Here is a 40,565-nt window from a genome sequence, read left to right on the forward strand (position 1 = left end):
GGGACGGAGGGGATTAAGTCGTTTGTGCACAAACGACTTAATCCCCTCCGTCCCCTTTTTGTGTCAGATATCGCTGTGATGGTGTGGTACCCCGGTCTTCGGCAGCGGATCATGGCCACCCACGAAGTGGCGTACCACCGGTGCGCGCTCACCGCGATGCAGTTCCCGCAGCACTTCCTGGATCGCCTTGTCGTCGGCGGTGATGCGCTCATGCTGGCGCAGGTGCTCCAGCCACGACGGGGTCACGAAATACTCCAGGTGGATGCCCGGGCTGGCCACGTCCTCGACCACGCCCCAGACCACGGCGCCATCGCGGCGGCGGATCGTGCCCAGCGCGCGCATCTGCGCCTGGAACGTGGCACGATCAGCATCATCGATGCGGTACTCGATGGTGACCAGCACCGGGCCTCGATCGTTCGACACCGGCACCGACAGCTCGGGTGCCGGCCAGTGCCCGGCCGGGCGCAGGTTCAGGTCTTCGGTGCCGGCGATGCGCACGCGCCACACCAGCAACCCACCGATCACCGCACCGGCCGCTGCCACCAGCAATGCCAGTTCGGGCGAGGTGCGCTGAGCGAGCGCGCCCCAGCTCAGGCCGCCGGCGGCCATGCCGGCAGAGAACACCATGATGTACAGCGCCAGCGCACGCGCACGTACCCATGCCGGAACCGCAGTCTGCGCAGCGATCTGCAGCGACGACAGCACGGTGATCCACGCAAAACCATTGACCAGCATCACCGCCGGAAGCACGTACCAGCTGCGGGTCAGCGCCAGCCCGACCAGGCTCAGGGCCAGCGACAACGTCGCCAGCAGCACCAGCAGATCGCGATCCATCCGTGCGCGCAGCTTCGGCAGCAGCAACGCACCACCCACTGCGCCGATGCCGATGCAGCCCAGCAGCATGCCGTACTGCCCCGCCCCACCCTGCATCTGCCCACGCACTACCACCGGCAACAGCGCGTTCATTGCCGCGGCGAAGAAGAAGAAGCCGACCGACTTGATCAGCACCGCCTGCAGCCGTCCGGCACGGCTCGCGTAGCGCAGGCCCGCTTTCAATCCGGCACCGAAGCCTTCCGGCGGCAAGCTCGACCGCTTTGGGTCGCGCTTCCAGCCCCACACCACGAACAGCATTGCGGCGAAGGTGATGGCATTGAAGCCGAACGCCCAGACCGCACCCAGCTGGGCGACGATCACGCCGCCGATGGCCGGGCCGATCGAACGGGCGATATTGATGCCGATCGAGTTCAGCGCCACCGCCGAGGCCAGCATCGGCTGTGGCACCAGTTCGGAGACGATGGCGGCCTGCGCGGGCATTGCCATCGCCGCACCGCAGCCCATGCAGAAGGTCAGCAGCACCAGCAACTGCGGGGTCAGCAGGTCCATCGCGGTCAACGCAGCCATCGCTGCGGCCACCAGCAGCATCCAGCCCTGGGTCGCCAACAGGTACTTCCGACGATCGACAATGTCGGCCAGGGTGCCGGCAGCGAGCGCCAGCAGCACGATCGGCACCGTGGTGGCCGACTGCACCAGGGCCACCATCAGCGGCGAACCGGTGCGCTCGGCCATCACCCAGGCGGCGGCCACATCATTGACCCAGGTGCCGATGTTGCTGGCCAGGATTGCCAGCCAGATCGAACGGAACATCTGGATCTTCAGCGGGGACCAGGCACCTGCGTCCTGTACGGGGGGTTGCGACGCGGTTGCGTTCACCATTGCCATGCTCCAACGATCGAGGCGAACAGCGTGTCCTGGCCTCCAGCCTGCTTCAGTGCAGGACCGGCGTCGACCCAGGCCAGCTGCAGCTGCCATTGCCAGTGTTCGCTGGCCTGCCAGCGGGTTTCGGATTTGTACTGGGTGCCGATGCGGCGCGCGCCACCGGCGCTGCCCGGCAACGCCACCAGCGGCGCCGGCGTGGTGTAGACCGCATCGGCACGACGATGCTTCCAGGCCATCTGTACGCCCAGTTCCGTCGTCACCGCGTCGTGCAGGCGCAGGGCCAGGGTCGGCTGCAGGTCCATCAGATTGGCCGGGGCCAGCAGGCTGGCCTCGCTGAAGTAGGCCGATTTCGGGAACAGTGCATTGAAGGTGCCCAGTCGCCGGTCGTGCAGGTTGCCATCGCCACTGGCGATGTCGGCCTTCAGCCCCAGCCGCGGTTGCAGTGGCCGCTCCCTCCAGCGCCAGCCCGTGTCGGTCGCCAGCGTCCAGGCACGGACGTCGAGTGGGCCGGTGGCGGCACGCAGTTCACCGCCCTGCGCCACCAGCTCACTGTTCCAGTCCAGCGGACCTGACTGGCCGAACCAGCGCGCACCGAGTGTCTGCCGGCGCTCGGTTCCCGAGCCCGCCGCAAAGCGCGCACCGTCGCGACGATAGTCCAGCAGGTACAGATCCCACTGTCCCACGCCCTGCCCGCGTGCCGCGGTGGCATAGGCACCCCACAGGTGCGCACCGTGTTCGCTGCGATCATCAAAGGCACCCGGCCGGTTCTCGACCGGCCGCAGGGCCATCAGGTCAAGCGTGCCGAGCCGCCCCTTCCAGCCCAGGCGCGCACCATCGAAGGCCAGGCGGATGTTCGGCCCATCGCGTACCGACAACAGCCGCGAGCTGCCATAGCCGGCTTCCTGCCGGCCGAGCTGCACATGGAAGCCACCGCGCTGCCAGCGCCAGTACGCCTGCTGCACGTCCAAGGCACCACGGTCGGTGCGGCCCGGGCCGCCTGCCTTGCCATTCTCGGCATGCACGCCCAGCTGCAGTTTTGCCTGCCAGGTGTCCTCCACATAGGTGGCCGAAGCCAGTGCGCGCAGCAGGCCATAGCCATCTTCGCTGCCGCCGATACCGAACCGGGTCGGGTCGTAGTGCAGGCCACGCAGGCGCAGCGATGCGTCCAGCTGCAGCTCGCCGTTGCCCGCGTCGCTGCAGCGGCCGCCCTCGCAGGCCAGCGCCAGCGAGGGCACGGACAGCAGCGCCAGGCTCAGAACGCGAAGCACGAGCATCCCATCGCGCCCCAGAACCCGGCCAGGTCATCGGTCGGCGCCGGGTGATGCGCGGCATGACCGTGAGCACCATGCGTACTGCAGGCCACACCGTGATGGTGGCGATGGGCAGCGGCCAATCCGGTGGCGGCACCACCAACGTGGTAACCACCGAACCGGTTGACCGGCGACCAGTCCGGCATCGCCGGCGGCAGCTGCGGCGCCAGCCCAGCATAATCGCCGTCGGCGTGCACGATGCGCCCGCCGACCACGGTCAGCATGCTGGTGATGTCAGCGATCTGCGCGTCGTCGACGCGGAAGAAATCGGCCGAGAGCAGGATGAAGTCGGCCAGCTGACCAACCTTCAATGTCCCCTTCACTGCTTCGTCGCCGGAGAACCAGGCGCTGCCCTGGGTCCACAGGCGCAGCGCCTGCTCGCGTTCGAGCAGGTTTTCCTCGCCATACAGGGCCAACCCGCCCACGGTGCGCCCGGTCACCAGCCAGGACAACGCCACCCACGGGTTGTAGCTGGCCACGCGGGTGGCGTCGGTGCCTGCGCCCACCGGCACGCCCTCGGCCAACATGCGCTTGACCGGCGGCGTGTGCCGTGCCGCCTGCACGCCGTAGCGCTCGACGAAGGCTTCGCCCTGGTAGGCCATGCGGTGCTGCACGGCGATACCCCCACCCAGCGCGCGGATGCGCTCGATATTGCGCGGAGTGATGGTCTCGGCGTGGTCGATGAACCAGTGCAGGCCATCGAATGGCACCTCGCGGTTGACCTGTTCGTATACATCCAGGATGCGGGTGATGCTCTCGTCGTAGGTGGCGTGGATGCGGAACGGCCAGCGCTTCTCGACCAGCAGCTTCACCACGTCGTGCAGTTCGGGCTCCAGCTCCGGCGGCAGTTCCGGGCGCGGCTCGTTGAACAGTTCGAAGTCGGCGGCGGAGAACACCAGCATCTCGCCCGCGCCGTTGTGGCGCAGCAGGTCATCGCCCTGGCGCGGCTGCAGGATCTCGCTCCAGCCACGGAAGTCATCCACTTCCCTGCCCTTGTTCTGGGTGAACAGGTTGTAGGCGATGCGCACCGTCAGCTGGTCATCGCGATGCAGCTGCTCGATGACCTGGTAGTCCTCGGGGTAGTTCTGGAAGCCACCGCCGGCGTCGATCACCGAGGTGATGCCAAGCCGGTTCAGTTCGCGCATGAAGTGGCGCGTCGAGTTGGCCTGGTATTCGATCGGCAGGCGCGGGCCCTTGGCCAGCGTGGCGTAGAGGATCAGCGCGTTGGGCTTGGCCAGCAGCAGCCCGGTCGGGTTGCCCAGCGAATCGCGCACGATCTGGCCACCCGGCGGATCCGGTGTGTCCTTGCTGTAGCCGCAGGCGCGCAGCGCGGCGCGGTTGAGCAGTGCGCGGTCATACAGGTGCAGCAGGAACACCGGCGTATCCGGTGCGATGTCGTTGAGCTCCTGCAGCGTCGGCAGGCGCTTCTCGTTGAACTGCGCGGCGGTAAAGCCACCGACCACGCGGACCCACTGCGGCGCGGGAGTACGGTCTACCTGGACCTTCAGCGTGTCCAGGGCATCGCCCAGCGAACGCAGGCCGTCCCAGCGCAGCTCCAGGTTGTAGTTCAGGCCACCACGGATCAGGTGGGTGTGGCTGTCGTTGAGGCCGGGCAGCAGGCGCCGGCCCTGGGCGTCGATCAAGGTCGCTTCATTGCCCCAGCCGCGCATGATCTCCTCGTCGCTGCCGACGGCGACGATGCGGCCTTCCTGTACAGCCAGCGCCTGCGCATGCGGCTGCTGCGGGTCGAGGGTGGTAATGCGGGCATTGCGGATGACCAGCGTGCTCATGCGACGCTCCTTGGAAGTGGAATCGATTGCGGCACCGGCGCGACCTGCCAGGCCGAGCGCAACAGCGGCGCCGCTGGCCAGCACCACGTTGCGGCGGCCGTGATCGAGGGGATCGTGACTCATGCGAATTCTCCCGGAAAGCGTTGGCCGTCCAGCGCCCAGGCGCCGGGGCCGGCCAGCGCGAGGGCCAGCAGCACCGTGGTCCACATCAACGGGTACTCACTGCCGCCGCGCATCCAGAACCAGCCCTTGGGCAGGGCCAACAGCACGGTGAAGCCGATGAAGGCAGCCGCTGCAAGCGCAGCGATGCGAGTCTGCCACCCCAGCAGCACGGCCAGCCCGGACAACACCTGCAGCAAGGCCAACAGCAATGGCAACGGTGCCACTGCCGGCAGCCCGAAACCGCGCAGCTCGGTGGCGAAGCCGGAAAGCCCCGGCCCCCCGAACCAGCCGAACAGCTTGCCCAGCGCGTGCGGCAGCAGGAAGCCTCCTGCCGCCACGCGCAGCATCAGCAGGGCCAGGTCGAGGCCATGGCCGGCAACCATGCTCAGTGCCCGCCTTCCTGCGCACCGAACATCCGCTTGGCGTACTGGATGCCGATGCCGTAGCCGCCGGCGTGGTCGCGCGCAATGCCGGTGGTCAGGTCGTAGGTTTCACCCCGTGCCCAGTCGCGCTGCAGTTCGAGCAGGTACTGCACGCTGGTCATCGGCACCGCGCCGGCCTGCACCATACGGGTGATCGCACGCTCGTGCGCTTCCTCGCTGACATCGCCACAGGCATCGGTGATCACATACACCTCAAAGCCCTGCGCCAGCGCCGACAGTGCCGGGCCGACGATGCAGACGCTGGTCCACAGGCCGGCGATGACCAGACGGCGCTTGCCGATGCGGTTGATCTCATCGATCACAGGCTGGTCTTCCCAGGTGTTCATCGAGGTGCGATCGAACACCGTCTGGCCAGGGAAGATCTGCGGCAGTTCCGGGAACATCGGGCCGGAGAACGATGCTTCGGCGACTGTGGTCAGCACGACCGGTACATTGAAGCCCTTGGCGCCCTTGCCGATCAGCGACACGTTGTTGCGCAGCGCGGAGATGTCGATGGTGTGGGTGGCGAACGCCATCTGCGACTGGAAGTCGATCAGCACCAGGGCGTGGTCGGTCGGCGACAGCAGCGCCGGGGCGGGAGTGGCGGTGGCAAGGCTCATGGGTGGACTCCGTTGGAAACACGATCAAGGGGATGCAACAGGGCGGCATCGCCGGCAACGTACTGGCCGGGGCTGCAGCCGGTCTCCGCGCGGAAGCTGCGGACGAAATGGCTCTGGTCGAAGAAGCCCAGCTGCTGGGCCAGGCAGGCCATCGGCAGCTGCGCGCCCGGCAGCAGCTCGCGCGCGCGCTCGATGCGACGGCGGCGGACATAGCGCAGCGGGCTGGCGCCGGTACCGGCGCGGAACAGGCGTACCAGATGGAAGCGGCTGACGCAGGCGGCCGCCGCCAGCTCGGTCACCCGCAGCGGCTGCGACAGATGCTCATCGACATAGCGCAGGGCGCGCTGCAACGCGGCGGCCTGTTGCGGTGCCAGTGAAGCGGCGGGCGGATCAGGCGGGAAGAGGGTGGCCATGCGGGACGCCGCGAAGGGGTGCCCCATGGTGCGTGACCCCTGCGTGATGCCCTACCCCCGTCGGTCGAGGCCAGCACCTACCCGAATGGGGGAGGCCGACGGCCGAGCAGGCGGCGCCCGAACAACCGCGCATCCAATGAATAGGCGCCAGGGCCCAGCATCAACAGCGCCAATGGCAGCACCGCCTGCGGCCACGGCTCCTGCTGCGCGAACATGCCCACGGCCGCCATCAGCGCCGCCAGCGGCGTCAACGCACCCAGCACGAGCATCAGCACTGCCAGCAGGCACAACGCCGACCACCCGCCCGCCTGCATGCCGGGCGTGAACAGCGCAGCGGACAGGCACAACCGCAACCACAGCAGGCCGATGCCCGGACCGCGGTCAGGGAACATCACGAACAGGCGCTGCATGGCGGGGCTCCGGAGGGCATGCCGGCGTGATAGCCGACGCCGGCGCACGCCGCCTACCCCGTTCGGGTCACCCCGGACTGCCCCACACCTGCCAGAATGCGCGCCATGCGTGGCCGCCCCTTCCCGTCCGTGCGTCGCCTGCCGACGCTGCTGACGTGCCTGCTGCTGTTGACCTCCCTGCCCGCCTTTGCCGTGCAGCGCCCGCCGGTGAGCGGCGGGCTGCCCGATTACGAACACACCGCCTGGCGTGTCGGCCAGGGCGCGCCGGGCGATATCTGGGACATTGCCCAGGACCGTGAGGGCCTGTTGTGGCTGGCTACCGGCTCGGGCCTGTACCGCTTCGATGGCCGTCGCTTCGAACGGCAGGCGGCGCCCGCCGGCAGCCAGTTCCCGTCCACCAACATGGTCACGCTGGCGCATGCCGCCGGCGGTGCGCTGTGGATCGGCTACTTCCAGGCCGGCATCAGCCAGTTCACGCATGGGCAGCTGCGCAGCTACGGCCGCGAGCAGGGGGTGCCGGTCGGCGTGGTCCCACGCTTCAGCCAGGATCGCCAGGGGCAGCTCTGGGCGGCGATCAATGGCGGGCTGCGCCGCTTTGACGGACATCGCTGGCAGCCACTGCCGGCCGCTGCCGGCCTGCCAGAGCGCCGTGTGCAGTGGGTGCTGCACGACAGCCGGGGCAGGTTCTGGGTGCTGGCCGACCTGAAGATCTGGATGCGTGCGGCGGGCCAGACCGCGTTCGAGGACACCGGCATCGCGGTCTCGCAGATGGCGACGCTGGCCGAAAGCCCGCAGGGTGAAGTGTGGCTGGCCGACCGGGTGCGCGGCACCTCGCCGCTGGCCAACGCGCAGGGTCTGCTGGCAGACAGCGAACGTGAGGCGCGGCGGTTGCCGGAACTGGTTGCTGCGCGCCTGCAGTTCACTGCCGATGGCGCGCTGTGGGCCACGATGAGCCCGCACGGCGGCGTCGCCCGCATCACCTTCGACGGCACCCGGGCCGTGCGAATGGAACGCTTCGATTCGCCGCAAGGACTGACTGCCACATCGGCAGTGCCGATCATCGTCGATCGCGAAGGCAATCTCTGGGTCGGCACCAATCTCGGCCTCAACCGCTTCCGCGCACGCAGCGTGCACGCCCTGGTGGTCGGCCCGAGCGATCCCTACCGCTCGCTGGTACGGGCCAGCGATGGGCGCGTGTATGGCTATGGCGAAGACCTCAAGCCCTACGACCTGCGGCGCCCCCTGCTCGATGGCAGCGCCACGCAGCTGCAGGCCGCCGCTCGGCAGGCACCCACGCCGATCTGGCAGTTCGACTGGGTCAACCTCGCGCGCACGGTCGCCGGCCACACCACATTGATCCCGCTGCCGGCGCCGTTCACCGGGCAGCCGCTGCATGCCCTGTTGTTCCCCGATGACGGACAGGCCTGGGTCTGCGCCGGAGAACGCGGGGTGCTGCACTACCAGCATGACCAGTGGCAACGTGAAATCCGCCTGCCAGAGCAGGCCTGCTCATCGCTGGCGCTGGATGCCGATGGCCAGCTGCTGCTCGGCTATGCCGATGGCCGCCTGCGCCGCCTGGGTGCGAATGGCACCGAGACCTTCGACGCCGGGAACGGCCTGTCGGTAGGGCCGATCACCGCGATGCTGCACCACCGGGACCTTCTGCTGGTCGCCGGCGAAGCGGGGCTGGCGGCACGGCTGGGCAACGGCCGGTTCGTTCCGGTGCACACCGACATGGCCGGTGTCCTGGAGGGCATCACCGGCATGGTCGCCGATGCCAATGGGCACCTGTGGCTAAACGGCAGCCGTGGCCTGGTACGGATGGAAAGCGGGTTGCTGCGCCGTGCCCTGCGCACCGGTCTGCCAGTGACGCCACGCCTGTTCGATGCCATCGACGGCATGCCCGGCATCGCCCTGCAGAGCGGACCGATCTCCACCGCCGCCCTGGCCGACGACGGCCTGCTGTGGCTGGCCACCAACCAGGGCCTGGCCTGGCTGGACACCACCCGCTCGCACGTCAATACGATGGCTCCCAGCGTGCGTATCGGCGAGGTGCTGTATGGCAGCGAGCACGCGCCGCTACGCGATGGCCTGCGTCTCCCGGCCGGCACCAGCCAGCTGCAGATCGATTACGTGGCGCTGTCGTTGGCACGTCCGGAGCGCAACCGATACCGCTACCGCCTGTCGGGCGTGGATGATGGTTGGCAGGACGCTGGCAGCAGCACACGTGCGTATTACACCAACCTCGCGCCCGGCAGCTACCGGTTCGAGGTGGAAGCCGCCAACGAGGACGGCATCTGGAGCACCGCACCGGCCAGCCGCAGCTTCCGCATCGCTCCCACCTTCATGCAGACCGTGTGGTTCAAGCTGCTGTGCACCGCCGCCGTGCTTGCACTGCTGGTGCTGGCGGTACGCATCCGCAGCGGGCAGCTGGCCGCACTGTTCCGCGCCCGACTGCAGGAACGCAACGGCGAGCGCGAACGCATCGCGCGCGACCTGCACGACACCCTGCTGCAGGGTAGCCAGGGCCTGATCCTGCGCCTGCACGCGATCAGCCAGTCAGCGCAGACACCAGAGCCGGTGCGCAGCCAGCTTGAGTCAGCGATGCAGCTGGCCGAGCGCAACCTGGCCGAGGGTCGCGAGCGGGTCAATGCGCTGCGCGAGGCGCCGTTTGCGGGCCGCGACCTCGCTTCGGCGCTGGCCGACGTGCACGCCGAATACGCCGGGCATGGCATCAACCCCCTGCGCCTGACCGTGGAAGGCGCGACGCCACCGCTGCAGGCCGACGCGGCCGAAGAGGTGTTCCTGATCGGGCGCGAGGCCATCCGCAATGCGTTGCGCCATGCCAATGCCAGTGCCATTGAAGTGGAACTGTCCTATGGCACGCGTTGCTTCCTGCTGCACGTGCGCGACGACGGCGCCGGCATTGCCGACGAGAACGCCGGCCATGGCCATTGGGGCCTGCAGGGCATGCGTGAGCGCGCCCAGCGCCTCGGCGCGGAACTGCAGCTGTGGACCCGCCCCGGGCTGGGCACCGAGGTCGCGCTGGCGGTTCCCGCCCGTCGCCTGTATCACCGCCGCCCATCGCGTTGGCGCTGGCCCTGGAGCAGAACGAGCCATGACTGAATCCCCTACCCCGATCGGCGTACTGGTGGTCGATGATCACCCGTTGCTGCGTGACGGCCTGGCTGCGCTGCTGGGCGCCCATTCCGACCTGCGCCTGCTCGGCGAGGCCGCCGATGGCGAGGAAGCCATCGCGCGCTATCAGCAGCTGCAGCCAGACGTGGTACTGATGGACCTGCAGATGCCACGCCTGGATGGTGTGGAAGCCATCGTGCGGATCCGCGCGATGGATCCGCGCGCGCGCATCATCGTGCTGACCACCTACCGTGGTGACGTACGTGCGGTGCGGGCGCTGCAGGCCGGCGCCAGCGCGTACCTGCTGAAGGACATGCTGCGCCATGAACTGGTCGACACCATCCGCATGGTCGCCGGCGGCCGGCGCGCACCGATTCCCCCGGCCGTGGCGGCCAGCATCGCCGCGCATGTAGTGGAAGATCGCTTGTCGCCGCGCGAGACCGAGGTACTGCGGCACGTGGCCGGAGGGCTGTCGAACAAGCGCATCGGCGAGCGCATGCAGATTTCCGAGCAGACGGTGAAGGCGCACATGAAGAGCCTGATGGACAAGCTCGGCGTGGGTGATCGCACGCATGCGGTAACCCAGGCGCTGCGGCGCGGCATCATCAGCTTGGACGACAGCGGTCACGATTAGGGGGTTGCTCGGCAGGGCTTGCAGCCCTGCACCCGCGGTAGTGCCGGCCGCTGGCCGGCAACCTCAACAGCAAAAGCAGGCTTTCCGTGGGATGGCGCGGCGGTGTCGGAGTGCGGGGACGCTGCAAGTACGTCCCTGTAAGCTTGGCAGCCGCATCCATGCGGCTGACACCCCGCACGGGACGGAGGGGATTAAGTCGTTTATGCATAAACGACTTAATCCCCTCCGTCCCCTTTTTCAGACACGGCCCTGTGCGGGCCGTGTGTCAGGCATCAGCGCAGCACCTGCTCCACCAGCTGCACGTCCACGGTCTGCAGCGGCTCGGCGGCATTGCGCGCCAGCTGCACCTGGTAGGTGCCACCGTCGATCTTCCACTGGCGCGCCTGTGCATCGTAGTGGGCCAGGGTCTTCGGCTCGGCTTCGATGCGGATGCGGCGCTGTTCGCCCGGCTGCAGGTTCACCTTGTCGTAGCCGATCAGGCGGATCGGCGTGGTGCTGCCTGCCGGCAGCTTCAGGTACAGCTGGGCCACATCGGCGCCGGCGCGCTTGCCAGTATTGCGGATATCGACGCTGGCGACCAGGCGCGAGCCTTCCACGCTCACCTTCAGGTTGTCATAGGCGAACGAGGTGTAGGACAGGCCATGACCAAAGGCGAAGGTCGGGGTCAGGCCCTTGACCGCCATCCACTTGTAGCCGACGTTGGCGCCTTCGATATCGAAATCGAACACATCACCGAACGGCTTGGCCGGCTTGAAGCCGAGGCCATCGATATGCGGGCGCGGCAGCTGCGATTCGTCCGTCACCCAGGTCACCGGCAGGCGGCCCGACGGATTGACCTGACCGGTCAGCAGCGCGGCGATGCCTTCGCCGCCGCGGATGCCCGGGTACCAGGCCTGCAGCATCGCTGGCACCTGCGCCAGCCAAGGGGTGCGCACCGGGCCGTTGGTTTCCAGCACCAGCACGGTCTTCGGGTTTGCCGCGGCCACCGCCGAGATCAGTGCGTCCTGGTTGTCCGGCAGCTGCATGTCCGGCAGGTCCACCGATTCGGCGGCCCACTGCGTGGCAAACACAATGGCCACATCGGCCTGCGCGGCGGCCCTGGCCGCAGCGGCGGCATTGGTCCCGTCCACATACTCGATGGTTGCGTCAGGGCGCGCCGCACGCAGCGATTCCAGCGGCGAGGACGGGTGGAAGATCACCGGGCCCGGCCAGGTGGTCGGCAGCACGCCCGGCACCGCGTTGGTGCCCTTGGCGGTCACGCCCACCATCGACGAACCACCGCCACCGATCACGCCCTTGTCGGCGTGGCCACCGATGATGACGATGCGCTTCACGCTGTCGGCCAGCGGCAGCAGGTTGCCTTCATTGCGCAGCAGCACGCTGCCCTCTTCCACCGTGCGCTGGGCCACGGCGAAGCCGGCCTCGGCATCCACCTTCTGGTGCTGCGGCGGGTTGTCGAAGTTGCCGTGCAGGAACATCGTGCGCAGGATGCGCGTGACCATGTCATTCAGGCGCGCCTGCGGCACCACGCCGCCATGCACGGCCAGACGCAGCGGTTCGTCGAAGAACACCGCTGCGTCGAACACTTCACCGGCCGACTGCTGGTCCAGGCCGGCCAACGCCGCCTTCGAACCACTGTGCACGCCGCCCCAGTCGGACATCACGAAACCGGGGAACTTCCATTCCTGTTTCAGCACCTGGTTCATCAGGTAGCCGTTCTCGCAGCCGTAGGTGCCGTTGATCTTGTTGTACGAGCACATCGCCACGCCCGGGCGGCCAGCCTCCAGCGCAATCTCGAACGCCAGCAGGTCCGACTCGTGCATGGCCTGTTCGCCGATGCGCACGTCGTGGAAGTTGCGCCGGGTCTCCATGTCGTTCAGCGCGAAGTGCTTCATCGAGGAGATCACGTGCTGGCTCTGCACGCCCTGGATCAGCGCGCCGACCATCGAACCGGCCAGCAGCGGATCTTCACCGGCGTATTCAAAATTGCGGCCGTTGCGCGGGTCGCGCTGCAGGTTGACGCTGCCCGACAACAGGATGTTGAAACGCTGCTGCCACGCCTCGCGGCCCATGGTCGCGCCACCGGCGAAAGCCACTTCGCGGTTCCAGCTGGACGCGGTGGATGGGCCCGATGGCATCGCCGTGGCGAAATCACCCGGGCGGATGCCGCCCGGATTGGTCACGCCGACGCCGGCATCGGCCGACTGCTGCGACGGAATGCCCAGCCGCGCCACGCCCGGCACGAAACCGGCCGAACCGACCGCGCCTTCCGGCAGTGGGCCACCATCCTTGCCCAGCCCGAAGTAGCTGTGCAGCATCTGGAACTTCTCATCCTCGGTCATCGCCTTCAGCAGCAGCGCGGCGCGCGCATCGGCGTTGAGGGTGGTGTCCATCCACGGCCTGTCGCCATGCGTGTCGGCGGCATAGGCCAGTGTCAGCAGGGTGGCGCGCAAGGCGCTGCCTTCCACCTTGAACGGCGCGCTGCTGGCGGCCTGGAAACCATCGCTGAAATAGCTGGCATCGGCTTCCAGCGCCACACGCGCCGGATCGAAGCCGGCGGCCTTGGCCGATTCACCGGCCACCGCGCCGAGCAGCACCGCCGGTGCACCCAGCCGCGAACGGGTGACCAGCGCTGGCAGCTGCGTGGCACCCGCACCGGCATCGGTATAGACCGCCACGGTGTGGCGGCCATCGTCCAGGCGCAGGTAGTTCAGGCCCGGCTGGTCCGGGCCGGATTCAGCGGCGATCGGCAGCCGGGTCAGTACGGCCTGGCCGCGCTGGGTCTGGCCATCATCCCTGCCCGCAGCAATGAAGCGGTATTCGTAACCCAGTCCGTCGGCCAGCACCTGCAGCGGATCGACCTGGCCGATGCCGCGCTGCACCTGGCGCACGCTCACCGCGTCCACCTGCAGGGTCTTCAGCTGGGCGGCCAGGGCCGGCATCGCCTCGGCGGTCGGGGCCTGTTCCAGGGTCAGCACGGTGAACGCGGCAGGGTCGGCCCAGGCCGGAGCGGCCAGTGCAGCGGACAGGGCCAGGGACAGTACAAGCTGCTTTGTAAACGTTTTCATCGACGGGCGTAATTCCGTTGCCAAGGCAATCGGTCCAGGGAAAGTGCCGCCGAAGGGTGCAGCGTTCATGCCGCGCAGGGGTTGCCAGGCAACCTCCCGCAGGCCGAAGGACGGGCCGGTCTGCGCGCGGGACCCTCCTCCCGGCGTGACAACCTGCCTGCCCGGGCCGCGCAGGGCGACCCAATCCTGTGAAGATTGTGCGAGGGCGTTCACACCTGTCAACAGGACCTAAGTCACAGGGGCGATCCCAGCCTGCAGTTATCAGGCCATCACCGGCGGTCATCAGCGCGCCGTGCGGGGCTGCCGATAATGAAGGTCCCTGGCCACGAACCGAGCCCATGACCGTCCACCGCGACTTCGACCATCTCTGGCGCGACCGCTGCGATACCTCCAGCCAGCGCGCACCGCGCGTGCTGATCCGGGTGTTCGTGGCCCCCGGTGAGCTGGAACGCAGCGTGTCCTTCTACGAGCAGCTGCAGGGCGTGGTGGCCGATGCGGGCTTTCCGTTTCCGGAGGCCGGGCTGCGCCTGGCCATGGTCGGTGCGTTCCTGTTGATCGAGGGCAGCGAGGCGGCGCTGGCGCCGTTCACCTCGACCACGGGGACACTGCTGGTCGATGACGTTCGGCCTTATCACGACAAACTGGTTGCCGCCGGCGCCGAGATCATCTTCCCGTTGCAGGTGGTCCCGACCGGGGCGGCGTTCAATGCGGTGCATCCCGATGGCACGGTGGTCGAGTACGTGCATCACCGGCCGGATCCGCAGGGGCGGTGAGGGGGCGAACGGCCAGGCTGCGCCCGGCCCCCGCGGTAGTGCCGGCCGCTGGCCGGCAACCTCAGAAGCAACAGCCGAAGCAAAAGCGGGCTTCCTGTGGGATGGCGGGGTGGGTCCGGTTGCGGGGGACGCCGTGAATCCGTCCCTGGAGGCTCGGTCGCGCCATCCATGGCGCTCACGCCCCCGCAACCGGACCCACCCCGCCTTCGACAGTTCGTCGCAATCTGCAGTAGATCCACGCCATGCGTGGATGCTCTTCGATCAATCGTCGAATTACTCGATTTCGATGGAGATTCATCCACGCATGGTGTGGATCTACAATCCCTCCATGCCCTCCCCCGCCCTGCCCTGGAATGGCACGCTGCTGCTGGATGCTCACGTGGCCGTGTTGCAGGGGCGTGCCGGTGACAGCGATGTACACGCGCACTATGCCCATCAGCTGCTGTTGAGCGAAGCCACTCCCTGGCACGTCGAGATCGACGGTGTGCGCCAGCAGGGCCAACGGCTGTGGGTGCCGTCGTTCCGGCCGCACGCGATCCTGTCGGCACCGGACGCGGGCTGCACGGTGTTCCTTGAGCCGGCGCATGCCGACCTCGAACAGATCCAGCAGCACCTGCACTCGCTGCCCGGCACTGCGGCCGGGCTGCACCGCTGGCTGCCACGGCTGAGCCGCGCGCAGCCACTGGACCGGCGGGTAGAGGCGGCGATGGCCCGCATCAGCCACTACCTGCCTGGCCCGGTGCCGGCTGCCGACATCGCCGGAGCCGCGCACCTGTCGACCAGCCAGCTGCACCGGCGTTTCCAGTCCGACCTGGCGGTGACCCTGCGCGGCTGGGTGCTGTGGCAGCGTTTGCGTACCGCGCTCGCGCACCACCTGCAGGGGCACAGTCTGACCGCCAGCGCGCATGCCGCCGGCTTCGCCGACCTGGCCCATCTCTCGCGCAGCCTGCGCCGCATGTTCGGCATCGGTGCCGCACAGCTGCAGGGCCTGCAGTTGCGCGCGACCTGACACGGCCGATCACCCACGCCTGCGCAGGCCTTCGGGCAGCTCCGGCACCTCGCCATGCGGCAGTTCACGAAACGGCGCCAGCAGCTGCCCCGCGTAATCGCGTGGATAGTCAGGTTGGCTGCCGATGCCGAGGTCGCGTTGCTGCAGTCGATAGCCCGGCGCATCGAAGGCGGTCCCCAGCAGGTGATCCCAGACGGTCAGGAACAGGCCGAAGTTGACGTCACCGGCGGTGCCGTAACGTATGTGATGGAAGCGATGCAGCGGTGCCCACGCCATCACCCGGCCCAGCACACCCGGGCGCATGTCCACGTTGGAGTGCTGCAGCAGCAGCTGGATGGCGATGGCAAACGCCAGCACCGCCGCCACCGGCATCGGCAGGCCCAACAGCAGCAGCGGCAGCACGCCGCCCACCGCTTCGGCCGCCTGGTGCAGTGGGTGTTTCATCAGCCCGTTGAAGCCATACATGCGGGTCACGCTGTGATGCACGGCATGCAGGCGCCATAGCCAGCCGATGCGATGGCTGGCGTAGTGCACCAGGGTGATGCCGAGATCGGCAGCGATGATCGCCACCAGTAGCTGCAGTGCGAACGGCCACTGCAGCGGCCACAACTGCCACGGAATGATCGCCGCCAGCAGCGGCACCGCCGCGATCGACAACAAGTTCAGGCCTTCGTTGACCAGCGCGTGCAGGGCGTCACGCACACGGTCGCCGTGGTCACGGTTGAACGCAGGGTCATACGGCCAGGCGCGCTCGGCGACGAACGAAACCGCAATGGCGATCGCCAGCAGGGTCAGCAGCCACAACGGATCGCCATGGCAGTGGCCCACCCAGACGACGGCAGTGGCGACGAATCCAAGCAGGAACAGCGGGGCATACAGGCGGAGCATCCAGTGCTTCATGGGCAACCCGGGAAGTGAGGGGCCTGCATGCTGGCGTGGCGTGTGGGTTGCTGGCTTGAACAAACGGCGCAACCCTGCGGGCACCACGCTTCCCACATCCACGCATGGCGTGGATCTACAATGACGCTCTCATCGCGCGCGGGACCGGCATGGACTCCTTCAACCTGATGCGCGCCTTCCGCCGCATCGTCGAACGCGGCGGGCTCGCTCGTGCCGCCGAAGACCTGGGCATGTCGCCCGCCGGGCTCAGCAAACAGCTGCGCACGCTGGAAGCGCATCTGGGCGTGGTACTGCTGCAGCGGACCACGCGGCGCATGAGCCTGACCGAGACCGGCCACGCCTATTACCGTGAATGCTGCCGCCTGCTCGACGAACTGGACGCATTGGAACGTGGCATCGCCGAGCAGCGTGGCGAGGTGACCGGGCGCCTGCGCGTCAATGTGCCGCAGTCGTTCGCGCTGAGCACGCTGTCGCCGCTGCTGCCGCGCTTCCTGCAGCAGCATCCGCAGCTGTCGCTGGATCTGGTGATGGAAGATCGCCTGCTCGACGCGGTCGGCGAAGGTTTCGATGTGTCGCTACGACTGCGTGCCGAGCTGGATGATTCACGCTTGGTGGCACGCCGGCTGGCCTCGCTGCAGCAGGTGCTGTGCGCGGCGCCGTCCTACCTGCGGCAGCATCCGGCACCGCAGGCAGTAGGGGATCTGCAGGCCCATAGCGTGCTGGCCTACAGCCTGTCCGACTCACCGGGCAGTTGGCCGCTGCTCGGCCCGGATGGCCAGGTGACGATCACCCTGCCGGCACGCGTGACCGTCAACAACAGCCTGCTGCTGCGTGACCTGCTGGTGGCCGGCATGGGCATCGGCGCCCTGCCCTCGTTCCTGGCGGCACCAGCGCTGGCCCGTGGCGAACTGCAGCAGGTGCTGCCCGACCATCGCTATCCGCCGCGCTTCGTGCATGCGGTCTACCCCACCTCGCGCCACCTGCAGCCCAAGGTGCGTGCCTTCATCGACTTCCTGCACGCCGAGCTGCCCGGCTGCGCCGGCCTGGATTCGTAACCGCCAGCGAAAACTGAGCTGCCCGCAGCGTGCTGTTTCGGCCACGCCTCGCTGCCTACTCTGCCGCCTCTCCTCTCACCGATGGCAGGCAGATGTCTCCCGTTCCTTCCCCCGCCACCGCAGCGCCGGTGGTCGATTTCTTCCACGACGTGGTCTGCGGCTGGTGCTTCGTGCTGGCCCCGCGCCTGCAGCAGGTCTCCGCCGAACTCGGCATCCAGGTGCGCCACCGCAGCTTCGTGCTGCAGGACTCGCGCGCGCAGATGGTCGAGGTGTTTGGCTCGATGGCGCACGCCAAGGCGATCATCCTGCGCCACTGGACCGACTGCGCCGCGCATGAAGACATCGCGCGCATCGATATCGAAGGCATGCGCGCACAGGACTTCGAGTATCCGTCCGGCTGGCTCGGCGCACTGGCCTGCCAGACCGCAGGGCTGATCGGTGGCAATGATGCCCATGGCGCGATGTTCGACGCGGTGCAATGGGCGCACCTGCACCAGCACCGCAACATCGGCGATGCCGAAGTGCTGCTGGATATTGCCGAATCGCTGGGCCATCCACGTGGCGCCTTCGCTGACCACATGCGCAGCGACGCGGTGCGCCAGCGCGTGCAGGCCGATCGCGCCGAAGCTGCCGCGCTCGGCATCCGCTCCATCCCCACCGTGATCGGCGGCAACGGCCTGCGCCTGCAGACCCTGCCGCTCCCACACCTGCGCCAGGCCCTGGCGCCCCTGGTCGCGGCCTGAGCCGCCCCCTCCCCCACCCTGCAAGGAGATTTCCCCATGACCCCACGTACCCTGTCCACCGCGCTGGCCCTGCTGCTGGCCGCCACCGCCGCGTCCACCACCGTGTCCGCGCACGAACGCGTTCCCTCCGGCCAGCAGGTCGGCACCAGCCCGTGGGGGCCGAAGGACGAGATCGGCCGCCTCAACCTGATCACCGAAGCCTCGCGTGCGGCGATCCTGTCGCGGGTCAGCGGCGGCAAGGCCTATGACCTGGCCACCGAATACTACGTCGGCATGCCCAGCTGGCAGGATGCCGGCGACCCGCACTACCAGTTCTGGATGACCCACACCCCGCGCGGCACAGTGATGGACGATCCGATGGGCGTGGGCGAGGCCATGAACCTCACCCGCAGCTACACCGGCACCGCGTTCTCGATGTACAGCCACACCGGCACCCACATCGATGCGCTGAACCACTTCGGCATCCACGGGAAGATCTGGAACGGCTTCGAGGCCGACAAGCACCTCGGCGACCGCGGCTGGAATGTCACCGGCATCGAGAAATTCCCGCCGCTGATCGCGCGTGGCGTGCTGATCGACGTGGCCGGCGCCAAGGGCGTGGACATGCTGCCGGACAGCTACCGCGTCACTCGCCAGGACCTGAAGGATGCGCTGGCACGCCAGAAGGTGAAACTGCAGCAGGGTGACGTGGTGCTGATCCGCACCGGCCGGATGCGCCTGTTCGAGCAGCCCAGGGCCTACATGGCCAACCCGCCGGGCATGGGCCTGGACGCGGCACGCTTCCTGGTGGAAGACAGCGGCGCGATGATCGTCGGTGCCGACAACCTCAGCTTCGAGACCTTCCCCTCGGAGGTGTCCGACGATTACGTGCCGCTGCACACCTACCTGCTGGCTCAGCAGGGTGCGCCGATCATCGAGCTGGTGGCGCTGGACGAACTGGCCCGCGACAAGGTCTACGAATTCGCCTTCATCGGCGGCCCGCTGAAGATCCGTGGCGGCGATGCCGCGCCGCTGCGCCCGGTGGCGTTGCCGGTCCACCCGTAACCGCATCCTGTGGGTGCCGACCTTGGTCGGCACCGCGCTTTACCGCTATCCACGCATGGCGTGGATCTACCAGGCTGCGGCATGGATTTGCCGTGGCTCTCCAGTAGATCCACGCCATGCGTGGATGCTTTACCCCTTCAGCAACCTGAAACCCGGCCCTCCGATTTCATTAGTAATTCTACTTACAACGCGAGTAGCATGTCTGGTCTCAGCCCCTGATACCGGCTCGTCGATACTCGCGCCATGCCCGCCGTTTCCGCCCGTTCCTGCCGCTTCCAGCCCACCCGGCGCCTCCCTTGGAGGGCTGACTGATGGGTGCCGTCGTCGCCCTCGACCGGCTGCTGGACGGGCGCCAGCTGTGGCGCGGCCCGGCCCGCCAGGGCCCAGCCAGCGACCATCTGGCCAGCGGCCACCCGGCACTGGATGCACGCCTGCCCGGCGGCGGCTGGCCGGCCAGCGGACTGTGCGAGGTACTGCAGGCGGCGCCCGGCGTTGGCGAACTGGCGCTGGTATGGCCGGCACTGGCCAGGCTGAGCCAGCGCGACCGCCCGATCGTCCTGGTCGCTCCGCCCTACCGTCCGCATGCCCCGGCCTGGGCCGCCGCCGGGCTGGACCTGGGCCAGTTGCAGATCATCCAGGCCGCGCCGAAGCAGGCACTGTGGGCCGCCGAACAGTGCCTGCGCTCTGCGGCCTGCGCGGCGGTACTGTGCTGGCCGCATCAAGCCGACGACCGCGCCCTGCGCCGCCTGCAGGTGGCCGCCGACAGCGGCCAGTGCCTGGGCTTCGTGTTCCGCGAGGCGCAGGCCGCGCGCAATCCCTCCCCGGCCAGCCTGCGCCTGCAGCTCGACCACGGCCAGGTGCGGGTGCTGAAGTGCCGTGGCGGCCTGCCGCCGGCACAACCGTTGCCGCTGGCCATCGCCCACTGAGGACGCGCCATGCACTGGGCCTGCCTGTTGTTGCCGCAGTTGGCGCTGGACAGCGTGCTGCGCCTGCAGCCCGAACCGCAGCGGCCCTTGGTGCTGCTGCAGGGGCCGGCGCAGCGACGCGTGCTGCGCGCGGTCAGCCCGTCGGCACGTGCAGCAGGGCTGCGCCCGGGCATGCTGCTGTCGGCTGCACAGGTACTGGTGCAGGACATGCACCTGCACGACTACGACCCCAATGCCGAACAGCACACCCGGCAGCTGCTGGCCAGCTGGGCCTATGCCTACAGCTCGCAGGTCAGCCTCGATTTTCCGCATGCGCTGGTGCTGGAAATCGGTGCCAGCCGCGCCCTGTTCGGTGACTGGCTGACGATCCAGCAGCGCCTGCGCAACGAACTGCACGAACTCGGCTTCCGCCACCGCCTGGTGGCCGCGCCTACCCCACATGCCGCGCGCGTGCTGGCCAACGTCCACGATGGGCTCGGCCTTGATGCGCAGCAGCTGCCGGCGGCGCTGGCGCAGCTGCCCCTGGCGCGCTGCGGCCTGCCCAGCGAGGCGGTGACGGTGCTTGGCCGTTCCGGCCTGCGCACGTTGGGCGCGGTGCTCAAGCTGCCGCGCGACAGCCTGGCCCGGCGCTTCGCCCCCGAGGTCCTGCAGCAGCTGGATGCATTGCGCGGGCTGCCCACCGCGCCATTGCGCTACTACCAGCCACCGGACCGTTTCGATGCGCGCATCGAATTCGAATACGAGATCGAATCCAGCCAGGCCCTGCTGTTCCCGCTGCGCCGCCTGCTGCTGGACCTGGCTGCCTTCCTGTGTTCGCGCGATGGCGGCGTGCAGCGCTTCGACCTGCATTTCGAGCATGACCTGTTGCCGGCCAGCGTGCTGACCATCGGCCTGTTGGCGCCCGAACGCGATCCCGCGTTGCTGTTCGAGATCGCGCGCAACCGCATGGAAGCGTTCGCCCTGCCCGCCGGCAGCCGCGCACTGCGCCTGCAGGCCGAACAGCTGCCACCGTTCGTGCCGGCCGCGCGTGACCTGTTCGACACCCGGCCGGCACAGGCGATGCCCTGGAACCAGCTGCGCGAGCGCCTGCGCGCGCGGCTGGGCGATGACGCCGTGCAGCCGCTGGCGGTGCAGGCCGACCATCGCCCCGAACGCGCCAGCGGCATCCAGCCAGCGGCCAGGCCGCCGGCATACTGGCCACTGCGCCCCGGTTGGCTGCTGGACACCCCACAGCCGCTGCGTGACCCGCGCCTGCGCATCATCGCCGGGCCGGAGCGGATCGAATCGGGCTGGTGGGACCAGGCTGACGCGCGCCGCGACTACTACGTGGTGGAAACCGCGCATGGCCAGCGCGGCTGGGCCTTCCGCGCGCGCAACGATCCGCATGCGCCGTGGATGCTGCACGGCTGGTTCGGCTGAGCCGCCATGCGCAGCGAACTGCCCGGCTACGCCGAACTGCACTGCCTGTCGGCCTTCAGTTTCCAGCGCGGTGCTTCGATCGCCGAAGAGTTGTTCGCGCGCGCCGCTGGCCAGGGCTACCGCGCGTTGGCGATCACCGACGAATGCTCGCTGGCCGGCATCGTGCGTGCCTGGCAAGCGGCGAAGGCGCATGGCGTGGCGCTGATCGTCGGTGCCGAATTCCAGGTCGAGGACGGGCCGAAGCTGGCCCTGCTGTGCACCGACCAGGCCGCCTATGCCGGGCTCTGCCAGTTGATCACGACCTGCCGGCGGCGGGCTGCCAAGGGCGAGTACCTCTGCCTGCGCGAGGACCTGCTCGGCCTGCCCAACGGCCTGCTCTGTCTATGGCTGGACCGGCAACCGGCCGCTACCGACCTGGAACTGCTGCGCACCGGCTTCAATGATCGGCTGTGGCTGGCGGTGGAACTGCACCGCGAACACGATGACGCACGCCGCCTGCAGCAGCTGCAGGCCTTCGGCGAACGCCACCGCCTGCCCCTGGTCGCCAGTGGCGACGTGCACATGCACGTGCGACGCCGCCGCGCCCTGCAGGATACGCTGACCGCGATCCGCCACCGCTGCAGCGTGGCCGAGGCCGGCTGGCGCCTGTTTCCCAATGGCGAGCGCCACCTGCGCCCGCGTACCGCGCTGGCCCAGCTGTATCCGCCCGAACTGCTGGCTGAAACCCTGCGCATCGCCGAGCGCTGCCACTTCACCCTGGAACAGCTGCAGTACACCTATCCGCGCGAGCTGGTGCCCGAAGGACACGATCCGGACAGCTGGCTGCGCGTGCTGGTCGAGCGCGGCATCCAGTGGCGCTGGAAAGGCGGCATCGAAGCGAAGCAACGCACGCAGATCGAGCACGAACTGGCGCTGATCAAGCAGAAGAACTACGCCTCCTACTTCCTCACCGTGCAGGACATCGTGCGCTTTGCGCGCAGCCAGGACATCCTCTGCCAGGGCCGTGGCTCAGCGGCCAACTCAGCGGTGTGCTTCGTGCTGGGCGTGACCGAGATCGACCCGGCACGCAGCAACCTGCTGTTCGAGCGCTTCATCTCCGCCGAGCGCGACGAACCACCGGATATCGACATCGACTTCGAGCACGAGCGGCGCGAGGAGGTGCTGCAGTACGTGTTCAAACGCTACGGCCGCGAGCGCGCCGCACTGACCGCGGTGGCGATCAGCTACCGTGGCCGCAGCGCGATCCGCGACGTGGCCCGCGCGCTGGGCCTGCCGATGGACCAGGTCAACGAACTGGGCGCGGCGATGGACCACTGGGGCGGCAACATCCCGCTGCCGGAAACCCTGCGCGAGCGTGGCTTCGATCCGGACACGCCGTTGATGCGGCGCCTGCTGGCACTCACCGCAGAGCTGATCGATTTTCCGCGCCACCTGTCGCAGCACCCGGGCGGTTTCGTGATTTCCGAGCATCCACTGTCGACCCTGGTACCGGTGGAGAACGCGGCGATGGCCGACCGCACCGTCATCCAGTGGGACAAGGATGACCTGGATGCCACCGGCCTGATGAAGGTCGACTGCCTGGCATTGGGCATGCTCACGGCCATCCGCAAATGCCTGGCGATGCTGAAACAGCATGACCTGCACAGCGGGCGCATGGATGCGATCCCCGACGAAGACACCCCCACCTACGACATGATCAGCGCCGCCGACACCATCGGCGTGTTCCAGATCGAGTCGCGCGCACAGATGGCGATGCTGCCGCGCATGCAGCCACGCAACTTCTACGATCTGGTGATCGAAGTGGCGATCGTGCGTCCCGGCCCGATCCAGGGCGACATGGTGCATCCCTACCTGGAGCGGCGCCGGATCCTGCGCGAACAAGGCCCGGACGCGTTGAACGACCCGGACAACCCGCTCTACCCACCGCAGCTGGAACGCGTGTTCGCGCGTACGCTGGGCGTGCCATTGTTCCAGGAGCAGGTGATGCAGCTGGCGGTGGATGCGGCCGGCTACACCCCGGGCGAGGCCGATGCCCTGCGCCGTTCGATGGCGGCCTGGAAGCGCCGCGGTGGGCTGGAACCACATCGCGAGAAACTGCTGGCCGGCATGCTGAGAAACAACTTCAGCCGCGAATACGGCGAGCACCTGTTCGAGCAGATCAAGGGATTCGGCGATTACGGTTTCCCGGAAAGTCATGCCGCCAGCTTCGCCCTGCTGACCTATGCCAGCTGCTGGCTGAAGTGCCATCATCCCGCCGCGTTCACTGCCAGCCTGATCAACAGCCAGCCGCTGGGTTTCTACAGCCCTGACCAGCTGCTGCAGGACGCGCGGCGGCATGGCATTACCGTTCTTCCCGTGGACGTACGCCACAGCGACTGGGACTGCACGCTGGACTTCAGCAGGGGGCCGGCGGCGATCCGTCTGGGCCTGCGTCTGATTGACGGCTGCAACGAAGATGCCGTGCAGGCCATCATGCGCGAGCGCGCGCGGCGCCCGTTCGACGACGTCGGCGACCTGTGCCAGCGCACCGCGCTGGACCGCCGCCAGCAGGGCCTGCTGGCCGATGCCGGCGCACTGCGCGGGCTCAGTGGCCATCGCCATCGTGCACGCTGGGATATCTCGGGCGTAGAGAACCGGCTGCCGCTGTTCGACCAGGCCCGTGCCACTGCCGAAGCCCGCGTGCCCCTGCCACTGCCCAGCGCCTGGGAGGACATGCAGGCCGACTACCGCAGCACCGGCACCACCCTCGGCCGCCACCCGATCTCGTTCCTGCGCGCGCAGCTGCGCAGCCGCGGCTGCCTGGATGCCGCACAGCTGGCCGGGCACGGCCACGGCCGCCGCGTGCGCATCGCCGGACTGGTGCGCATGCGCCAGCGCCCGCAGACCGCCAGTGGCGTTACCTTCCTCACCCTTGAAGACGAGACCGGCATGGTCAACGCCGTGGTCTGGCGCCACCTGGCCGACCGCCAGCACCGGGTGCTGGTCGGCACCCAGCTGATGCAGATCGATGGCCGCCTGGAGCGCGTTGATGGCGTGCAGCATGTCATCGTGCAGCGCATGCACTGCCTGGATGAGCTGCTGCAGGGACTGCGCAGCCACAGCCGCGATTTCCACTGACGATACAGATCGTCACACAACGAACTGGCCTTTGCCCGCCGGCATCCGCTATCGTCGGCCTATCCAAGGAAGGACGACCCGATGCCCCGTGTGCTGCTGCTGACCACCCTGGTGGTCTCGACCCTTGCCCTGCTCGTTTCCGGCTGGACCGCCTGGAGCCTGCATCGCAGCCAATCGCCTGAGCGGATCATCGAAGCGCGCGGCCTGGTCATCCACGATGGCACTGGCCAACCACGGCTGATCCTCGGTGCGCCGGTGCCGGACCCCCTCAGCAGGGGCCGCACCCAGGGACCGCGTGCAACCGCGCTGTCCGGCCTGATCCTGCTTGGCCCCGACGGTTCCGAGCGCGGCGGTTATGGCACCAGCGACCGCGGGGGCGAAGCCCTGCTCACTCTGGACGATGCCACTGGCACCACCGAAGTCTTCAAGGTCGTCGCCAATCCGGACCGTGGCGCCAGCCTGATGGTCAAGCACCAGAACAATACCGGCGCCATGCTCACGTCCTGGCAGGGCAAGCCGGAGCTGATGTTCGTCGATGACAGTGGCCAGTCCTACTACGTGCGCCCCAACGCCAACGCCGCGCCCTGATCTGCTTCCAGCGTCGAGCATGGCTGGGCGCTATACCCCACACACCGCCGCCAGGTCATCGGCCAGCTGCCGCAGCTGCGCCGCCCCCAGCGCCGCGCAGGTGATGCGCAGGCCATGCGCTGGTGCAGCCACCGCAAACACTTCGCCAGCACGCACATGCCATCCGCGCGCAGCCAGCGCCAGTACCTGTGGATGGCTGTCGGCCGGCAACGGCAGCCACAGGTTCAATCCCTCCATCGGCAACGGCGTCGGCACGCCACGCACGCGCAGCAGTTCCTGTAGCGACTGCAGGCGCTGCTGGTACCGCTCGCCTGCCGAGGCGATCTTTGCCCGCTGCGGCGCCGATGCCAGCACCGAAGTGGCGGCATCCTGCAGCAGATGACTGACCCAACCGATGCCGGACGCCAACCGCAACCGCAACCGCATCGCGGTCTCGTCATCACAGGCCAGCCAGGCCAGGCGCAGGTCGGGGCCGAGCGGCTTGGACAGCGAACGCAGCAGCGCCCAGCGCCGGCCATCCAGCGGCAGTACCGAGTGGTAGGCCTGCTGCGAGAGCAGTGCGTAGTGGTCATCGATCAGCACCGCCACCTGCGGATAGGCCGCCAGCAGCTGGCGCAACGCCCGTGCCCGCTTCGCATCCAGGCTGGCCCCGGTCGGATTGTGCGCCCGTGGGGTCAACAGCACCGCGCGTGCACCGGCCTCCAGCGCCTGTCGCAGCGATTCGACCTGCATGCCATGCGCATCCATCGTCACCGGCAACGGCGCATGGCCGACGGCATTGAGCACATTGAGGCTACCGAGGAAGCATGGATCCTCCACCGCGATGCGATCGCCCGGCAGCAGCCATGCCGCCAACAGGCGCTCGATGCCATCGACCGCGCCATGGGTCAGCTCCAGCGCGTACCTCTCGGGGCAATCCGCATCCAGCGAGGCGCGTGCCAACGCCTGCAACCTCGGGTCGACCGTGCCCACGCCATACAACCGCGGTGCCGCCGCGGCCAGGCGCAGGCTGGGCAACAGGCGCGGATCCGGATTGCCACCGGCCAGGTCCTGCAGCGCCAACCCCGGCGTACTGCCCTCGCGCGCCAGCATCGGCGGCAGGCCACGCACCACCGTGCCGCGCCGGCCTGCGGTGCTGGCCAGGCCGGCCGCGTCCAATCGCTTGTAGGCGGCGGCCACGGTGTTGCGATTGACCCCCAGCTGATCGGCCAGATCGCGAACCGGCGGCAGCACGCTGCCGGCCGGCAGACGGCCTTTGCCGATGCCATCGCGGATGCTGTCGAAGATCGACTCGGCGCTATGCCCGGTGATTTTCATTTTGTCCTATGCCAAAATAATTCTTGTCCTGTGCCAGTGTATCCCACCCTGGCCGCCCTGCATTGGAGGTGCCCGCATGCCCCTTGCCGCCGCCGACTGGCCCGTCGCCCAGTCTGTTGAACAGATCGCCGCCAACCTGGGCACGGTGCGCCAACGCATCGCCGATGCGTGTGCCCGCGTCGGCCGGGACCCGGCCAGCGTGCGCCTGCTGCCGGTCAGCAAGACCGTCGATGACGCCCGCATCCGCATGGCGGTGGCCGCCGGTTGCCGCGAGCTGGGCGAGAACAAGGTGCAGGAGGCGCAACGCAAGGCCGAGACGATGGCCGATCTGGGCGTGCACTGGTCGGTGATCGGGCATCTGCAGACCAACAAGGCGCGCTACGTGGCGCGCTTCGCCAGCGAGTTCCAGGCGCTTGACAGCCTGCGCGTGGCCGAAGCGCTGCAGCAGCGCCTGCAGCTGGAAGACCGCACGCTGGATGTTTTCGTGCAGGTCAACACCTCCGCCGAACCCAGCAAGTACGGACTGGAACCCGCTGCCGTCGAGGCATTCGTGCAGCAGCTGCCAGTCTTCGACCGGCTACGCGTGCGTGGCCTGATGACTCTGGCCATCTTCACTCCCGAAGTCGAACGTGTGCGCGCGTGCTTCGTGCGCCTGCGCGAACTGCGCGACCAGCTGCAGCGTACCGCCCCACCCGGCATCGACCTGTCGCAGCTGTCGATGGGCATGTCCGGCGACTTCGAAGTGGCCATCGAGGAAGGCGCCACCGTGGTCCGTGTCGGCCAGGCCATCTTCGGCGCACGCGCCACCCCGGACAGTTTCTACTGGCCCAGCAATGGAGCCCCGGCATGAAGCACGCGGTTGTCCTGCAACACGTTGCCTTCGAGGACCTTGGCACCCTGCAACCGTTGCTGCTGGCCCAGAGCTGGCAGCTGCAGGTGCTGCAGGCGGGTGTAGATGCACTCGATCCGGCCGAAGCGGCTGACCTGCTGGTGGTGCTGGGTGGCCCGATCAGCGTCAACGATGTTGATGTTTACCCGTTCCTCAACGATAGCATCGCGCTGTTGCAAGGGCGTTTGCAGCAGCAGCGGCCCACGCTGGGCATCTGCCTGGGCGCGCAGCTGATGGCGCGTGCACTCGGTGCCGACGTCGCCGCCAGTGGTGGCAAGGAGATCGGCTTTGCGCCACTGCTGCTCACCGATGACGGTCAGCGCTCGCCACTGCAGGCCCTGCAGGGCATTCCGGTACTGCATTGGCATGGCGAGGCGTTCGAACTCCCAGCGGGTGCACGCCGCCTGGCCAGCACGCCGGCCTGCCGCCACCAGGCCTTTGCCATCGGTAACCATGCGTTGGCACTGCAATGCCATCCGGAGCTGGACGCGCGCCAGTTCGAGCGCTGGCTGATCGGTCACACCCTGGAACTGGCGCAGGCCGGCATCGATCCGAACGACCTGCGCACGCAGGCGCGTCGCTATGGCGCGCCACTGGCCGCGGCCGCCACCGCGATGTTCGACCATTGGCTGCAGGACCTGCCGGAGCTACCGCGATGAACTACCGATTGCAGATCCACCGCGATGGCGCCTACTGGGGCCACTTCGACTGCAGCGGCCCCGATGCCATGCAACGCATGGACGCCATCGCCGCACAGCTGCCTGCAGACCAGGGCTTCCAGCTGAAACGGCAGAAAGGCATCGGCGAAGAGCGCATCCTGTCCAGCAATGCCGATGGCCTGCGCGTACTGGCTTCGCAGATCCAGTACCGCGACCTCTGACGATCGTCACGGTAGTGCCGGCCGCTGGCCGGCACCCGACGGGCAACGGATTTGCCGGCCAGCGGCCCGCACTACCCCGGCTGTTCGCCCGCGTGCGAAGCTTCACCCATGCTGACCCTGCAACGCGGCAGCCACCACGGACTGCTCATCGCACCGCGCTGGCCCTCTACCCGCATCCAGCTGGAAGAAGAAGTGCTGCAACGTTTGCTCGACGCGCAGGCATTGCTGCCTGCCGGGCTGGGCCTGCTCGTCACGCGCGGCTTCGAACCCAGCCACAGCCGGCTCGGCGGCTTCCGTCGTGGCGTGCGTTGGCTCGGCATCGCGGTGTTCCGCGCCTGCTATCCGCAGCGCCATGATGAAGTCGATGCCATCTTCGGCGCCAACGGCCACGACATCGATGGCCGTCATATCGATGTCTCAGTGGTATTGCACGGCAAGCGGCTGCGGCTGCTGCCACTGGGCGTGTTCACCCCGCCGCGCTGGCAGCAGCGTCGCACCGCCCGCCATGCCGAAGCGATCGCCCGGGTGAAGCGCAGCCTCCAGCACTGCGGTTTCGAGCTGCACCACAACCCCACCGAAGCCCTGCAGGTCCACTGCGATTATCGTCCGCGCTGACCTCGCAGTCGGCCACGCATGCCGCGCCTTGCGCTCACGGATGCAAATGATTCTCTTTTGCTGTAAGGTGTAGCCGCTGCCCTTGCCGCCGCGGGCTGTTCCCTTTCCCAGTTGTCGCCCGCCCCGTGTCCACGCCTGTCGAACCGACGGATGTCGCGCAGCTGTGCGCGGCCCACTACCGGCCGCTGCACGCCCATGTCCGCCGTAAACTCCCGCAACGCAGCGACGCCGATGATGTCGTCCAGGAGACCTGGCTGCGCGTCGTCAGAATCGCCGCCAGTGGCCTGCTGAGCAATGGCCGCGCCTACCTGTACCGCGTCGCCCACAACCTGAGCCGCGGCACCCGCGCTGCTGGTGGCCGGTCCCTGGCATGTACTGCGCGGTACTGGCATGCCGGGCTACCTGCCAGCGGGCACACCAGCGCCGGTGATCGCGCTCGCTTAAGTCGGTGCATCCGTCGATGCGGCCGACGCCGACCTGCTATGGGTGCTGGACGATGAGTGAGCGAGGCCAACACTGGCAGGCGATCGCCATCAGCATCGGGCTTCACTTGTTGCCCCTGCTGCTGTTGGTGCACTGGGGGGCCGCGCCGCCATTGCTGCCGCCGCCCGAGCAGGACGTGCGCATCAGCCTGCGCCTGCTGGCACCGGCGACGCCGCCGCAGCCAGTGGAAGAACGCCAGGCCGACACCCCCAGCCAGGCGCAGCAGGCGCGCGCATCCCAACCCACGAAGTCGCCCCCTCCACCGAAGCCCACCGCCGCACGCGAGGGCGAAGTGGCTGCCAGCGAACGCAGTAGCGCTGGCCGGCAAGCCCTGCCGGTCGCCCCGCCTGCGGCCGCGACCGATGCAAGTCCCGCACCGGCATCGATCACGGCCGCGCCGCCCGCTCCAGACGCCCCACCGGCGGACTTCCAGGCCGGCGCCGCCAGCGACCAGTGGGAAGCCCGCCTGATGGCGCGGCTGGAGCGCTATCGCTACTACCCTGCTGCGGCCCGCTCACGGCGCCAGCAGGGCACTGCCTGGGTCAGGGCCAGCATCGATCGCCAGGGACGCCTGCTGGCCCTGCGGTTGGAGCAGTCCAGTGGCCAGCCGATGCTTGACGGCGCCGCACTGCAGACCTTCCGCCGCGCGCAGCCACTGCCGCCCATTCCCGATGAACTGAAGGCACCACAGGAACTGGTGGTGCCGGTGGAGTACTACCTGCGCTAAGCGTTGTGGAACTGTGTCGCAGTCTGCGACCTCAACCCAGGTTCAGGTCAAACACATCCGGCGCAACAGAGCAGTCCGCCGTGTGCAACGATCGCAGCGTGCTGTATCGCCGGGCCCATGCTCGGCTGCTCCATGCGAACGGCAGCCGAGCATGGGCCCGGCTCTACAGGCGAACAGAACCTGGCCGGGCAAGGCCCCGGCGCGAAAGAGGCAGGGCTACGTCCACGCCGGATCCGCAGTGAAATCGATGGTCAACCAGAACGTGCTGCCCCGCGCATCCAGCCGCACGGCGATCTCATCGCGCATCGCATCGACCTCGCCCACCGAGCCCAATGGCGTACCGGGGTCTGCCAGCACATGGATCTCGATGAAGCGCATCCGCCCCATCTTCGCCACGTGGCTGGTGAAACCGGCATAGCCACGCTCGGACACGAATGCCTGCATTACCTGCTGCACGCGCCGGTCCAGGTCATCCGGCGCCACCTGCAGCACTTCGCGCATGGCCTTCCATGCACTGCGCGCCGGCACTGGCAGTACCGCCAGGCTGATCAACGCCAGCACGATCGAATCCAGGTACGGGACCCAGTGGTGCCACTCGCCGCCATGCAGGACAAGGGCCAGCACGAAGGCCAGCACCACCGCCAGGCTCATCAATCCACCCAGCAGCCAGCCTCTTACATCCAGCCACAACAACGCCGAGCGCAGGCGCCGCGCACGCTGCGCGACGAACGTCGCCATTGCCAGGTTGCTGGCACTCAGCAGCGCCGCCCACCACAGCGCGGGCCCGAATTTCACTTCGTGCCCGCCCGTGGTCAAGCCGATGACCGCGTTGGCCAGCGCGTACACGCAGGCCAGCGACAGGATCACCCCACCGAGTGCCTCGACCATCGGCTCCAGGTGCCAATAGCCATACTGGAAGCGCGGGCTCTGCTCCCGCGCCACCAGCCGCAGTACCGACAACGACACCAGGGTCAAGGCAACGTCGACCAGGCTGTACACGCCGTCGAACAGGATGGCCTGCGATCCCACCAGCAGGCCACCGATGAAGCCGACCGCGCTCACCGCGATGGTCACCCCGATGGAGAACTTCAGGATGCGTTGCTCGCGCGCGGTATCCATCGCTCGCCGAAGGGCCGACCGTCCCCGGTCAGGCCTTCAGCACCTCCACCTTGTACGATGTCACATCGCCATCGTGCTCGATGATGAGCCCGTGCACATCCGACTCGAAGCCCGGGAAACGCGCATTCTGTTCACGGGCAATACGCAGTGACTGGATGATCGGCTCGTCGCTGTCGCCGAATCGCTCGCCCGGCATGATGGTCGGAATGCCCGGCGGATACGGCACCAGCATGGTCGCCGCGACGCGACCACTGAGCTGCTCGATGTCGACCCGCTCGATCTCGCCCTTCACCAGGTGGTTGTAGGCATCGGCCGGGGTCATCACCGGCGTCGGCAGATCCACGTACATCTCGCGCATCACCTTGGCGACCTCGAATTCCTGGTTGAACGCGTGCAATGCATCGCACAGGTCACGCAGTCCCCAGCCAGCGTAGGCAATCGGATAGTCCGCCGCCAGCGTCGGCAATGCCTGGCTCAACGGCGCGTTGCAGTCGTACAGCTCCTTGAAGGCCATCAGCTCGGTGACCAGCGTGCTCCACTTGCCCTTGGTGATGCCCATCGAGAACAGGAACAGCACCGAATACAGGTTGGTCTTCTCCACAGTGATGCCGCGGCCCCACAGGAACTTGCTCAGCACCGCCGCCGGAATGCCCAGCGTGCCCATGCTGCCGTCCATCGCCAGGCCCGGGGTCAGCAGGGTCACTTTGATCGGGTCGATCAGCACGTAGTCATCGACCAGATTCTCGAAGCCGTGCCAGTGCGCATCCGGCTGCAGGTACCACTCCTCGCGCTTGGCCACCAGCGGAGCCGGCGTATCGCCCTTGTCCAGGCTGCGCTCGACCTTGGTCGGCTGCCACACACTGAACCACCAGTCGTCGCGCCCGAGGTCGTCACGCACGTGCAGCATCGCGCGGCGGAAGGCGATCGCCTCGTCATGCATTTCCTGCACCAGCGAACGGCCGGCCTCGCCCTCCATCATCTTCGAGGCCACGTCACAGGCCGCGATCACCCCATAATGCGGGCTGGTCGAGGTGTGCATCATGAACGACTCGTTGAAGCGCTCGGCATCCAGGTCGCGCTGCGCCGAGTTGCGTACGTGGATCATCGACGCCTGCGAGAACGCGGCCAGCAACTTGTGGGTGGAATGCGTGGTGAAGATGATCGCATCCTGCTCGCGCGGCTTGCCCTTGGCCATGCCGTAGTGGTTCTCATAGAACGGATGGAACGCGGCGTAGGCGTACCAGGCTTCGTCGAAGTGCAGGAAGTCGACCGCGCTGCCGATTTCGTCGGCGATCTTCTCGGCGTTGTAGCACAGGCCGTCGTAGGTCGAGTTGGTCACCACTGCAATGCGCGGCTTGGAACCGGCCTTGTAGGCCTGGCTGGCCAGCGGGTTGGCGGCGATGCGCTGCTGCAGCGATTCCGGTGTGAACTGATCCAGGCTGATCGGGCCGATGATGCCGTGTGCGTTGCGGCTTGGGGTGAAGTACACCGGCACCGCGCCGGTCATGATCAGCGCGTGCAGCAGCGACTTGTGGCAGTTGCGGTCGACGAACACCACGTCGCCGCGGGCCACCGTGCCATGCCAGACGATCTTGTTGGCGGTGGAGGTGCCATTGGTGACGAAGAAGGTATGGTCGGCACCGAAGTTGCGCGCCGCCTCTTCCTCGGCATCCTTGATCGGGCCGGTGTGATCCAGCAGTGAGCCCAGCTCCGGCACCGAGATCGACAGATCGCTGCGCAGGGTGTTCTCACCGTAGAACTGGTGGAACGCACGGCCGACCGGCGACTTGGTGAATGCCACGCCGCCTGCATGGCCCGGCGTATGCCAGGAGTAGTTCGACTCTGCCGCATGATGGATCAGCGCCTTGAAGAACGGCGGCAAGAGATTCTTCATGTAGTCTTCGGCCGCGCGCATCACCTGCCGCGAGATGAAGCTCTTGGTGTCTTCAAACAGGAAGATGAAGCCGTGGATGTACTTGAGCAGCTTGCTCGGCACCTTTTCGATGGTGCGGCGCTCGCCGTACAGGAACACCGGCAGGTTGGCGCGGCGCGCACTCTGCTCGCGCAGGAAGGCGGTGAGGCGCTGGAACTCGCCATCCACCTCTTCGCTGCCATCGATCGAGATCAGCACCGCCGAGGCCGCCACGTAGGTACGGGCTCCGGCACGCGCATCATCCAGGTTCAGCCCGCACAGCACCCGCTGGTCGTTGCTGCGCAGCTCTTCCACCAGGGCGCGGATCAGGATGCCGCCGATGCGCGGCGACTCGTAGTCGTTGTCGATGACAATGACCGGGTAGTCCAGGGACTTGAAGTACACGTTGATTCTCCTTGTCGAACTCAGGAACGCTGGGCGCCGGCGCTGATGGCCGATGCCTCGCGGGCGCGCTGCCGCTGCTGGCGGCGCTCCTCGCTGAAGAAGGGATAGAACACGGTGATGAACAGCACGAACAGGAAGGCGTATTGCACGATGGTTCCCGACGAGCCGTAGATCGCCCACAGGCAGTACACGACGGTCAGGCTGGTGAGGGTCCAGAACGCACCGGTATGGACCAGGGTGTGCGAACGCTCGACCACGAAGTAGCAGGCCACGCACGAGTAGATGTAGGGCAGCAGGGTCAGCACCACGGCCGCCGACGTGATCACGTCGAACTGGGCCGACGCGGTTTCCGAGGTGGACGTCACCAGCACCGCCAGGGTCATCAGCACCGCCACGATCAGCACGCCCTTGACCGGCACGTCGTCCTTGTTGGTCTTGCTGAAGATGCTCGGGAACAGGCCATCATCCGAGGCCGCCTTGGCACTCTGCGCGGTCAGCAGGATCCAGCCGCCCAGCGAACCGGCAGCGCCGATGAAGGCGCACAGGCTGACCAGCGCGCCGCCCCAGCCGCCGACCGCCTTGGCCGCCGCCAGCGCGAACGGCGCGTCGGAGGTCTGCAGCTCGCCATTGGGCACCATGCCCATGATCACTGAGGAACTGGCGATGTAGGCGATGGCAGCCAGGAACACACCGGCCAGCGTCGCGCGGGCGACGTTCTTCTCCGGATTTTCGACCACACCGGCAGTCACCGATGCAGACTCGACACCGATGAAGGCCCACAGGGTCAGTGCCGCGGCACTGGAGATCGCACCGAAGTTGGACTCACCGGACACGTTGTAGGCGCCCTTGAAAATGTCGGCATCGAAGAAGAACCAGCCGAAAATGGCGATGCCCAGGATCGGCACCAGCGCGAAACTGGTGGTGACCGTCTGCACACGGCTGACGAAGGCCGGGCCGATCACGTTGGCAAAGCTCAGCGCCCACACCAGGATCAGCACCGCGATGCAGCGCACCAGCGGCTCGGACAGGATCGGGAAGAAGTAGCTGAAGTAGCCCACCGCGGCGATCGGTATGGCAACGTTGCCGATCCAGTTGGCGAACCAGTAGATGGTATTGGTCTGGAAGCCCATGTAAGGCCCGAACCAGTCACGCGCATAGGCATACGGACCGCCCGCCTTCGGCGCCAGCTTGCCCAGCTTGGCGAATACGAAGGCCAGCAACAGCGCACCGGCCGTGGTGATCAGCCAGCCCCAGATCGATGCGGTACCGATCTTGGCCAGGCTGGACGGCAACAGGAACACGCCTGAGCCCATCATGTTGCCGGCGACGAGGAAGGTGGCTCCGACCACCCCGATTTTCTTTGCTTCTGCCATGACAATCTCCTGTACTGGCATGAGCCCGGTGCGGCCGGGCGTGGGGACGGTTGCGCTGGCGTAACGCCGCTGGCGCTTACTTGATGAAGTTGTATTGCAGGCTGCCCTGCACCCGGACCGTGTCGCCGCGCGCGCCGCCCTGCTGTTCCAGGCGGCCGTACAGCAGCTCCATGCCCATCGTCCACGACGGTGCCGGGCTCCAGATCAGGTTGAACACGCCGTATCGGCTCTGCCGGAAGGCGTCGGCAGCGAGTGCCGCGTTCCGCTCCAGGGTCAGCTGGCCGAAGATCAGGTTCGAACGCCACAGCTCGGACCAGTAATGCGTGTAGCCGACGAAGCCGCCGTGCAGGTCCAGCGCGTCGAGACGGCCATCGGCACCGACCACCGCGTCCAGCCCGGAGCCGGTCAGGTCCGCGGTGTAGCGGCTGAGGCCGCGCCCGCCGAGCGCGCCGAACAGCAACAGATCGCGCTCGCCTACCGATGCCGAGCCACTGAACTGCAGGCCGCCGGCCATGCGCCGGTCGCGCTCGCCCTCGCCGTCATAGGCCAGGCTGCGCGCCACCGCGCCCAGCTGAAGATGGCCCCAGTCACGCTCCATGCGTGCGGTCACGGTCACATCCGGCAGCCGGTTCACTGCGGCCCGTTCATCACTGGCACCGGCCAGTTCGGTCTTGGGGTCTTCGGCGGCCAGCGTCAGGGTGTTGCCCTTGCCCATCGCGAAGCTGTGGTGGATGCCGGCCACCAGCAGATAGCCGGCGCCGCCGGGACCGGCGAAGTCGAGCGTGTCGGGCAGGCTGTCCGGGTCCATGAAACTGGAGTAACCGTAGCCGGCATAGGTATTGCCAAGCTGGCCATACGCATGGCGCAGGCGGAACGCGTAGCCATCGCTGCTGCCGAAGAAATCATTCTCCAGGTAGAAGCGCAGGTTGCCGTGCGTGGTCGGGCGCCGCGCCTCGAAGCTGAAGCGGGTCTGCTTGGCGTGGATGTTGAAATTGGAAACATCGCGATGGCTGCCGCCCACCGGCATCGACGAAGGGATGAACTGATCCTCGTCACCGGCCGCACGCGAATCGGCAATCGCATCGAGCTTGGCATAGCCGCCAATGCGGATCACCGTGTCAGTACCTGGAATGGCAAAGAAGCCCTTCAGATCCGGGTCGGTCGGCCCAGCAGCGCTGTCGGGACGCGAGGCCGCCGTTGAGGGATCGGCCACCGATTCGCGCTGCGGCAGCACCGGTTGCGCCACACCCGGCACCTGGGTGGGATGCAGCAGGTTGGCGCTGCTGCCAGGTGGTGTCACCGGCGCCGCTACCTGCGCAGCGGCCGCGACAGCGCCCTCGCGTTGTTCGAGCTGATCCAGGCGCTTCTGCATGCCCTCCAGTGCCTGCCGCATGGCAGCGATTTCCTGGCGCAATGCGTGCGCATCCTCCTGGCCATTCTGCTGCGCATAGGCCGGCGTGACCGCCAGCGCGGTCAGGCAGGCCAGACTCAGTACCGCAAAGCGCATTGCATCCTCCCTGGACGAACATTCGCAGCGCACTGACGGCGCGCGCACAGGCGCAGCTCCGACATTGCGTTGCCGTTGCTGGAAATGCGGGTACTGCGTCGACGACACCGGCCAGCCTGCGCGTGGCAGGCAACAGGACGATGACACTGCCCCGCCCGTACCGATATCGACGCCATCAGGGCCGCACTGCCGGAGAGGTGGCGACCGCAGCGGTCTGGGTAACAACCAGGGAGTGAGAACGTCGTGAATGGCTGTGCCGACTGCCCCGGTTCAGGGCGTGTCAGGCGCGGCATCCCTGGCGCGTTGACGCTGTATTCCATGCGTCACAGGCTAATCCGCCTGTCGTTTTTGGCCTTGATTGGAATCAAGGCGCGATGCTTGATGTCAGTCACGATTCAGACGTGACGACGAACAGGAGGTGCGCAGCCTGCATCACCCGCACAGGTGACGAAAAGCAACAGGCCCGCATGCTGCCATGCGGGCCTGTGGTGTCGCATCACGGCGTGGGTGCCGGTCAGCGCGGGCCCAGCACCGTCTGCAGGTCAGCGCCCTGTGGCAGGCCGGCGCGACGCTGCACCTGGCCCTGTGCATCCTGGAACAGGATGCCCGGCGTGCCCTGGAAGCCCATTTCAATCATCAGCACCTGGTTGGCATCGAGCTTGCCGGCGATCTCGCGGCTGATGCTCGGCAGGGCCTTGATGCCACCACGGTCGAACTGGTGTTCGTTTTCCAGCAAGGCCGCACTCGGGTCACGCGCAGACAGGATGGCCGCAGCCTTGGCCGGGCTGTCCTCGCGAATCACGCCGACCATGATGTGGCGCAACTGCACCTTGCCGGCGTCGACCCACGGACGCGCTGCTTCCCAGAACTTGTGGCAGTACGGGCAGTTGGCATCACTGAAGGTATAGACCACGCGCGGCGCATCGGCCTTGCCGTCACGCACCCAGGCACTGGCCTCCAGCTTGGTCCACATCTTGGCCGACATCGGTGCTGCGACCAGCTTCTCCACCGCCTCGGCGGCCACGTCGTTGCCCTCGGCATCGAACAGGCTGCCTACCAGCACATGCTTGCCGTCGGCGGTGACATAGGCTGCGGCCGGCTGCTGCCCGCCCACCACGCCAGCGAATCCACGCAGGCCACCCGGTGCATCGAACTCGGCAACGACTTCAAAACCGTGCTTCTCGATGCCTTTCAGCACTGCGGGGCGCTCGCCCTTGGCCGCTGGGGCCTGAGCGCTCGCTGCCGGCGCGGTCGCCTTGCCCGGCGGGGTCTGGGCCTGGCTGCAGGCGGCCAATGCCAGCATGACCGGCAGCAACAGCACCGCCGGAGCGATGCGCAGGGAAGTCGACAACATGGGAACTCCGTAGTGAGATGCCCGCGCAGGCTACCGCAGCCGGCGCAGTTTGTGTTCAAGACCCGCCGCCGTCAGTTCGCCAAGGTGCAGTTCACGCAGGCGGCCTTCGGCGTCGAAGAACAGCGTCGACGGATAGGCTTGTACACCCAGCACGGTTGACGCCGACGCGGTATCGTCCAGCAATACGTTGCCCAGCCAGAGCTGTTCGGATGCGATGAAACCCTTCACTTCGTCCAGGGTTTCCCCCTGGTTGAGGAACACGAACTGCACGTCAGTGTGGGTCTGCTGTGCGGATGCCAGTACCGGCATCTCGCGACGGCAGGGACCACACCAGCTGGCCCAGAGATTCAGCACCACCGGTTTGCCACGGAACTGCTGCAGATCGATCCTGCGCCCCTGCAGATCGGCCACCTGTACCGCCGGCAGCGGCATCCGCTGCTCCTGCCATGTTGCCAGCAGGTGGCTGCCCGCCGCCCACAGCACCACACCCACCAGCGCCCCCGCCAACACCGGCGCACGTAACGCGCGCCACAACCGCAGCCGCCAGGTGCCCCACGCCAGGCCCGCAACCAGCACGACTGCAAGGTGATACCCACCGTCGGCGATCTGCAGGATGCTCCAGGGGGCCTCACGGTAGAGCGCGAAGTTCAAGGCCACGAAGCTGATGCGTCCACACAGCAGGCCGATCAGCAACATGTCCAGGACCAAGCTGGCCCCGGAAGGCACTGCCATCCCGTCCTTCGGCCGCGGCCACAGGTGGGCCACCGCCATGGCCAGCAGCACGCACATCAGGATCAGCACCACCGGCATCGGCACCGGTCCAACACTCGACATCAACCCACCTGTCCCATCATCTCGTTGCCTGCATGGTCAAAGCGTCGCGCCCAGGTTGCAAGTGCGACGCCCAACGCCGGCTTCAGGCCGCGCTGCGCGGCATCTGCATGCCAGGCGCCGGTTGCAGCCCGCGCAGGCTGCCCGCCACCGACGACAACAGCGGCCGTTCGCGCCGTTTGTTGTTGACCTGCCGCCGATAGTTGGCCGGCGTCATTCCAACAATGCGCAGGAACAGGCGGCGGAATGCGCTCTGGTCTGCATAGCCCACACCCCAAGCCACTTCATCGATACCCGCCCCCTGTTGCAGCAATGTCTGCGCCTTGGCGATACGCAACCGCTGGCAATACTCGATCGGACGCAGGCCGGTGGCCTTCAGGAAGCGCCGCTGCAGAGTCCGTGGCTCCAGTCCGGAAACCTCGCAGATCGCTCCGAGCGTGGCCCCACGCGCAGCGGTGGTATGCAGCCAGCGTTGCGCCTTCAGTACGTCGCGATCGCCGTGGGCGAAGTTGGCACTGAAACGCTCCAGATCCTGCTGGATCGCCGCGGGCACCGTGATCCCCAACTGCTGCGCCACGGAACTCGCTACGCCCTGGCCGTGCAGCCGGTACAGCAGCCGCAGGGCGAGGAAGCGCCAGGCCTGGGAACCGGCCACTGTCAGCAGATCACCGTCGTCGACCAGCGCGCGCTCACTGGGCACCCAGCTGGCCGACTGCCCCTGCAGGCCCGGATGGCGCCCGAGGTCCGGCCCACTGACGGTGCGCCCGGCAAGCAGACCCGCGCGTGCCAGCATGCTGACACCATCGCTGGCAGCTGCCAGCAGACTGCCGCCATCGTAATGCGCGCGCAGCCAATCCAGCAGGACCTCATCGGCGCGCAGGCAGACGCCTTGACTGATCTGGCCAGGCACGGCGATCACGGCGGGAATGTCCGCCTCGAGCATCTCCGCGCCGGCAATGCGATGCACGCCGGTCTGGCTGGCTGGCACGACCCAGCGGGTCACCAGGACACGCTTGAACGGGCGACGCTGCTGCTGGGCAAGCCGGTTGGCGACGTGTGCCATTTCGGTCAGCACCGAGGCCGCCGACGGGTCCCCTCCCGGGTACTCGACCACCGCGACCTCTACGAATCCCTCGTTCCTGAATCCTTCCACAGAGCATCTCCTCGGTTCGTTGCAGGCCATCCAGCGGCCGGTTCAGGCGCAGGGTAGGAACTGCCACGACGGCGGGGCTATGAAGAAAGTTGCAAAGTGCGCTGAATGCGCCGTCAGCGACGGGAGCTTGACCCTGGACCTGACTCCAGGCTTCAGAATGACCGGCAGCATCCGCAGGAATCCGCCATGAACATTGGTCAACTGGCGCGCCAGGCCGGCGTACCGATCGATACCGTGCGCTACTACGAGCGCCAGCAGTTGCTGCCCACCGCGGCACGCTCGGCCGGGGGCTATCGCATCTTCGGTGAGCAGGACCTGCGCCGGCTGCGCTTCATCCGCCGCGCCAAGACGCTGGGCTTCAGCCTGGAACAAATCGCCGAACTGCTGGCACTCAGTGATCGCCATCCGCAGGACATGGGCAGCGTGCGCGACGCGGCGCAAGCCCGACTGCAGGACATCGCGCAGCGCATGGCTGAACTGCAACGCATGCACAGCGCGCTCTCGCAGCTGGTCGACGCCTGCCCCGGCCACGGCACCCTGGATCAGTGCCCAATCCTGGCGGCGCTGACCGACGGCGCCGACTGAGTACGTGCGATCGTCGCCCCCCTCGCAACGCACGTGAAGAAAAGTGCAACAAATGCTTGCCAACCCTCTGGGGCAAGGCTATTATTTCGCTCCTCAGCGACGTGGGGCCATAGCTCAGCTGGGAGAGCGCCTGCATGGCATGCAGGAGGTCAGCGGTT

At 67.6% G+C, this 40,565-nt stretch carries 34 protein-coding genes, 1 tRNA gene and 1 pseudogene (1 of these 36 only partly in view); 19 read left to right on the forward strand and 17 right to left on the reverse strand.

What is annotated here, in order from left to right; translation table 11 throughout:
- Window positions 1–63: 63 nt before the first annotated feature.
- The 7 genes from PEM_RS10085 to PEM_RS10115 all read right to left on the reverse strand — a co-directional run bounded on the left by PEM_RS10085 (window position 64) and on the right by PEM_RS10115 (window position 6,843).
- Window positions 64–1,713: an MFS transporter gene (locus PEM_RS10085; RefSeq protein WP_111128279.1), complete on the reverse strand. Its 1,650-nt coding sequence runs from the start codon at window positions 1,711–1,713 to the stop codon at window positions 64–66.
- Window positions 1,707–2,990, reverse strand: a complete 1,284-nt coding sequence (locus PEM_RS10090) for an alginate export family protein (RefSeq protein ID WP_111128281.1) — start codon at window positions 2,988–2,990, stop codon at window positions 1,707–1,709. The genes PEM_RS10085 and PEM_RS10090 overlap by 7 nt, the downstream gene beginning before the upstream one ends.
- On the reverse strand, window positions 2,969–4,816 hold the full coding sequence (locus tag PEM_RS10095; protein ID WP_181453487.1) for an amidohydrolase: 1,848 nt from the start codon (window positions 4,814–4,816) through the stop codon (window positions 2,969–2,971). The genes PEM_RS10090 and PEM_RS10095 overlap by 22 nt, the downstream gene beginning before the upstream one ends.
- Window positions 4,817–4,935: 119 nt before the next feature.
- The gene (locus PEM_RS10100) at window positions 4,936–5,361 is read right to left on the reverse strand and encodes a DoxX family protein (protein ID WP_005417004.1); all 426 of its coding nucleotides are present in this window, start codon (window positions 5,359–5,361) and stop codon (window positions 4,936–4,938) included.
- A 2-nt stretch (window positions 5,362–5,363) separates the two neighbouring features.
- The gene (locus PEM_RS10105; RefSeq protein ID WP_005417006.1) at window positions 5,364–6,020 is read right to left on the reverse strand and encodes a hydrolase; all 657 of its coding nucleotides are present in this window, start codon (window positions 6,018–6,020) and stop codon (window positions 5,364–5,366) included.
- Entirely contained in the window at window positions 6,017–6,460 is a 444-nt protein-coding gene (locus tag PEM_RS10110) for an AraC family transcriptional regulator (RefSeq protein WP_072167487.1), read from the reverse strand. The genes PEM_RS10105 and PEM_RS10110 overlap by 4 nt, the downstream gene beginning before the upstream one ends.
- A 50-nt stretch (window positions 6,461–6,510) precedes the next feature.
- Entirely contained in the window at window positions 6,511–6,843 is a 333-nt protein-coding gene (locus tag PEM_RS10115) for a hypothetical protein (RefSeq protein WP_111128284.1), read from the reverse strand.
- Between the two features lie 96 nt (window positions 6,844–6,939).
- Here PEM_RS10115 and PEM_RS10120 point away from each other — a divergent pair, with 96 nt between their 5' ends.
- Both PEM_RS10120 and PEM_RS10125 read left to right on the forward strand, forming a co-directional pair.
- Window positions 6,940–9,969, forward strand: a complete 3,030-nt coding sequence (locus tag PEM_RS10120; RefSeq protein WP_095377131.1) for a sensor histidine kinase — start codon at window positions 6,940–6,942, stop codon at window positions 9,967–9,969.
- Entirely contained in the window at window positions 9,962–10,615 is a 654-nt protein-coding gene (locus tag PEM_RS10125; RefSeq protein WP_005417012.1) for a response regulator transcription factor, read from the forward strand. Before PEM_RS10120 ends, PEM_RS10125 begins: the two co-directional genes overlap by 8 nt.
- Window positions 10,616–10,887: 272 nt before the next feature.
- Here PEM_RS10125 and PEM_RS10130 read toward each other — a convergent pair whose 3' ends face one another.
- Entirely contained in the window at window positions 10,888–13,683 is a 2,796-nt protein-coding gene (locus tag PEM_RS10130; protein ID WP_005417057.1) for a glycoside hydrolase family 3 C-terminal domain-containing protein, read from the reverse strand.
- 338 nt (window positions 13,684–14,021) lie between these two features.
- On the opposite strand from PEM_RS10130, the gene PEM_RS10135 reads away from it, so the two are divergent.
- Window positions 14,022–14,456 carry a lactoylglutathione lyase gene (locus PEM_RS10135; RefSeq protein ID WP_005417059.1) on the forward strand — a complete coding sequence of 145 codons (435 nt, stop codon included), beginning with the start codon at window positions 14,022–14,024 and terminating at the stop codon, window positions 14,454–14,456.
- A 304-nt stretch (window positions 14,457–14,760) separates the two neighbouring features.
- Complete coding sequence (locus tag PEM_RS10140) at window positions 14,761–15,465, forward strand: helix-turn-helix domain-containing protein (RefSeq protein WP_111128818.1); 705 nt, start codon at window positions 14,761–14,763, stop codon at window positions 15,463–15,465.
- A gap of 9 nt (window positions 15,466–15,474) precedes the next feature.
- Here the strand turns inward: PEM_RS10140 and PEM_RS10145 are convergent, their stop codons facing one another.
- The gene (locus tag PEM_RS10145; protein ID WP_005417061.1) at window positions 15,475–16,353 is read right to left on the reverse strand and encodes a sterol desaturase family protein; all 879 of its coding nucleotides are present in this window, start codon (window positions 16,351–16,353) and stop codon (window positions 15,475–15,477) included.
- A gap of 116 nt (window positions 16,354–16,469) precedes the next feature.
- Between PEM_RS10145 and PEM_RS10150 the strand changes: the two genes are divergently transcribed.
- The 7 genes from PEM_RS10150 (at window position 16,470) to PEM_RS10180 (ending at window position 25,257) form a co-directional block, all read left to right on the forward strand.
- On the forward strand, window positions 16,470–17,420 hold the full coding sequence (locus PEM_RS10150; protein WP_181453493.1) for a LysR family transcriptional regulator: 951 nt from the start codon (window positions 16,470–16,472) through the stop codon (window positions 17,418–17,420).
- Between the two features lie 92 nt (window positions 17,421–17,512).
- Window positions 17,513–18,163 carry a DsbA family protein gene (locus tag PEM_RS10155; RefSeq protein ID WP_111128820.1) on the forward strand — a complete coding sequence of 217 codons (651 nt, stop codon included), beginning with the start codon at window positions 17,513–17,515 and terminating at the stop codon, window positions 18,161–18,163.
- A gap of 36 nt (window positions 18,164–18,199) precedes the next feature.
- Window positions 18,200–19,207 carry a cyclase family protein gene (locus PEM_RS10160; RefSeq protein WP_111128822.1) on the forward strand — a complete coding sequence of 336 codons (1,008 nt, stop codon included), beginning with the start codon at window positions 18,200–18,202 and terminating at the stop codon, window positions 19,205–19,207.
- 311 nt (window positions 19,208–19,518) lie between these two features.
- Window positions 19,519–20,133 (forward strand): translesion DNA synthesis-associated protein ImuA, encoded by a 615-nt coding sequence (gene imuA, locus PEM_RS10165; protein ID WP_111128823.1) that lies wholly within the window; start codon window positions 19,519–19,521, stop codon window positions 20,131–20,133.
- Between the two features lie 9 nt (window positions 20,134–20,142).
- Window positions 20,143–21,552, forward strand: coding sequence for a DNA polymerase Y family protein (locus PEM_RS10170; protein ID WP_069138256.1), 1,410 nt, complete (start codon window positions 20,143–20,145; stop codon window positions 21,550–21,552).
- Between the two features lie 6 nt (window positions 21,553–21,558).
- Window positions 21,559–24,669 (forward strand): error-prone DNA polymerase, encoded by a 3,111-nt coding sequence (locus PEM_RS10175; RefSeq protein ID WP_111128825.1) that lies wholly within the window; start codon window positions 21,559–21,561, stop codon window positions 24,667–24,669.
- Between the two features lie 81 nt (window positions 24,670–24,750).
- Complete coding sequence (locus PEM_RS10180; RefSeq protein ID WP_005417089.1) at window positions 24,751–25,257, forward strand: hypothetical protein; 507 nt, start codon at window positions 24,751–24,753, stop codon at window positions 25,255–25,257.
- 30 nt (window positions 25,258–25,287) lie between these two features.
- On the opposite strand, the gene ptsJ is transcribed toward PEM_RS10180, so the two are convergent.
- Window positions 25,288–26,574: a transcriptional regulator PtsJ gene (ptsJ, locus tag PEM_RS10185; protein ID WP_005417090.1), complete on the reverse strand. Its 1,287-nt coding sequence runs from the start codon at window positions 26,572–26,574 to the stop codon at window positions 25,288–25,290.
- A 76-nt stretch (window positions 26,575–26,650) separates the two neighbouring features.
- On the opposite strand from ptsJ, the gene PEM_RS10190 reads away from it, so the two are divergent.
- The 6 genes and pseudogenes from PEM_RS10190 (at window position 26,651) to PEM_RS10215 (ending at window position 30,168) form a co-directional block, all read left to right on the forward strand.
- A complete protein-coding gene (locus PEM_RS10190) occupies window positions 26,651–27,424 on the forward strand; it encodes a YggS family pyridoxal phosphate-dependent enzyme (protein ID WP_053499652.1) in 774 nt (257 codons plus the stop codon).
- Complete coding sequence (locus tag PEM_RS10195) at window positions 27,421–28,122, forward strand: glutamine amidotransferase (protein WP_005417093.1); 702 nt, start codon at window positions 27,421–27,423, stop codon at window positions 28,120–28,122. The genes PEM_RS10190 and PEM_RS10195 overlap by 4 nt, the downstream gene beginning before the upstream one ends.
- A complete protein-coding gene (locus PEM_RS10200) occupies window positions 28,119–28,343 on the forward strand; it encodes a hypothetical protein (protein WP_005417095.1) in 225 nt (74 codons plus the stop codon). Before PEM_RS10195 ends, PEM_RS10200 begins: the two co-directional genes overlap by 4 nt.
- Window positions 28,344–28,451: 108 nt before the next feature.
- Window positions 28,452–28,958 (forward strand): hypothetical protein, encoded by a 507-nt coding sequence (locus PEM_RS10205; protein WP_111128827.1) that lies wholly within the window; start codon window positions 28,452–28,454, stop codon window positions 28,956–28,958.
- A 125-nt stretch (window positions 28,959–29,083) separates the two neighbouring features.
- Window positions 29,084–29,290, forward strand: a pseudogene (locus PEM_RS20595) (sigma factor); the annotation flags it as partial.
- A gap of 164 nt (window positions 29,291–29,454) precedes the next feature.
- Window positions 29,455–30,168, forward strand: coding sequence for an energy transducer TonB (locus tag PEM_RS10215; protein ID WP_111128828.1), 714 nt, complete (start codon window positions 29,455–29,457; stop codon window positions 30,166–30,168).
- A 216-nt stretch (window positions 30,169–30,384) separates the two neighbouring features.
- Here the strand turns inward: PEM_RS10215 and PEM_RS10220 are convergent, their stop codons facing one another.
- The 7 genes from PEM_RS10220 to PEM_RS10250 form a co-directional block, all read right to left on the reverse strand.
- Window positions 30,385–31,287, reverse strand: coding sequence for a cation diffusion facilitator family transporter (locus PEM_RS10220; RefSeq protein WP_053499656.1), 903 nt, complete (start codon window positions 31,285–31,287; stop codon window positions 30,385–30,387).
- 28 nt (window positions 31,288–31,315) lie between these two features.
- Window positions 31,316–33,604, reverse strand: coding sequence for an Orn/Lys/Arg decarboxylase N-terminal domain-containing protein (locus tag PEM_RS10225; protein WP_005417105.1), 2,289 nt, complete (start codon window positions 33,602–33,604; stop codon window positions 31,316–31,318).
- A gap of 20 nt (window positions 33,605–33,624) precedes the next feature.
- Window positions 33,625–34,977 (reverse strand): arginine/agmatine antiporter, encoded by a 1,353-nt coding sequence (adiC, locus tag PEM_RS10230; protein ID WP_005410068.1) that lies wholly within the window; start codon window positions 34,975–34,977, stop codon window positions 33,625–33,627.
- A 76-nt stretch (window positions 34,978–35,053) separates the two neighbouring features.
- Entirely contained in the window at window positions 35,054–36,484 is a 1,431-nt protein-coding gene (locus PEM_RS10235) for a DcaP family trimeric outer membrane transporter (RefSeq protein WP_065196105.1), read from the reverse strand.
- A 514-nt stretch (window positions 36,485–36,998) separates the two neighbouring features.
- Window positions 36,999–37,838 (reverse strand): thiol:disulfide interchange protein DsbG, encoded by an 840-nt coding sequence (dsbG, locus tag PEM_RS10240; protein ID WP_111128830.1) that lies wholly within the window; start codon window positions 37,836–37,838, stop codon window positions 36,999–37,001.
- 30 nt (window positions 37,839–37,868) lie between these two features.
- The gene (locus PEM_RS10245; protein WP_032954270.1) at window positions 37,869–38,672 is read right to left on the reverse strand and encodes a redoxin family protein; all 804 of its coding nucleotides are present in this window, start codon (window positions 38,670–38,672) and stop codon (window positions 37,869–37,871) included.
- An 82-nt stretch (window positions 38,673–38,754) separates the two neighbouring features.
- Window positions 38,755–39,822 carry a helix-turn-helix domain-containing protein gene (locus tag PEM_RS10250; protein ID WP_005417111.1) on the reverse strand — a complete coding sequence of 356 codons (1,068 nt, stop codon included), beginning with the start codon at window positions 39,820–39,822 and terminating at the stop codon, window positions 38,755–38,757.
- Window positions 39,823–40,008: 186 nt separating this feature from the next.
- Here PEM_RS10250 and PEM_RS10255 point away from each other — a divergent pair, with 186 nt between their 5' ends.
- Together PEM_RS10255 and PEM_RS20400 are read left to right on the forward strand one after the other, a co-directional pair.
- Window positions 40,009–40,407 (forward strand): heavy metal-responsive transcriptional regulator, encoded by a 399-nt coding sequence (locus tag PEM_RS10255; protein ID WP_049415383.1) that lies wholly within the window; start codon window positions 40,009–40,011, stop codon window positions 40,405–40,407.
- Between the two features lie 107 nt (window positions 40,408–40,514).
- Window positions 40,515–40,565: transfer RNA gene (locus tag PEM_RS20400), tRNA-Ala, on the forward strand (it continues 199 nt past the right edge of the window).

Origin of the sequence: Stenotrophomonas sp. Pemsol (assembly GCF_003586545.1) — a bacterium.
In the GTDB taxonomy this organism is placed as follows: domain Bacteria; phylum Pseudomonadota; class Gammaproteobacteria; order Xanthomonadales; family Xanthomonadaceae; genus Stenotrophomonas; species Stenotrophomonas sepilia.

What these genes read in the sequence shown, in the direction of transcription:
- PEM_RS10085 (WP_111128279.1), bottom strand. Translation starts at nt 1,713, where the DNA reads ATGGTGAACGCAACCGCGTCGCAACCCCCCGTACAGGACGCAGGTGCC.
- PEM_RS10090 (WP_111128281.1), bottom strand. Translation starts at nt 2,990, where the DNA reads ATGCTCGTGCTTCGCGTTCTGAGCCTGGCGCTGCTGTCCGTGCCCTCG.
- PEM_RS10095 (WP_181453487.1), bottom strand. Translation starts at nt 4,816, where the DNA reads ATGAGCACGCTGGTCATCCGCAATGCCCGCATTACCACCCTCGACCCG.
- PEM_RS10100 (WP_005417004.1), bottom strand. Translation starts at nt 5,361, where the DNA reads ATGGTTGCCGGCCATGGCCTCGACCTGGCCCTGCTGATGCTGCGCGTG.
- PEM_RS10105 (WP_005417006.1), bottom strand. Translation starts at nt 6,020, where the DNA reads ATGAGCCTTGCCACCGCCACTCCCGCCCCGGCGCTGCTGTCGCCGACC.
- PEM_RS10110 (WP_072167487.1), bottom strand. Translation starts at nt 6,460, where the DNA reads ATGGGGCACCCCTTCGCGGCGTCCCGCATGGCCACCCTCTTCCCGCCT.
- PEM_RS10115 (WP_111128284.1), bottom strand. Translation starts at nt 6,843, where the DNA reads ATGCAGCGCCTGTTCGTGATGTTCCCTGACCGCGGTCCGGGCATCGGC.
- PEM_RS10120 (WP_095377131.1), top strand. Translation starts at nt 6,940, where the DNA reads ATGCGCGCCATGCGTGGCCGCCCCTTCCCGTCCGTGCGTCGCCTGCCG.
- PEM_RS10125 (WP_005417012.1), top strand. Translation starts at nt 9,962, where the DNA reads ATGACTGAATCCCCTACCCCGATCGGCGTACTGGTGGTCGATGATCAC.
- PEM_RS10130 (WP_005417057.1), bottom strand. Translation starts at nt 13,683, where the DNA reads ATGAAAACGTTTACAAAGCAGCTTGTACTGTCCCTGGCCCTGTCCGCT.
- PEM_RS10135 (WP_005417059.1), top strand. Translation starts at nt 14,022, where the DNA reads ATGACCGTCCACCGCGACTTCGACCATCTCTGGCGCGACCGCTGCGAT.
- PEM_RS10140 (WP_111128818.1), top strand. Translation starts at nt 14,761, where the DNA reads ATGGTGTGGATCTACAATCCCTCCATGCCCTCCCCCGCCCTGCCCTGG.
- PEM_RS10145 (WP_005417061.1), bottom strand. Translation starts at nt 16,353, where the DNA reads ATGCTCCGCCTGTATGCCCCGCTGTTCCTGCTTGGATTCGTCGCCACT.
- PEM_RS10150 (WP_181453493.1), top strand. Translation starts at nt 16,470, where the DNA reads ATGGCGTGGATCTACAATGACGCTCTCATCGCGCGCGGGACCGGCATG.
- PEM_RS10155 (WP_111128820.1), top strand. Translation starts at nt 17,513, where the DNA reads ATGTCTCCCGTTCCTTCCCCCGCCACCGCAGCGCCGGTGGTCGATTTC.
- PEM_RS10160 (WP_111128822.1), top strand. Translation starts at nt 18,200, where the DNA reads ATGACCCCACGTACCCTGTCCACCGCGCTGGCCCTGCTGCTGGCCGCC.
- imuA (WP_111128823.1), top strand. Translation starts at nt 19,519, where the DNA reads ATGGGTGCCGTCGTCGCCCTCGACCGGCTGCTGGACGGGCGCCAGCTG.
- PEM_RS10170 (WP_069138256.1), top strand. Translation starts at nt 20,143, where the DNA reads ATGCACTGGGCCTGCCTGTTGTTGCCGCAGTTGGCGCTGGACAGCGTG.
- PEM_RS10175 (WP_111128825.1), top strand. Translation starts at nt 21,559, where the DNA reads ATGCGCAGCGAACTGCCCGGCTACGCCGAACTGCACTGCCTGTCGGCC.
- PEM_RS10180 (WP_005417089.1), top strand. Translation starts at nt 24,751, where the DNA reads ATGCCCCGTGTGCTGCTGCTGACCACCCTGGTGGTCTCGACCCTTGCC.
- ptsJ (WP_005417090.1), bottom strand. Translation starts at nt 26,574, where the DNA reads ATGAAAATCACCGGGCATAGCGCCGAGTCGATCTTCGACAGCATCCGC.
- PEM_RS10190 (WP_053499652.1), top strand. Translation starts at nt 26,651, where the DNA reads ATGCCCCTTGCCGCCGCCGACTGGCCCGTCGCCCAGTCTGTTGAACAG.
- PEM_RS10195 (WP_005417093.1), top strand. Translation starts at nt 27,421, where the DNA reads ATGAAGCACGCGGTTGTCCTGCAACACGTTGCCTTCGAGGACCTTGGC.
- PEM_RS10200 (WP_005417095.1), top strand. Translation starts at nt 28,119, where the DNA reads ATGAACTACCGATTGCAGATCCACCGCGATGGCGCCTACTGGGGCCAC.
- PEM_RS10205 (WP_111128827.1), top strand. Translation starts at nt 28,452, where the DNA reads ATGCTGACCCTGCAACGCGGCAGCCACCACGGACTGCTCATCGCACCG.
- PEM_RS10215 (WP_111128828.1), top strand. Translation starts at nt 29,455, where the DNA reads ATGAGTGAGCGAGGCCAACACTGGCAGGCGATCGCCATCAGCATCGGG.
- PEM_RS10220 (WP_053499656.1), bottom strand. Translation starts at nt 31,287, where the DNA reads ATGGATACCGCGCGCGAGCAACGCATCCTGAAGTTCTCCATCGGGGTG.
- adiC (WP_005410068.1), bottom strand. Translation starts at nt 34,977, where the DNA reads ATGGCAGAAGCAAAGAAAATCGGGGTGGTCGGAGCCACCTTCCTCGTC.
- PEM_RS10235 (WP_065196105.1), bottom strand. Translation starts at nt 36,484, where the DNA reads ATGCGCTTTGCGGTACTGAGTCTGGCCTGCCTGACCGCGCTGGCGGTC.
- dsbG (WP_111128830.1), bottom strand. Translation starts at nt 37,838, where the DNA reads ATGTTGTCGACTTCCCTGCGCATCGCTCCGGCGGTGCTGTTGCTGCCG.
- PEM_RS10245 (WP_032954270.1), bottom strand. Translation starts at nt 38,672, where the DNA reads ATGTCGAGTGTTGGACCGGTGCCGATGCCGGTGGTGCTGATCCTGATG.
- PEM_RS10255 (WP_049415383.1), top strand. Translation starts at nt 40,009, where the DNA reads ATGAACATTGGTCAACTGGCGCGCCAGGCCGGCGTACCGATCGATACC.